Source organism: Nonomuraea sp. CA-143628 (assembly GCF_050942315.1).
Taxonomy (GTDB): Bacteria; Actinomycetota; Actinomycetes; order Streptosporangiales; family Streptosporangiaceae; genus Nonomuraea.
The window spans coordinates 11,380,959-11,436,522 of sequence record NZ_CP192072.1; the positions used below are offsets into that span (position 1 = coordinate 11,380,959).

A 55,564-nucleotide genomic window follows, 5' to 3' on the forward strand; every position below is an offset into this window, starting at 1 on the left:
TCGTACTCGATGCGCACACCGAGGGAGCGGGCCCGCTCGGTGAAGATGTCGAGCAACCGGTGCCGGCCGATGCCGAAGCCCTCGTCCCCGTGGTCCACCGTCACTGTCGCCCGGTCGTGGACGTGCATGACCCAGCCGTCCCAGCGGACCGAGCTCTCGCTGATGGCACGCGCGGACTCGGGGTCGACGCCGTGGAGACTGTTGAGCAGTTCGTAGATATATGTCACGCCCCAGCCATAGGTGGACCCGGCCGGGTTTCGCTCATAGACGGTGATGTCGTGGGACGGGTCCACCCGCTTCATCAGGATCGAGAAGTACAGGCTGGCGGGCCCTCCGCCGACGCAGGCGACCTTCACGCTAACTCCCCATAACTACGCAACGTCATCAAGTCATCTCATAGCGTAGCAATGAGGTACGTATTCCTGCGGTCTCCTCCTGCTGAACCACCAGTCACAAAATGCCCAATAATCGGCCCACCTCCCACGTCCTCAGGGTGGCCCAGTGCGCTCCCGTGCAGGTGGGAGAATGGGGGTGTTCATTCCGTGCTCCCCCCTTGGCAACAATTTCAGGAAGGGGGCGGCCATGGCGACCATCGCTCATCACCCGGCGACAGAAGCGGCGCCCGGCGCCCTGCGGCTCGGCGCGGCGCTCATGGCACTGGCCGGCCTGACATTCATGGGTTACGCGGTGATCTTCTTCATCCGCAACTTCACCGGCGGGTTCCTGGAGCTCGGCATCGGTCCGCACGAGGTCGATGTCAGCCGGGCCCAGGTCCAGTCGTTCAGTCCAGATCTGTTCAGGTACATCTCGCACGTGCACATCGCGCTTTCGGGATTCCTCGCCTCGACCGGGCTGGCCACCGCGGCACTCGCCTGGTTCGGGGTCAGGCACGGCCTCTGGTGGGCGTACGTGACCGCGATCGTGGTCCCAGTGCTGGGCCTGGTCGTCGCCCTGCCCGCGCACTATCCGTACCATTTCGCCACTCTCGGCCACCTCGGGCTCATCTACCTGGCCACCGCGATATTCGCCGTAGGCGCACTGGTGGCGCTGAAACCGATGCTGCACGCGCGGCACACCTGATCGAGTCGGGCGAACCAGGAGCGGCTGCCTCCGGACCCGCTCCTGGCGCGTGATCGTCGGTCGGACGGGGAGACATGGTGACCTTGCGGCACGAGTTGTCCGTACGGACGCGGATGACGCTGCTGGCCGGTGCCGTCATGGCGGCGTTGTGCGTGGTCTTCTGCGTGTTCATACTGGTCGGCGCCCACGACCGCGCCGTGGACGACCGGACCGACGTGATCCTCCAGACCGAGCTGCACGTGGCCCGTCACATCTCACGCAACCAGCTCCCCTCCGTGCTACCCGACCATGGACTCGCCGCTCTCCAGGTGGTGGACTCCCACGGCCAGGTCGTGGCGGCGAACATGCGGATGTTCGGCAAACCGCGCATGGCCTCCTTCGCCCCGCCGGACGACAACCTGCGAACGGACCGGACCGTCTGCACCGTGCCGGGCTTCGCGAACACGTGCCTGATCGTCGTGGCCATCCGGGTCGCCGGGGCCGGCGGCGACTGGATCATCTACGGCGCCGATCCGCTCATCCCCTGGTACATCGATCGCTCGGTCGTCCTCTCCCTCCTCCTCGGGTCCGCGTTGATGATCAGCGCCACGGCGATCGGCGCCTACCGTACCGTCAGCAAGACCCTCGACCCCGTCGACGACATCGTCGCCGAGCTGGCCGAGATCACCTCGACCGACCTCGGCCGCCGGGTGCCCGTCCCCGACCACCACGACGAGATCCGGAAGCTGGCCGAAACCGCGAACCTGACCCTGGAACGGCTGGAGGCGGCGGTCGAGCAGCAGCGGCGCTTCGCCTCCGACGCCTCGCACGACCTGCGCAGTCCCATCACCGCCATACGCACCCAGGTGGAAGCGGCCATGCTGCACCCGGACGAGGCGAACTGGTCCGAGATGGCGCAAGCCCTGCTGGCCAGCCTCGACCGGCTGGAGGCGATCGTCGTCGACCTGCTGGTGCTGGCCCGGCTCGACGCCGGTTTCCAGTGCGACGGCGACCGCGTGGACCTGCGGGAGCTGGTCAAGTCCGAGCTCGAACGCCGGGCCCCCAAAGCACGTGTCGTGACAGACCTCGGCCCCGACGCGGTCGTGAACGGAGACCGGCTCCAGCTCGGCCGTCTGCTCACCAACCTCCTGGACAACGCCGCGCGGCACGCCGACTCCACCGTGGCGATCTCGGTCCGCCGAAAGGGGGAGGAGGCGGTGCTCGAGGTGAACGACGACGGCCCCGGCATCTCCCCTGACCAGCGGGAATTCGTCTTCCAGCGCTTCACCCGGCTGGATGCCGCCCGGAGCAAGGACATGGGAGGTACGGGACTCGGCCTGGCGATCGCCAGGGAGATCGCCCAGCGCCACGGCGGGTCGCTGACCATCGAGGATTCGGAGAAGGGCGCGCGATTCGTGCTGAAAATCCCCGCTGCTCCTGCCGACCCAGCACGTTGAGAGGGCTTGACAGAGCCAGTCATCGCGATGGATCTTCTCATTCATCAGATGAATTGCCTCATCAGTCCCCCCAGCGGAGGCACTATGTCGGAAAATCCATCATCGCGACGAACATTCCTCGGAGGTCTTGCCTTAGGCGGAGCCGCTGCCGTGGTCGCCACCTCCCCCACCGCGTGGGCGCGGGCCGCACCGGAGAAGACGGACGCGTACGGGGACGTCCTGCGTGACGCCGCCATGATCTGGAAGCGGCTCCCCAGCGGCTGGCAGAACGGGCCGTTCCTGGGCAACGGGTTTCTCGGCGTGCACGTCTACAACAACGACGGTCAAGGGAACGTCCTGCGGTTCATGCTCAGCCACTCCCTCGTACAGGACCAGCGCGGGCAGTGGGAGGCGGCGATCGGCTACTCGCGGCTGCCCATCGGCTATCTGACGCTGACCTTCGCCGGGACCGTCACCGCGGTGGACTGGCGACTGGACCTCGAACGCGCCGAGCTCACCGGGACCGTGACGACCGCCCAGGGCGGCGTCCGGTTCAGCGCGCTCGTGCTCAACCAGCGCGGTGTGCTGCTGGTGTCCATGACGCCGACCCCGGGAGAGGAGGCGGCGGCATGGGGCTTCACACCCCTGCCCTCCCATACGACCAGGACGATCCGGCTCCCGCCCGAATACACCGGCAATCCCGAACCGGTGGCCGCCGAGGGGCACGTCGAGCAGCCCCTGCACGCCGGAGGCGGCTACACGACGGCTTGGCGCGAGGTCCGGCACGGCACCGGCCGGGTGTTCGCGGCCACGATCGCCTACGGGTACCCGGACTCGACCGGGGCCGAGGAGGCCGTACGGACCGTGCGCCGGGTGCTCGACGGGAACCCGGAGGCGCAGGTCGTGGCCCACCGGCTCTGGTGGCAGCGGTTCTACCGGCGCAGCCTGCTGTCGATCCCGGACAAGCGGCTGCAGCGGTTCTACTGGATCCAGCTCTACAAGATGGCCTCGGCCACCAGGGACGGCGCGCCCGTGGTGACCGAGTGGGGGCCGTGGTTCCCCGAGGCGGGCAACAGCTGGACCAACATCTGGTGGAACCTGAACGTCCAGGTCAGCTATCCGATGATCAACGGCTCGAACCACCCGGAGCTGGACGCGGTGACCACAACGTTCCGGAAATATCGCGAAAATCTGGAGCTTAATGTGAATCCGGGTTATCGCGATGGGAAGTCGTACGCGCTGTGCCATCCGGGCGACCGCATGCTCAGGCCCGGCCCGCGATACGTCGGCGTGCCCGGCGTGAGCCCCAACGACCACACCGGCAACCTCACCTGGGGCATGCACAACGTCTGGCTCGCCTACCGCCACTCCATGGACGACGGTGTGCTGCGCGACGTGCTCCACCCGATCCTCACCGGCGCGATCACCTACTACGAGCGCTTCCTCGTCGAGGGCGCCGACGGGCGGCTGCACCTGCCCGAGACCCGCTCGCCCGAGTACGCCAACGCCTCCGACGCCACCTACGACCTCTCGCTCATCCGCTGGGGCTGCCGCACCCTCCTCGACAGCGCCGAGCGGTTACGCCTCGACGACCCGCGCAAGTCCCGCTGGCAGGAGATCCTCGCCCGGCTGGTGCCGTACCACCAGAACGAGGACGGGGTGATGATCGGGGCGGACGTGCCGCTGGCGGAGTCTCACCGGCACTACTCGCACCTGCTCTGGATGTATCCGCTGCAGGAGTCGCTCGACCGGCGCAGCTTCGAGCACTGGACGAGCATGCGCGAGCGGTGGCACGGCTACAGCTTCGCGGCGGCCTCCTCGATGGAGACGCTGTTCGGCAACCCGGAGGCGGCGCTGGCCCAACTGCGCTTCTTCATCGACGGCAACGTCGTGGACAACTGCGCGATCACTCCCAACACCATGTACAGGGAGGGCGCCAACTTCGCCATCGAGAGCCCGCTGGCCGCCACCCAGTCGGTGCTCGACATGCTGATCCAGAGCCACGGCGGGGTGGTCAAGGTGTTCCCCGAGGTCTCCGCCACCTGGGCCGACGTGTCGGTCGAGCGGCTGCGTACGCAGGGCGCGTTCCTGGTGGACGCCTCGCGGAGCCAGGGGCGTACGGACTGGATCAGGGTGCACAGCGAGGCGGGCGAGCCGCTGCGGCTCCGGCACGGGATCGAGGGCCCGGTCGAGGTCCGCGACGAGCACGGCAGGCCGCTCCCCCACCGGGGTACGGACACGCTCGAGATCCCGCTGCGCAGAGGCAGGACGGCCGTCGTCAGCCGACCAGGTCAGCACCCTTCTCGGCCGCGCGACGTCCCGGGCGATGACAGCGCGCCCGCGTGGGGACTGCCCTAGCGGCTGCCAGATCGAAGACCGCCGACGGACTCCGGTAAGCCCGTCGGCGGTCTTGCGTGTGTTCGGCCCGGCTTGGATCGGCCGGGCGATGTAAAACTTTCTAGACATGAAGTCAAAGATTCGCTACTTTTGAGATGTCAAAGATTCTGTACATCAAGGAGCTGTCATGACACTCGAAGAGAGACGGGCGTGGATCCGGCTGATCGTCTCCGTCGCCGCGTACGGCGGGTACGCGTTCGTGGTCTTAGGCCGGGCCGGCGAGCGCCCGCTGGCCGAAGTGCCCTATGGCGCGGCACTGCTGTGGAGCGTGGGAGCGGCCATCCTCGCCACGTTCGTGATCGAGATCGTGGTCGGGGCGTTCAATCCCAAGGCGTCCCTGCTCAAGGACGAGAGGGACCGGGAGATCGGGCGGCTGGGCGACCACGTCGGCCAGGCGTTCGTGGTGATCGGCGCGGTCGCGGCGATGCTCATGGCGATCGCCGACTGGGACCGCTTCTGGATCGCCAACGTGATCTACGCGTGCTTCGCCCTGTCCTCGGTCATCGGCAATGTCGCCAAGGTCATCGTCTACCGCAGGAGCCTGCCTCAATGGTGAAACCGACCCGTGTGACCAACCGCATCCGCGCCCTGCGCTTCGCGCACGACGAGATGACCCAGGCCGAGCTGGCCGACCGCATCTCCGTGACCCGCCAGACCGTCATCGCCATCGAGCAGGGCCGCTACTCGCCGTCCCTGGAGATGGCCTTCCAGATAGCCCATGTGTTCAAGGTCCCGCTCGACGAGGTGTTCCAATACCCCGACTCCCAGGAGGAGAAATCATGAAAGCGATCGCTCAGGACGTGTACGGCTCGGCCGATGTCCTCCGGTTACGCGAGGTGGACCGGCCGTCGATCGGCGACGACGAGGTGCTGGTCCAGGTACACGCCGCCGGGGTGGACCCGGGCGTGTGGGTCTGCATGACCGGCCGGCCGTATGGGGTACGTGTCGCCTTCGGCCTGACCAGGCCCAGGGTGCCGGTACGCGGCCGGGCCCTGGCCGGGGTGGTCGTGGCGGTCGGCTCCGGCGTTCAGCGGTTCAAGCCCGGTGACGAGGTGTACGGCACCAGCCCGCGCAGCGGCACGTTCGCCGAATACGCGGCCGCCCCCGCCAAGCGGCTCGCGCCCAAGCCGCCCAGGCTGTCGTTCGAGCAGGCCGCCGCGGTGCCCATCTCCGGGGTGACCGCGCTGCTGTGCGTCCGCGAGGGCGGGCACGTACAGGCCGGGCAGAGAGTGATGGTCATCGGCGCGGCCGGCGGCATCGGGTCGTTCGCGGTGCAGATCGCCAAGGCGTCCGGCGCGAAGGTGACCGGGGTGTGCGGCACCGACAAGGTCGACCTGGTGCGGTCGCTCGGCGCCGACGAGGTGATCGACTACACCCGGGAGGAGGTCGACCGCAACGGGCCGAGCTACGACGTGATCATCGACCTCGCGGGCTGCCGCCCACTGGCGCTGCTGCGGCGCGCCCTGACCCCGCGCGGGACCCTGGTGCTGGCCGGCGGCGGGCATGACGCCGGCGGACTGCTCGGTGGCTACACCCGCCAGCTACGCGCACCCTTTGTGTCGATGTTCACCAGCCAGCGGCTATATGGCCTGACCTCCAAGGAACGCGCCCAAGAGCTGGAGGAGCTGACAGAGCTGATCGAATCGGGCGCGGTCACCCCGATCATCGGCCGCACCTACCCCCTCGCCGACGCCCCTGACGCCATCCGCTACCTCGCCGAAGGCCATCCCGCCGGGAAGATCGTCATCACCGTGGGATCAGGCCCGTCGACCGACACCCCATGACCTCCGCTTATCAAGCTCGGCGCTGCCAGAATGGTGCGGATCAGCCAGGAGGCCCGCGTCCGGACGGCGCGGTAGGCGAAGGAGGCGTGTGGACGAGAGCGTGTCGTTGGCCCAGCTGGCCCATCGGCTGGAAGAGGTGGTGGGCGAGCTGCGCGGCATCCCCGTCGACGTCGAACGGCTGGAGGACCGCGAGCTCGTACGGCAGCAGATCGCGCAGGCCGCCGCCTCGGCCGGTGAGCTGCGCGCCATGCATCCGGTGGGATCGTCGGAGAAGGGCCGCGAAGAGCAGAAGAGCCGGGTCGACGTGCTCGACGCCCTGCGGGACGGCATGACGATGCGCACGATCATCCACGCGAGCGTGCTGGACGACCCGCGCAAAGCGGCCCGGCTCAGGGAGTTGCACGCGGCCGGTGACCTGCACCGGGTCGTCGACGAGCCGATCCAGCAGTTGCTCATCTTCGACCGGACCATAGCGTTCGTCCGCATCACCCCCGTCGCCTACGCGCCCGGCGCGCTGGTGATCCGGCAGCAGAGTCTGATCGCCACCCTCATCGACCTGTTCGAGCAGACCTGGTCCAGGGCCCGGGAGGTCACTGAGCCCGCGTACCGGCTGTCCCCGCGCGAGCGCGAGGTGCTGGCGCTGATCGCCGAAGGGCGCTCCAACAAGGCCGTCGCCCGCACCCTGGCGATCACGGAGGCGGCCGTCTGCAAGCACGTGGCCGGCGTGTTCGCCAAGCTGGAGCTGCCTGCTTCCGGCGACGACAACCGGCGGGTGCTGGCCGTGCTGGCCTACCTGCGCGGCACAGTCAGGTAGCGCCCGGTCCCGCCTTTTTGCCGCCATCACGGCCGGGTAGCGCCCGGTCCCACCTCTCCGTCGCCGGGCGGCGAAGTAGTGCCAGACCTACCTCGTCCTCGTCCCAGCCCCACTACGGACCGCGCACGACATGGAATTCAATAAGACCATGCAGCGAATGACTGGATTACTGGTTGGCGCGGTCTTCGGCGCGGTCTTCGTCGTCGTCAACGCGCAGAGCCCGCTCAACTCCGTGACCGTGAATCTTTTGCGAGTGGCCGCGTGCCTGGCGGCCGCGAGCGTCATGGCCCTATGGTTCGTCACCGCCCGCAAGGAGCGGTCCGCCGCGGGTCCGCAGCGGAACATGTTCAGCCGCGGCTACCTGATCATTGTCGCCGCCGAGGCGATCCTGCTCTTCGGCGGCCTCCGGGTGCTGGCCGCCTGGGAGCGTCCTGTTGAGACCAATGTGGCCTGGGTGGCGTTCGTGGTCGGTGTGCACTTCATCGCGTTGGCGCCCATTTGGAAGGACTGGAGCATCGCGGTGCCCGGTGTGGTGCTCACTCTGCTGGGTGTCGCCGGTCTCGTTCTGGCGGCCACGGCGGCTGTGACCTGGGTGCCGCTCATCAGTGGCGTGCTGTCCGGCCTGGTGCTTCTGACCGGCTCCGTCACTTTCGGGTGGCGGACGGTAGCGGCTCGGACGGCTTAGCTCGCGGGCCGCTTCGCCGGTCTTCGCCGTGCGTACAGAGGGCCGGTTCGCACGCGTACGGAGGGCCACCCACGGACACGGAGCGAAACCATGCAGTTTCTGTATGTTTTCTGTACGGATTTTTCCCACCCTGGGCCCTAGCAAGACAAACACGGTGCGGAAGGGGTCCAGTTGAAACTCCGAGCAATCGCGATCGCGGGCTTAGCCCTGTTCCTGAGTGTCGCCGCCGCCGACCCAGGCGAGGAGAGCGGCGGCGACCCGCCCAACCAGGTGACGGCGGACGCGAGCATCATGGCCACCAACTTCCAGCTGCCCTTCCCCTGCGGGCAGGCGTGGACCGGCAACTCCAACGGGAGCAGCGCCCACCTGTCGTGGGAGATCGACTTCAACCGGGGCAGCACGGCCGACGCCGACCTGGGCGACCCCGTCGTGGCCGCGGCCGCGGGCACGGTGGTCATCTCCGCCCACCAGGGCTCGACCAACGGCTACGGCAACCTCGTCAAGATCGACCATGGCGGCGGCTGGGCGACCTACTACGCGCACCTCAACACTCGCTCGGTCAGCGAGGGAGCCACCGTCTCCCAGGGACAGAAGATCGGCACGGTCGGCAACACCAGCAAGCCGGGCAACAACATCTCCCCCCACCTCCACTACGAGGTACGGCTGGGCACCGACTACCCCTCCAACATCCAGAAGGCCGTCTTCAACGGCACGACCTTCGGCTACCCCAACCAGACGGTGACCTCCAAGAACTGCGGCAACACCACCAACCCGTACACCCCGCAGGAGGTCTGCGGCGCCGGCTACGACGTGATCGACTCGGCGGCGCTCGGCACCTCCGGCACGGTCTACCTGCTCTACAACAGCGGCAACGGCAACAACTGCGTCGCCACCCTGAAGAAGACCTCCCTCGGCACCGCCACGGCGACGAGCGCCTACCTGGAAGTGCGGGGAAGTAGCAGGGTCACCGACTCAGGCAACTTCTCGTACTACGCGGGGCCGGTACGCGCCGCGGCGGCGGACCAGTGCGTGAAGTGGGGCGGCAAGGCAGGCTCCTCCACCTACGACAGCATCTTCGAACACTGCAGCTGATCATCGAGCGTTGACCGGGACAGGGCCTCCACGGCGCGGTGGAGGCCCTGTTCCATGCGACCTTGTGGACGGTGGCCAGATGCTCTATAAGGGGTAGTACTACTTCTCGTAGAGTTGAAGTGGAGGCCGCCGGTGCGGGTGCTTGTGGCAGGGGCGGGGATCAGCGGGCTCGCGGCGGCGCGCGGATTGATCGGCGCGGGCCACGAAGTGGTCGTGCTGGAGCAGGCACCGCAGCCGCGTGTCCAGGGCGGGGCCATCACGCTGTGGCACAACGGCACGGCCATCCTCGGGGACCTGGGCGTCGATCTGGAGGGGACCGGACAACCGCTGACGACGTTATGCCTGCGGACCGCACGCGGGCGCCGGGTGCTGGAGTTCGACCTGGCGGCACTGGCCGAACGGTTCGAGTCGGTGGCGCGGGTGATCCCGCGCGGGTCGCTGATCACCCTTCTGGAGAGCGGCCTGCCGCAGGGGACCGTACGGTTCGGCGCACGGGTCGCGGAGTTGCGGGCCGACGGCGGCGGCGTACAGGTGCGGACTCAGGCAGGTCAGGAGTACGCCGGTGACGTCCTGGTCGGAGCCGACGGCGTGCGCTCGCGGGTGCGTACCCTCGTCCTGGGTGACGGCCCGGCGGCCCTGACCGGTGTGGCGACCTGGCAGGGCCTGACGCCGGCCCCGTTCGATCCCGGATCGACCACGACGATGATGGTCGGCCGGCAGGGCGACTTCGGGTACATGGGGGCGGGTGACGGGCTCATGCAGTGGTTCTTCGACGTGCCGTGGTCGCCGGGCGCGCCGCCGGAGGACAAGCCGCTGGAGATGTTGCGCCGGCGGTTCGGGGGATGGGGCTCGCCGGTCGAGCGGGTGCTGGCCTCGCTGGGTGAGGGCGACGCCGAAGCGTTCCCGCACACCCGGCACAAGGTGCCGCGTCGTTGGGGTGGCGGGCGGTGCGTGCTGCTCGGGGACGCGGCGCACGGGATGCCGCCCGTCATGGCGCAGGGCACCAACCAGGCGTTAGAGGACGTGGCGACGCTGGTGGACTGCCTGGGCGCCGTACCCGATCCGGCCTCGGTCGTAGACGTGCACTCGGTCGTAGAGGTGTACTCGGCCAGGCGAAGGCGGCAGGCGGCCCTGGCCTCCACGATCGCCACGCACAGCCTCGCGGTGTCCGGCCCGAGGACGTTGCTGCAAGGCGAGTACCTCCTGCGCCTGAACGGCGCCGCCCCACCGCGCCTCGCCACTCGCGGGTTCGGCACGCTGCTGCGCACCCTCAGCGACCGGATCTGACGCCAGCGGGATGCGGCGCTGAAATACGGCGGCTTCCCGGGCGACCATGCCAACCATGGCACGACATGGCCGCCTGGGAAGAGACCGTCTGGGGAGAGACCGTCTGGGGAGAGACCGTCTGGGAAGAGAGCTGTCAGGGGCGGGCCTCGGCCAGGACGGGGTCGGCTTGGGTCGCGATGCGGCGCAGACCCTGCTCGGCGGCGCGGGTCATCTCGGTCGGCACCCCGAGATCGTCCAGGTACGCCCCGGTGTCGTGCATTTCCTGCGCCCTCCGTACGGCATGCGTACGGGTGCCGGTCAGGAACCGGTCGATGATCGCCTGCCCGTCACCGGCGAGCTGCCTGGCGACCTCGGCCCGGATCCAGTCCTTGTCACCCGCGGCCTCCCCCGCCGTGACGGCTTCGCAGACCACCAAGGCCAGCCCCTTCATGAACACACTGCGCAGGAGCTTGCGGGCCATGGCCGCGCCGGGCGGCGCGTCGAGCACCTCCACAGGGGTGCCGAGCGGGCTCACGAGCTGGGAGAGCGCCGCCGCCCCCGGCCCGCTGACGAGCAGCGGCACCTTGTGCCCGTGCAGCGGCACGGGGCCGAGAATGGCCACGTCCGCGAAGCCGTCGACGGTCCCGCCGAGCCGCTCCATGACCGCGGGCGGCGCGGAGGTGAAGTCGGCGTAGCAGGCGCCTTCGGCAAGAAGGGGCTCACATTCCGCCGCGACAGCGGGGGCGGCGGAGGCAGCGGTCAAAACCAGGACGTACGCGGCTCCCTCGACGCACTCCCTCAGCGTCGCGGTCCTGGTGACACCTTCGGGGGTGGGGGTGTTGGCGGGGTCGTACCCGAGCACCTCATGCCCGGACGCGGCGAGTGCGGCGGCGAAGACGCCGCCCGCCTCTCCCAGGCCGATGACGGCACAACGCATGTTTCATCAATCCTTGCTCATGAAGTGGAGAGATCGTCAAAGGTCACGCGCGCGGCCGAGCGCGGCGGCGGCGCGGAGCAGTTCGGGCACGATGCTCAGCATTTCGCTCTCGGGGTGGCGTTCGGCGGGGCCGGAGATGCCCACCGTGGCCATGACCTGGCCGTCCGGGCGCGGCACGGGCGCGCTCACGCCCGAGGAGCCCACCACGCGCTCGTCGGCGGAGACGTGGTAACCGCGTTCCCTGATCAGCGCCAGCTCGGCACGCAGGTCCGCCTCGCTCACGGACTTGCCGCCCGCGGTGCTCAGGTCGCGTACCGCTGACATCAGTGCCTCGAGCTCTTCCTCGGGCATGGCCGCCGCGAGCACCTTGCCCGCGCCGAGATGCAGCGGGAGCCGCTGGCCGATGGGGAGCTGGTAACGCAGCGGATCGGCGCCGTCGACCCGAGCGATGACGATGCGCTCCAGGCCCGATCTGATGTGCAGGGTCGCGGTCAGGCCGGTGGTGGCGGCCAGTTCCTGCAGCACCGGGGTGGCGGCGCGGCTCAGGCTGTCGGTGACGAGGAAGCTGTGGGCTGCGGCGAGCGTGGCCGGCCCGAGGTGGTAAGCCTGCTGCTCGGCGACCACGAACCCGCGCCGCTGAAGCACCCCGAGCAGGCGCAGGGTGGTGGCCGGGGACAGGCCGGCCCGCCGCGCGACGTCCGAGAGCCGCATCGGCTTGTCGCTCTGCTCCAGCACCTCGATCACGTCGAACGCGCGCTCGACCGAGCGCATGGACGGCTGTGGCTGCCCGGCGGCCATCGGTGGAACTCCCTCGCCCTAGGAGAACGGTTGTCACGCGGATTCAAGGATGGCAGCCCGTTTGCCCTCCTCGAGGCTGAAGACCGCCTCCGCCGCCTGCGCGACCCGCTCGGCCTCGGCGAGCGGAACCACCACCACGCCGTCGGCGTCCCCGAGGATCAGGTCCCCCGGTGCGACGGCGACGCCGCCGACCGCGATGGTGCGGCCGAGATGACCAGGTCCGTTCTTGTACGGCCCCGCGGGCGTCACCGCTCGGGCGAAGACCGGCATGCCCATCTCGCCGAGCCCTTCGGCGTCCCTGACGGCTCCGTCGATGACGAATCCGGCCACGCCGCTGTTCTTGGCGCGCTGGCCGATCAGCTCGCCGATCAGCGCCCTGGACTCGTCGCCACCGCCGTTGACCACGATGACGTCGCCCGCCCCGACGACCTCGAGCGCCTGGTGGATGAGCGCGTTGTCGCCTGACCGGGTCCATACGGTGAAGGCGTACCCGGCCACGCGGGCGCCGGGCCAGACCGGGCGGATCCGGGAGTCGAGGATGCCGAGGCGGTCCATAGCATCGCCGATGTTGGCGGTGGGCAGAGCGGCGAGCCTGCTCAGCACGGAGGGTTCACTCATGTTCATTGCCTCTCAACCTTTTTCGTTACGGACGAGGGGAAGGGTCTGCTTGATGGTGGTTTCCTGCTCGGTCCAGTACGTGGCGTACTCCTGACCGGACTTGTAGACGGTGCCCAGGCCGAGGTCCTTCATCTTGGCGACGACCGCCGGATCCTCGATGGCCTTCTTCAACGCCTCCTCGATCTTGGTACGCACCTCGGCGGGCACCCCGGCCGGAGCCGCGTAGCCGCGGGCGGTCGCCTGCTCGACCTGGTACCCCTGCTCGGCGAAGGTGGGGACGTCCGGCAGGAACGGACTGCGCTGCCCCGACATGACGCCGAGCACCTTGATCTTGCCCTGGGCGACGAGGGGCTTGACGTCGCTGACGTTGCCGACGTACGCGCCGACGTGCTTGCCGAGGAAGGCGGCGATGGCCGACGCGGCGCCCTCGGAGAAATGCACGGGCGCGAACTGCGCCCCCGTCTTCTGCTGGATGTCCGCCAGCGCGAAGTGCTCGCCGGTCTGCACACCCGTGGTGGTGACGGTGATGCTCTTCGGCTTGGCCTTGACCGCCTCGATCAGGTCCTTCAGGGTCTTGTACGGGCTGCCGGGGTCGACCCCGACGAGCATCGGGTCGAGGACCTGCATGCCGAGCGGCTGGAAGCTCTGCCGCGTGTAGGTGGCGCCCCGGCTCGGGTCGAGGGGCGAGACGACGATGGACGGCGAGCCGGTGGCGCCGATGGTGTAGCCGTCCGCCTTGGCCTTGCTGAGCGCGGTGTAGCCGATCTGGCCGCCGGCGCCCGGCCGGTTGAGCACCTCGACGTTCGTACCCAGCTCCTTCTCCAGCATGGGCGCGACCACGCGGGCCGCCGCGTCGACGGCCGCGCCGGGCGCGAAGGAGACGATCAGCGTGATCGGCTTCCCCTTGCGCGGCCAGGCGCCCGCGGCCCCGCCTGCCTGCTGGGCACCGCACGCGGCGAGCGCTGTCGTCACGGCCACGGCCATGACGGCGATCTTGAGTCTCACGATGGCTCCTCTTTCTTGGGGGGTGACGTTCTGAAGGTCAGGGGGTCAGGCTTCGGGATCTTCGGCCAGTGCGGCGGGCTTGCGCAGCCGCAGCAGCGGACTCGCCGCGATGACGAGCGCAACTACCAGCAGCACGACGCTGATCGGACGGGTGAGGAAGACGGTGAAGTCGCCCTGGGACAGCTCCAGCGACTCGCGCAGGGAACGTTCCATGAGAGGCCCGAGCACGAGGGTCAGCACCAGGGGCGCGAGGGGGATGTCCAGGCGGCGCAGCGCGAGGCCGAGCAGCCCGAAGGCGACCATCACGAAGACGTCGAAGACGGTGAAGTTGATCGTGTACGCGCCCACCACCATGAAGGTGAGGATCATCGCGGTCAGCACCGGATACGGGATGCGCAGGATGGACGTCCACACCCCGACCAGCGGCACATTCAGCACCAGCAGGATGATGTTGCCGACGAACAGACTGGCGATGATCCCCCAGGCGACGTCCGCGTGCTCGGCGAACAATGTGGGACCCGGCGTCAGCCCTTGCTGCAGGAAGGCGCCCATGAGCACGGCGATCGTCGGCGAGGCCGGGATGCCGAGCGTGAACAGCGGCACGAGCGCGCCGTTCGCGTGGGCGTTGTTCGCCGTCTCCGGGCCCGCGACGCCCTCCACCGCGCCCGATCCCAGCTCGGCTCGGTGCCTGCCGAACTTCCGCTCCGCGCCGTAAGCGAGCAGCGAGGAGACCGAGCCGGTCATCCCCGGGATCAACCCGAGCGCGAACCCTATGCCCGTACCCCTGGCAATCGCGGGCACGCTACGCCGCAGGTCGGTGCGGCCGGGCAGGAGCGCCCGCAGCCCTGGCGCCACCGCCTTGGCGGTGCCGCCCTTGGCCGCGCCAAGAATCTCCGACAGCCCGAAGAGCCCGATGATGACGGCGACGAAGTTGATGCCGTCGAGCAGCCGATCGCTGCCGAAGGTGAACCTGGGCGCCCCGCCCACGGGGTCGATGCCGACCATGGAGATCAGCAGGCCGAGCACGCCGGAGATGAGCGCCTTGGTCATGGAGCGGCCCGCGAGCGCGACGAGCAGCGAGATGCCCAGCACCATGAGCGCGAAGAACTCCGGCGGCCCGATCCGCAGGCCCAGGTCGCCGAGCGGTTTGGCCGCGACGACGAGCCCCGCCGTGGCGACGGTGCCGCCCACGAACGAGCCGAGCGCGGCGATGGTGAGCGCGACTCCCGCGCGGCCCTGCCTGGTCATGGCGTAGCCGTCGATCGTGGTGATCGCGGAGGCGGCCTCGCCCGGTGTGTTGAGCAGGACGCTGGTGATCGTGCCGCCGTACTGGGTGCCGTAGAAGATGGCGGCCAGCATGATGATGGCGCTGGTCGGGTCCAGGTTGAGGGTGAGCGGGATGAGCAGCGCCACCCCGGCGACGGGGCCGATGCCGGGCAGGACCCCGATCAGGGTGCCGAGTGTGCAGCCGATGAACGCGTACAGGAGGTTCTGCGGCGACAGCGCCGTCGACAGACCGCCGAGCAGGTCGGACAGAACATCCATCACAGGCCCCATCCGGCGAGGAACGGGATCGCCGACGGCGGCAGCTGCACCATCAGGCCGTGCTCGAAGCCGTAGAAGACGCCCGCGCTGCCCACCAGGGCGAGCGCCAGCGACAGCGCCCAGCTTCGTCCGGCCCGCCATTTGAGGTGGAACATGAGGAACAGGAACATGCTGATCTGGTAGCCGAGCAGGTCCATGACCGCCGCCAGGATCACGAGGCTGACCAGCACGGCGACGGCGTGCCGGACGTCGGTCCGGTCGCCCGGCGCGGCGTCGGCGCGCCCCGCGCGGATCGACTGGAAGAACCAGGCAACGCTCAGCGCCCCGAGCGCCACACCCAGCACGAACGGGAAGAACCCCGCCCCAGGGCCGAACGAGGACCACAGACCCAGGCTCAGGGACTCGATCGCGACATAGACCGAGAGGGCCACGAGGGCGGCCTGCGCTCCGGTTCTCAGCCGGGCGTCAGCGGACGGCGCCGCTGCTTCCGGATGGTCGGGAGGGTGCTGGGCGAGCGCGGGTTCGTGGCTCATGGGGGTGTGGCCGCCTTCCAATGCTTTTCACTGTGTGAAAAGGCTTTTCATTTCCCGACAAGCGTGCTGGGTGGCGGGTTGGCGTGTCAAGGGTTGCGCGGAGGTTTCCGGCTTTGGACCGCCGTGTGACATCACCCATCAGAGCGGCCATCAGCCCAGGTCAACCGGCTGATCTACCGATTCAGGTTTAACGAGACAACCCAGGAAAGCGGACAATAGAGACAAGTCACTCGGACCGTGAGGGAACGCCAATGGTTGACATCGATGTTCCGATCTGGGCCGCCCGCCTGAGGGTCCTGCGCCGCGGCCGGTTGTGGAGCCGCGACGAGCTCGGGCGACGGCTGGCCGACGCGGCGGACGAGACGACGCGTGATCAGCTCCCCAAACCGGAGGCGCTCAGCTCGATGATCCGATTGTGGGAGACCGGAGAGCGGCGGCTCGACGAGTCGCACGCGGAGCTGCTCTGCCGGGCGTTCGGCGTGGACGAGGCGGACCTGTTCGTCGGGGACGCGGCCGGGACCACTCGGTGGCACTACGTCACGAACATCCCGCTCCAGTCGGGGATGTTCAGCGCCGAGGAGGAGGAGCGTACCGGCCGGGCGATCGAGGCGCCCCAGCGCGCCGACGACGGGACGGTCCGCTACTTCAGGACCCTCCTCGACGCCTACTCCCGGACCGACCTCCGCCCTGCCGACCTGATCAACGCGCTGCGGCCGGTCTTCGCCGGGATCGAGGAGTTCCACCGCGACGCCAGTACGCCTGTCAGGCGGGCCTTCCTGGCGCTCGCCGCGGAGAACGCCGAGCTGATCAGCCGCATGCACCACGAGGCCGGCGACCCCGACGGGGCGCTGACCTGGTCCGACGAGGCCATCCGCGACGCCCGTGAAACGGCGGACGCGCTGCTGGAGGCGTACACGCTCGCCCAGCGGGGCGGTCTTTCCGACACCCCCGGCGATCCCGGCCGGCTCGTGGACCTCGCCATCGCGGCCCGCGAACGCGCCGAACTGCCGCCGCGGATGGACGCTTTGTGCCGGCATCACGAAGCGCAGGGCCACGCCCTCGCCGGGGACGTGGACATGTGCCATCGCCGTCTGGAGGAGTCGGCGCAGTCGCTGGAGGAGCCGGACGAGGACCCGCCCTACAGGTTCGACTGCTCGGCCGAGGCGCACAACGCGCTGTGCGCCGGGTGCCTCATCGACCTCGGTCAGGCCGGTGGCGCGATCGAGATCCTGGAGCTGGGGCCGCCGAAGGCGCAACCGACGTACGCCGTCGCCTACGCCCTGGCCCGCATGGCCCACGCGTACGCCGACGCCCACGACAGGGAGCGCTCGGCCGAGGCGGCCCGTCAGGCGCTCGCCCTGGCCAGACGGAGCGGCGCGTCGCGCGCCCTGCGCGAGCTCGCCAGGGTCCAGCGCCCCCGCCAGTACGCGGGGCACAGGCGCATCCTGCTGTAACCGCTCAACCGCCGCCGCTGTGGCACTCAGCGGCGCGGTGGTTGGCGGATGCGAGTAATGAGTTCTTTTCTCTTTACTAGTTTCGAACCAGTGAATTCCCAGGCTTTGCTGGAAGGGTGTTCTCGGGGGCGCTACGACCGAGAGCGACTGCCGCCTGAGACACCTTTCAGGGGGCCGTCATGGCTAGTTCTCGAATCGTTTTCTCGCTTTCACTGGTCGCGGCGATCGCGCTGGTGGCGCTGGTACTCGGGGTGGTGGGCGGCCGGGCGACGAGTACGGCCGGACACGCGGCGGGCGGCGGCGCGGGCGGGCTGGCGAGCGGCAAGAAAATCGATGTGATCATCAAGGCGAGCGACTCCTCGTTCTGGCAGACGATGATCGCCGGGGCGAAGCAGTCGGGGGGAGATTTCGGGCTCAATGTGAGCACGTTCGGCCCGACCTCCGAGACGAACATCGACCAGCAGGTACAACTGGTCGAGAACTCCATCTCCCGAGGCGTTGACGGGCTGGTCATCGCGCCCAATTCCTCCAGCGCCCTGAACTCGGCGATCGACCGGGCGCGCAAGGCGGGGCTCAAGGTCATCACCGTGGACAGCCGCGTGACCACCCCCTCGGAGGGGTTCATCGGCACCGACAACGTCAAGGCCGGGACCCAGGCGGGCAAGCGCATGTGCGAGCTGCTCAAGGCGCTGAACAAGACGAGCGGCACCGTCATGATCGAGTCCTCGGTGGCCGGCATCCAGTCGCTCGTCGATCGGGACGCCGGCTTCAAGCAGGGCATCACGAACAACTGCCCGCAGGTCAAGGTGGGGCTGCAGCGCTTCAACAACAACGACATCAACACCGCGGCGTCGCAGGTCAACGACGCGCTGACCGCCAACCCGAACCTGGCGGGGGTCTTCGCCGACAACAACACCTCAGGTGTCGGCGCGGCCCGGGCGATCCAGGACAACCACGCCGCCGCGACAGTCCCCGTCGTGGCCTTCGACTCCGACCCGCAGGAGAACGCCGCGCTCGCCGCCGGCACGATCGACGCGCTGGTGGTGCAGAACCCGTACTTCTTCGGTTACCAGGGTGTCCTGGCGGCCGGGATGGCCACGGTCAACCGCATCCCGCCGCGTGACATCGACCCCGGAGCGGTCGTGGCCGACAAGGGCAACATGACGGCGCCGGATGTGAAGCAGCTGCTCCACCCGCCGACGATGAAGGCGGAATGATGACCGCGCCGGTCGTCGAGCTGCACGGCGTCTCCAAGGCGTTCGGTCCCGTCCAGGCCCTCAGCGACGTCTCGCTCCGCCTGGTCCCCGGCCAGGTGAACTGCCTGGCCGGCGAGAACGGCGCGGGGAAGTCGACCCTGATCCGGGTACTGACGGGTGCGCTGCGCCGCGACAGCGGCAGCTACGAGATCGACGGCCACCCGGTCACCGCGCCGACCCCGGCATCGGTACGCGCGGCCGGCGTCCAGGCCGTCTACCAGGAGCTCAGCCTGCTCCCCCACCTGTCGGTCGCGGAGAACCTGTTCATGGGCCGCCTTCCTGCACGGACCGGGATCATCGCCAGGAACCAGCTGGAAACCCGCGCCAGGAAGGCCCTCGACGAGGTCGGCCTGACGGAGCTCAGCCCGCACGCGATCGTGGAACGCCTTCCGGCGGCCACTCGCCAGCTCGTGGAGATCGCCAAGGTGCTGACCGCGGACTCCGTCAAGGTGATCGTCTTCGACGAGCCGACCACGGCGCTCACCGAGGCGGAGTCGGAGCGCCTCCTTCAGCACATCCTGCGGCTGCGCGAGCGTGGCATAGCGATGCTGTACGTGACGCACCGGCTGGAGGAGATGTTCGAGATCGGCGACTGGGTGACCGTCCTGCGGGACGGGGGCCTGTCCGAGGCCGGGCCGATCAGCGGGTACGACGAGGACCGGCTGATCACCGCGATGGTCGGCCGGGAGATCAGCTCCCTCTATCCGGAGACCCACCGGCACGCGGGCACTCCCGCGCTGCGGGTCCGGGGCCTGCGCCGGTTCGACCGCTCCCCGAGCATCGACCTGCACGTCGGGGAGGGCGAGATCCTCGGCATCGGCGGGCTGCTGGGGGCGGGGCGGAGCGGGTTGCTGCTGTCCATCTTCGGCGCCGCTCCCATCGTGGCCGGTGAGGTGGAGGTCAGGGGCAAGTCGGTGAAACCGTCCGGGCCGCGCACGATGATGAACGCCGGGGTAGGGCTCCTCACCGAGGACCGCAAGGTGCTGGGGCTGCTGCCGGAGCTGTCGATCCGGGAGAACGTCACCATCGCGAGCCTGCGCAGCGGCTCTCGCCGGGGTCTCCTGCCCGGCCGCGAACAGACCGAGGAGGCGGACCGGCTGCTCGACAGCCTGCGGCTGCGCGCCGGCTCGTACGACCAGCCGGTGTCGACCCTGTCCGGCGGCAACCAGCAGAAGGTGCTGCTCGCCCGGTGGCTGCTCACCAAGCCGAAGGTACTGATGTTCGACGAGCCGACGAAGGGCATCGACGTGGGGGCCAAGGGCGAGCTCTACAACGTCATCGGTGACCTGGCGGGCGACGGGCTGGGGATCATCGTGGTCTCGTCGTACCTGCCGGAGTTGCTGGGGCTCGCCGATCGGATCCTCGTGCTGCGGGACGGCGCGGTCGCGGGCGAGCTTCCCGGAACCGCCACTGAGGAGGACGTACTCCGCCTGGCCAGCGGCGCCGGAGGCACCGACCTCCCGGACAGTGAGCTTCCGGACGGCGAGCTCCAGAACGGCGAGCTTCCGAAGAGCGAGCTCCAGAGCGGCGGAGATGACCCAGGAGGGGTGAGCCGAGATGCCTAAGCTGGTCTGGCGCGAGCCGATCGAGACCACGACGATCACCAACAGGGCGCCCGGCGGCGCGGCGGACGACACGGCGGCGCTGGAGACGGTGCCGCAGCCCAGGCAGGCGCCCGAGCCGACGGCCGAGCCGAAGCGGCGGGTCGTCACGCTGGGCGACATCGCCGGCCGCGAGAGCGGCGGGCTCGTCGTCCTGCTGGTGGCCATCGGCGCCCTCACGCTCGCCAGCGACGAGTTCCTCACCGGCAACAACCTGGCCAACCTCGCCCGTCAGGTCGCCATCTTCGGGATCATCGCGATCGGCCAGCTCCTGGTCATCCTGACCGCCGGGATCGACCTGTCGGTCGGCTCCATCCTCGGCCTGTCCGGCGCCTCCACCGCGCAGTTCCTGGTCGCCGGTGTGCCGATCCTGCCGTCGATCCTGCTCGGGGTGGGCATCGGCACGGTGCTCGGGATCGTCAACGGCCTGCTGGTGACCAAGGCCCTGCTGCCGCCGTTCATCGCGACGCTGGGCATGCTCGGCATCGCCCGTGGCCTGGTCCTGGTCACCACGGACGCCCAGACCATCCAGGGAGTGCCGGACGCGTTCCAGACCATCGCCAACGGCACGATCCTGGGCATCCCCAACCTGCTCATCATCGCCGCCGTGGTCACCGCCGTGATGTGGTTCGTCCTCGCGCGTACGGTCTTCGGCCGCTACATCTACGCCGTCGGCTCCAACCCCGAGTCGGCCCGCCTCGCGGGCGTCCCCGTTCGCCTGGTGACGATCTCCGTCTACATGATCTCGGGTCTGCTCGCCGGCCTCGGCGGGGTGCTGCTCGCCTCCCGCCTGGGAGCGGGCATCCCCACCGCCGGCACCGGCTTCGAGCTCAACGCGATCGCCGCCTGCGTCATCGGCGGCGCCAGCCTCTTCGGCGCGAAGGGCAGCGCGGTCGGCGCCGCCACCGGCGCACTGATCATGGGCGTACTCAACAACGGCGGCAACCTCCTGGCGATCAACGCCTTCTACCTCCAGATCGCCATCGGCGTGCTCATCCTCGTCGCGGTGGGGTTCGACCAGCTGAACACCAGGCGGTCGGCCGCCGGCGGTTGACGCCAACCCAGCGACGATCCGGCATACCCAGACCGTAAAGGCTCCCCCAGGCTGGACGAAGTGGGCCCACTTCACCCGTCTCGACTATTGCCTCGCGGCAGGAGACGCAGGGCAGAAGGCCGGTCGGTGGAAGGACTGGGCCTGCTATTACCCCCCAGAGGGTTATGACCTCTGGGTTCTCCTGCCCTAGCCTGTCAGGTCAACAAGAGGGCCTTGCCCAGAGTCTCGCGGTTCTCGAGGGCGGCGTGCGCTTCGGCGGCCTGTTCCAGCGGGAACGTCTGGCCGATGAGCGGACGGATCCGGCCGGCCACCGCCTCCTTCAGCGCTCGCCGGGCCCACGTCCTTCGATGCGGCTGACCCTCGACAAGCTGCTCCATGCCGATCGCGGTCACCCCGCGTCGCGCCGCCTCGTCGCGGTCGATCTCGGTGAACCCGCCGCCGGTGAATCCGTAGTTGGAGTACGTGCCGCCCGGCTCCACCAGGTCGAAGACGGCCCGGCCGAGCTCCCCGCCGACGCCGTCGAAGACCACGTCCACCCTGCCGGCCTGGTCGAGCCAGCCCGGCGTGGTGTAGTCGACCACCACGTCGGCGCCGAGCTCCTCGACGGCCTTGAGCTTGCGGGCGCCACGGGCGGCGCCGATGACCCGGGCACCGGCGGCGTGGGCGAGCTGCACCAACCCGCTGCCCAGGCCGCCGGCAGCGGGTTGGACCAACACGGTCGCGCCAGGCCGCAGGTCGATCCGGTCGAAGAGTTGCATCGCCGTGGAGCCGTCGTGAAGCAACGCCAGCGCTTCCCACGTTCCCAAGCCGTCCGGGATCGGGATGAGGTTCTCCGGCGCTGTGGTGATCTGCTCGGCGTACCCGCCGTTCTCGACGTCGGCGAGGACCCGCCGGCCGATCCACTCCCGATCGACGCCCTCGCCGACCGCGCTGACCTGCCCCGCCGAGCCGACGCCTGGCACGTACGGCAGTTGCACCGGGAAGATCTCACCGGCCTGCCCACTGCGGATCACCGTGTCGATCGACAGGACTCCGGCGGCCTCGACGTCGACGACGACCTGGCCCGGCCCGGGAACCGGGTCCGGCACGGTCACGACCTGAAGGACCTCCGGGCCGCCGAACTCCGCCACTCGTACAACTCGCACAACTACTCACTTTCCTCGCTTGACGACTACGAGGCCCAGTCTGGAACCTCAACCTCGGTAGAGGTCAAGCGCGACCACTCACCGCTGACCGATCAGGGCCAATAGTCGAAGGAGTAGCCGCTTACGGGAGAGTAGATGATGGGGCCGACGGTGTAATTACTGTCGGCCATCGCATTGCGCACATCGATGCAGTCCTGTTTGTAAAAGCCGCAGCGATACGTTCCCGGGCCCACGGCCGTGGGCGCCTTTCCGGATTTGGCTGCTGTCGCGGCTTCGGCGGAGGCGCCGGCCTGCATGGCTGTGACGGCGAGGGCCGAACCGACTAACGAGACCACGAGCGTACTCACGAATTGCTTTGACGACGGCATTCGCATGGCTCTCCTTGAGTAGATACCCAACAGGGAAATCATGACGGCTGCCGCTTTCGTGAGCCTGTCGCGACGATGTCGCTACGCCTGGAGGCCGGCGAGGCGCTGCGCGGCGAGGGGGATCGCGCCGAGGAGGCCCGCGTCGTCGCCGAGCTGGGCGGGGACGACGCGGGTGTCCCGGCTGGCCGCGCCGTAGGCGTGCCTGCGGACCGCGGCGCGGGCCGGGCCGAGGTAAAGCTCGCCCTGACCCCTGGCGACACTGCCGCCCACCACGATCAGCCCCGGGTCGTACGCGTTGACCAACCCGACCATCCCCGAGGCGAAGGCCGCCCTGGCACGGGTCATGGCCGTGACCGCCAGGTCGTCGGTGGCCGCGGCCACGTCGACCGCCGCCCGGCCACCGGTGGCCGCCGCGATACCCGCGCCTGAGGCCAGCGCCTCCAGACAGCCCCGATTCCCGCAGCCGCACAGGGGCCCGTCCGCTGCGACGGGGAAGTGCCCGATCTCCCCCGCATGGCCGTGGGCGCCGGTGAGCACCCGACCGTCCCACACGATCGAGGCTCCGATGCCCGTCGAAACGGTGACATAGGCGAAATCGGATACTCCGCGCGAGGCCCCGAAGGTCCCCTCCCCCAGCGCGGCCACGTTCGTGTCCCGCTCCACCACCACCGGCAACCCCAAGACGGCAAGCGGCTCCACCAGCGGAATACCGGCCACCACGCCCGAATGCCCTGCCGGTAGGTTCGCGGACACCTCGATCACCCCGCGCGCCCGATCGAGCGGCCCCGGCGCGGACACACAGATCGCCAGCGGCGCCGAGCCCGCCGCCGCCAGCGCGGCCCGAGCCCCCTCCAGCACCTCCCCCACCAGACCGGACGCGTCGCTCGGCGTGGCCGCCCGGCGGCGGTGCGATACCGTTCCGTCCGCCCTGACCAGCGCGGTCCGGATCCAGGTCCCGCCGAGGTCGACGGCCAGCACGGCGCTGCCGGCGGGCAGCGGGGGCGCGGAAAGGCTCAGGGCCTTGACGTGACGAGACACAGCACCAATGCTATGAAGCTCATAAGCTTCTAAGCAATCCCCAGAGCCGAGGGAGATCCCATGCACCGCGGACTCGGTGCGCTGATCCTGCTGCCATGTCTGGCGGCCTGTGGCGGGACGGCGGAGCAGAAACCCGACACAGGCACCATCACGGTCTGGGACTACTACGGCAGCTCGACCCCCATCAAGCCGGTCATCGCGGCCTTCGAGCGGGCCCATCCGGGCATCAAGGTCGACTACCAGGCCTACGACTACGAGACCATGCGGCAGAAGTACGCCACGTCGGTCGCCGGCGGCACCGCGCCGGACGTGGCGACGCTGGACATGACGTGGATCCCGACGTACGCCGCCAAGCACACCCTCTCCGAGCTGCCGGACACGCTCAACGGCAAACCCATCGACAGCCAGTACGCCAAGGGCGCGCTGGACGCCATGCGCTTCGACGACCACTACGTCACGGCCATGTACGACTTCGATGCCTACGCCCTGTACTACCGCAAGGACCTGGTGAAGACGCCCCCGAGAACCTGGGCCGAGCTCACCCAGACCGCCGCCACCCTCAAAAAGGGGAAATTTCAGGTCCTGCCGGATACCTTTCACTTCGCCCAGTTCCTCTTCCAGGCCGGCGGCGACCTCGTCGGCGACGGCAAGGCCGCCTTCGCCGGACCCCAAGGCGTGAAAGCCCTCACCCAGCTCCACGACCTGCTGAAGCGCGGCGGACTGTACTGGGGCGACGACCAGGGCGACTCCAGCGGCATCGCGGGCATCAAGGACGGCCGGATCGCCATGTTCCTCAACGGCCCCTACATGATGGGCGTGCTCAAGGAGGGCGCCCCTGACCAGCGGGGCAAGTGGGCGGTGGCCCCGGCCCCGATCGACACGCGGCCGGGCAGCTACCTGGGCGGCACGGGCCTGAGCATCCCGGCCACGTCCGAGCACAAGGGCGCCGCCTGGGACTTCATCCAGTTCCTGCTCCAGCCACCGCAGCAGGTCAAGGTGTTCACCGTCGCCGGAGCGGCCCCGGCCACCGAGGTGGCGCTCAAGGACCCGGCGCTGGCCGCGCCCGACCCGTACTTCGGCGGACAGGTCACCTTCCCCGTCTTCCAGAACGCCCTCGCCTCGGCCCGTCACTACCCGTACGTCAAGCAGTGGACCGAGATCGACAAGGCGGTCACGGACGGCGTGACGGCGGCGTTGCTCGACAAGAAGAGCCCGCAGCAGGCGCTGACGGACGCGGCCAAGGAGGTCGACGATCTCCTCGTTGACTGAACCGAGAGCGACCCGGAGAAGGCGCCCGAATCTGACGCCCTATCTCCTCATAGGACCGGCCCTGCTGGCCGCCGTCGCCTTCCTGTACGTCCCGATGGCCGTCTCGGCCTACTGGAGCCTGACCGACTACAGCGGCCTGGCCGCCCCCTCCTTCGTCGGCCTGCGGAACTACACCGAACTCCTGTCCGGCGCCAGGTTCCGCCAGGCCCTGCTCAACACCACGCTCTTCACCGTCATCGGCATGAGCGCCGGCCCCGCGCTCGGCCTGGCCGCCGCCCTCCTGCTCAACCAGCGCGTCCGCTTCGTCGGCGTGTTCAGGACGGTGTACTTCCTGCCCGTCACCACCTCGCTGGTGGTGACGGCCACGGTCTGGAAGATGCTCCTCAACGAGGACGGCATCCTCAACGCCGGTCTGCGCCTGTTCGGCCTGCCCGGACACGCCTGGCTGGCCGATCCCGCCACCAGCCTCCTCGGTGTGGCGGCGGCGAGCGTCTGGCAGGGCTTCGGCTTCGAGACGGTCGTCTTCCTCGCCGCGCTCCAGTCGATCCCGAAGGACTTGTACGGCGCCGCGGCCGTGGACGGCGCCGGCCCGGTCCGCAAGTTCTGGCACGTCACCTTGCCTAGCCTGCGGCCCACACTGCTCTTCGTCTTCGTCATGGGGATCATCGGCAGCTTCCAGTCCTTCGACCAGATGTTCGTGATGACCCACGGCGGCCCGACCGGCTCGACCACCACGCTGGTCTACTACCTCATCGACCGCTTCAAGGACCTGGAGCTGGGCAAGGCCTCGGCGGTCGCGTACATCCTCTTCCTGATCCTCGCGGTGCTGTCCTACCTCCAGCTGAGAGGGGAACGCCGGTGAGACGCGCGCTCGTCTACGCCGCGCTGGCGATCACCGCGCTGGCGATGGCCTGGCCGTTCCTGTGGATGGTGCGCACTTCGCTGCGGACACCCGCCGGGGTGTGGGCGCCCGGCTGGTTGCCGGAGACGCTCGACGCGTATGGGCGGGTCTTCACCCAGTTGCCGTTCGGCAGGTTCCTGCTCAACAGCTCGATCGTCACTGCCTCGGTCGTCCTGCTCAACGTCGTCTTCGACACGGCCGCGGCCTACGCCTTCGCCAAGCTCCGCTTCCGTGGCAGGAACGTGCTGTTCTGGGTGCTGCTGATCACGCTGATGGTGCCGTTCCAGGTCAACCTCGTCCCGCTCTACCGGATGATGGTGGGCCTGCACGCCACCGACACCTACGTCGCGCTGATCGCGCCCAGCGCGATCCAGATGTTCGGGGTCTTCCTCATGCGGCAATACCTCCAGTCGATCCCGGACGCCGTCCTGGAGTCCGCCCGCCTCGACGGCGCCCGTGAGCTGCAGATCCTCAGGAAGATCGTGTTCCCGGTGGCCCGGCCCGCGATGGCGGCGCTGGCCATCTTCACCTTCCTCGGCGCGTGGAACGACTTCCTCTGGCCGCTGATCGTGACCGACTCCGAGCAGATGCGCACGCTTCCCGTCGGGCTCGCGCTGCTGGCCCGCAAGAACAGCGTCAGCTGGAGCGACAGCATGGCCGGCGCCGTGATCACGATCCTTCCCATGGTGGCGTTCTTCGCGGTGCTCCAGCGCCGCTTCATCGAGGGCCTGACCGCAGGCGCAGTAAAGGACGGCTGATGGACGACATCTTCCTCACCGAGATCCTCGGCCAACCGGCCGCGATCGAGCGCGCGGCACTCAGCCTGGAAGGGCAGCGGGACCAGCTCACGCGGCTGGACACGCTCGCGACCCGAGCCCGGCACATCCTGCTGACCGGGATGGGGGCCTCCTACGACGCCTGTCTGGCCGCGGCCAGCGTGCTCGGCTCGCAGGGGGTGCTGGCCGGCGCGGTCAACACGGCGGAGCTGGTGCATTTCCGGCTGCCCGCCGTACGCGAGGACACCCTGGTGATCGCCGTCAGCCAGTCGGGCCGGAGCGCCGAGCTGGTCCGGCTGACCACCTCCGGGCTGCGCGCCCCGCTGGTCACGATCACCAACGGACTGGACAACCCGCTCGCGGCAGCCGCCGACGTGGCCCTGGACACCGCGGCGGGACCCGAACTGGGCCCCTCCACGATGACCTTCGCGGCCACGTTCCCGGCGCTGGCCGCCATCGTCTCGGTCGTCACGGGATCCCCGCCGACGGCCGACGCGGGCAGCTCTCTGGCCTCCGCAGCGGCCAGGGAGCTGCTCGCCGACCCGCACACGCTGGCCGCCCTCATGGCGGCCTGGGTGGGAGAGCGGCGCGGGGCCGTGCTCGTGGGCCGCGGCACCGCCAGGGCCGCCGCCGACCTCGGCGCGCTGGTGCTCAAGGAGGCCGCCGGGTTCGCCGCCGAATGCCTGGACGCGGCCGAGTTCAGGCACGGCCCGATGGAACTCGCCGGCCCCGGCCTGGCCGTCGCGGTGGTCGCGACGGAGCCGGCGACGTTCGCGCTGGACGTGGCGCTGGCGGAGGAGGTGGCCGCGCACGGCGCCGCCGTCCTGCTCCTGGCATCGGAGCCGGTCACGTCGGACCTCATGGTCGTCCCGGTGGGCCGGACGGACCGGCTGCTCATGCCGGGGGTGGCGGCGATCCCGTTCCAGCTGCTCGCCTGGCGGCTGGCCGTGGCCGGCGGCCGCGATCCCGGGCGGTTCACGGTCGGCACCAAGGTCACGACGAGGGAGTAGGCACTGTGACGGTTTCCAAAGGACCCCATTACCTGACGACCGACGGCCGGCCGGTCATTCCGGTGGGCACCCACGTGGTGCCCGCCGAGGGTCCCGACTGGCCGTGGCGCTGCTCGGCCAAGGCGTTCGACGAGGCGTTCGCGAAGATGGCCGCGCTCGGGCTGTCCATCGCCCGGATCGATCTGCTCTGGGCGGCCATCGAGCCCACGCCCGGCGTGTTCGATCAGGAGCACCTGGCGGTGCTGGACGAGATCCTCGACTCGGCCAGGCGGCACGGTGTCTGGCTCCATCCGACGCTCTTCGTGGGCGGCGAGGTGGGCGACGCGTTCTGGGACGTGCCCTGGCGCGACGGCCGCAACCCGCACGCCGACCCGGAGCTGCGCGAGGCGCAGGTCAGGCACGCGCGCGCCTTCGCCGAGCGCTGGGCGGGAGATCCGGCGATCATCGCGTGGGACCTCACCGACGAGCCGCCGTTCTGGGCGGTCGACGGCACCACCGACGACGACGCCCGCGCCTGGACCTCCTCCCTGGTGGACGCGCTGCGCCCTTCGGGCCGGCTCATCACCGTCGGCACGGCGTCGCAGGAGGTGGACCACGGCCCGTTTCGCGCGGACGTGGTCGCGCCGTTGCTCGACTTCGCGTGCGTCCACCCATACGCGATCTACTCGCCGGAGCTCTACCCCGACGCCCTGCTCGACCCGCGGATGACCCACTCCGCCGCCTTCGAGGTGGCGCTGGCCGCGGGAGCGGGCAAGCCGGTGATGCTGCACGAGTTCGGGGCGTCGTCGGCGCAGTACGCTCCGGCTCGCATCGCCGACTACGACCGGCTGCTGTGCTGGTCGGCGCTGGGCCGGGGGGCGATCGGGTTCGTCTCCTGGTGCTGGAGCGACTGCGAGCCCGCCGCCTGCCGGCGCGTCCCCTACTCGCGGATGCCGCACGAGACCCAGTTCGGCATGGTCGCCGCGGACGGCCGGCTCCGGCCCAGGGGGCGGGTGCTGGCCGACCTCGCGGCCGCGCTGCGCCACCTCGACCTGACCGAGTACGCGGCCCGCGGCCCCGCGCCCCGGGCGGCGATCGTGGTGCCGCACGAGTACGCGCACCCCTACGACCCGGCCTCCTACGGGCTGGAGGAACCGCACGGCCCCTACGTGCCGGCCGAGCGGACCTGGCGGCCGGACCCGAGCGTCAAGCCGCTGGTCAGAGCCTGGCTCAACGCGTTCACCCTGGCGGCGGGGGCGGGCATGGCGGTGGCGTTCCCCCGCGAACGGATCGACGAGGTCTGGCCCACGGCCCGGCTGGTCATGCTCCCCGCGCCGCTCGCCTCGACCACCACATCCCTCTGGCACGTCAGGACCTCCTACTGGCAGGGCGCCCGCGATTTCCTGGCGACCGGCGGCACCATTTACGCCTCCATGTCGTCGGACGTCGCCATCCCGAACCTGAGCGACCTGGCGGGCTGCTCGATCGCCGACCGCGCCCCCGCCTCGGACGTCGTCGAGCTGCGCTTCGTGGCCCCCTGGGGCCCGCTGCGGGCGGGCGAGGTGCTCACCCTCCCCGCCGTGGACGACGACCCGACCCTGCGTGGCGTACGGCTGACGCTCACCGACCCCGAAACGCCGGGCATCTCCGCGGTCAACGTGGTCGCGGTGGACGCCGACGGCGAGCCCGCCCTGGTCGTCGCCCGTCACGGGGACACCGGCGGGCAGGTCGTCATCTGCGCCTTCCCGGTGGAACTGCTGCTCGCCCGGATCCCCGACGCCCACCGGCGGCACCCTCGGTGGCAGGCGCTCTATGAGGGGCTGGCCGACCTGTCCGACGCCCGCGAGACGGCCTGGGCCGAGGGAGTCACCAGCGGCGCGCTCCACGGGGAACGAGGAGGAGCGCTGACCCTCACCAACCACACCCCGGACCCCGTCGAGGCCACGCTCCACCTGCCGCCGGAGGCCCGAGCCGCGCACATCCTCGACGCGACCGGATCCTCGCCGCTGAGCGGCCGACGCGTCCAAGTGGCGGGGTACGGTGCCGCTCTGGTTGTGTGGGGCACGTGAGCGTCTTCGATGGTGGGCCGATCAAGCTCGAACAGGGCCCGATCCCGCTGCACTACCAGGTCTACCAGCACATTCGCGACGCTCTCGATCGAGGCGCGCTGCGACCTGGAGACCGGTTGCCGGGCGAGCGGGAGTTGTGCGCGTTCTACGACTGCAGCCTGATCACCGTGCGGCGCGCGCTGGGTGAGCTCACGCGCGACCGGCGGCTGGTCCGCATGCAGGGCCGCGGCACGTACGTCACCGAGGCCCCGGTCGAGCGGAACCTGCAACTGCTGGGCTCCTTCACCCAGGAGATGCGGGCCGCCGGGCTGGTGCCGTCCACCCGGTTGCTCACGGCCAGGCAGGAGCAGGCCACCGGCGTGATAGCCGCCGCGCTCCGGCTGGAGGCCGGCGCCACCACGATCTACCTCGAACGTCTGCGGCTGGCCAACGACGAACCGCTGCTGCTGGAGGAGGTCCACCTGCCCGCCGCCCGCTTCCCCGGCCTGCTGGAGGAGGACCTGGAGCAGGGCTCGCTCTACTCCCTGCTGGCCGCCCGCTACGACACCCGGCTCGACTTCGCGGAGGAGACGATCGAGCCGGTGGCGCTCGGCCAGCGCGAGGCGGACCTGCTCAACCAGCGGCGGGGCCGCCCCGCCCTGCTGATCGAGCTCACCGCCTTCGATCAGCAGAGCAGGCCGGTCGAGCACTGCCGCAGCGTGGTCCGCGGCGACCGGGCCCGTTACCGGGTCGCCGCCCACGGCGCCCGCGCCGAGCTGGACCTCAGGTGAGCTTGTCGGCGACTGAGCGGATGGCGTTCTGCAGGGCGGTGTCGCCCGGCACCTCCTGCACGAAATACCACCAGAAGGCGCCGCCGACGCTGCGCGGATAGCCCAGCGAAGCCGCGTAGTAGTGGGCGGCGACCGCTCGCCGCCCGGCGAGCGTGTCGCTCTTGTCGAAGGCCCAGTACGCCTTGGTGGTGTCGGCACTCCAGTAGTCCAGCTCACCGACAGCGATCCTCTGGTTCGGGAACTCCGTCTGCAGCGTCCGCATGACCTGGTCGAAGGCCAGGCCCATGGGCGCGTCCTCCACGTACGTGGACAGCGTCACCACGTCGATGTTCTGCCTGGTCGAGGCGGGCAGGTTGGCGCGGGCCCAGGTGAAGGTGGACCACTCGGCCTTGTCGGTGCCGAGCTGCCAGTAGAGCGTGACGACCACCTTGGCGCCTTTGGAGCGCACGTAGGCGGCCGCGTCGGCGATCTTGTTCTTGATCCGGTCGTCAGTCGCGACGGGCTGGCCGTTCTCGCAGTCATCGCCCTTGATGTCGACCCAGCAACCGTTGACCTCGTTGGCCACCTCCCACGCCTCGATCTCGGGGTAGGCGTCGACGTAGGCCTTGACCCGGGCGAGATACCGCGCCCGGGTGTAGCCGCTGGCGAACGTCGAATCGACAGGCTGCCCCAGCACGTGCAGGCCCGCGTCGCGCGCCGCCTTCACGGCGCCGCGGTAGTGCTCGACGTTCCCCTTGTCCGCGGTCGGGTCGAACACGATCCTGACCCACCCGTACGGCTGTGTGAGTTTCTTGGCCAGCGTCGCCCAGCTCGGGTAGGTCGTGGTGTCGTCGACCGTGACGCCCATCCACGGCTGGGTGGCGTGCGCCTTCGCGTAGGCCGGGCCGTACTCGCTGAGCAGCAGGTCGTTGGCCGTGTTCACCGCGCTGAGCGCGCGCTGGCCGTACTTGCCGCGATCGGCGTCGGTCGTCGCGGCGCCGGCCGAGTTCAGGTTGCCGACGGCGTCGGCGAGGGCGGTGCCGAACGCCGTCGAACGGACGTAGTCGGGCCGGGCGGCCAGTGCCGCGTCGAGCCGCCGCTTGGCGTCCTTGGCCGCCTCATAGTTGAACACGATCGTCTTGCCGGAGGTGAACCCGCCGCCGCCGTTGTCGACGATGACCGTCGAGTATCCGCGGCTGGTCGGCCAGTTGACCGCGAACGCCGCTGCCTGGTCGGGGAGGTCGAACCGCCAGCGGGTGGGTGAACCGCCGTCGTAGAGCGGGTAGTCGGCGACGACCCGCATCGTGACGGGGTCGAGCAGGGCGTCGCTGTCGGAGCCGCCGGTGCCGTACATCGCGGTCTTGGCCTGATCGGCACTGAGTTCGGTGCCGTTGCCGGCGGTGTCGTAGAACTTCAGGATCACGGTGCCGCTCGCGGCCTGCGCCGCCGGTGCGGTCCCGAGGCAGGTCGCGAGGACGGCGAGGACGAGTAAGACGCGTCTCATTCGATCATCTCCAAACATTATAAGCTTATACAGTACTGAGCTCGCCGATGGCTCGTGCGATTACTCGAAAGTTCTGGCACCGCGCGACGTGGCCACCGTCGCTCAGCGCGGCGCGCGGATACCCGCCGTCACCCACGCGACACGTGACGCATCCCCCGACCACCAGTCGGGAAAGTCTTGATTGTGAGGTAGATCGCTCTTACAGTCGGAATAGTGTCCCGTTAACTACGGTTTAGTGATCCTGTGAGGTTCATCGTCCTGTCTGTGTGGCTTGTTGAGCGGCTGCACATCGATCTCTGTCGTCTGACCGGCTCCCTCTGTCGCTGACCGCGCTCTGACGAGCGCTGGATCCCCCGACCCCTCACCCGCCCCCCTTTCGCATGCCCTCTTAGGCATGCCGTCTTTCGGAGCCTTCCTCATCGTGAAGAGATTCTCTTTTTCCCTGCAGTTGCTGCTGGGCCTGGTCGTGGGCATAGCCCTCGGCTTCGCCGCCCGTATCTGGGACCTCGCCTGGCTGGCCACCACGCTCACCGAAGTCGGAAAACTCTTTGTTCAGCTGCTGAAGCTGGCAGTGCCGCCGCTGGTGTTCACCGCCGTGGTGGTCAGCGTCGCCAACCTCCGCAACGTCAACGGCGCGGCCCGGCTGGCCGGCAAGACGCTGTTCTGGTTCCTGGCCACCGGGCTGATCGCCGTCATCATCGGCATCGGCCTCGGCCTGATCCTCAACCCGGGCCAGGGCATCACCCTGAACACGGCGGGCGCGAAGGCGCCCGAGCACGTCGGCACCTGGGTCGACTTCCTCACCGGCATCATCCCGACGAACATCGTGACGGCGTTCACCGAGCTCAACGTCCTCCAGATCGTCTTCCTGGGGATCGTCCTCGGCGCGGCGGCCATCGCGATCGGCGAGAAGGCCGACCCGTTCCTCACCTTCAGCCGCTCCATCCTCGAACTGGTCCAGAAGGCACTGTGGTGGGTCATCCGCCTGGCCCCCATCGGGACCGCCGGCCTGATCGGCAAGTCGGTCGCCACGTACGGCTGGGACCTGATCGCGCCGCTGGCCAAGTTCAGTCTCGGCGTCTACGTCGGCTGCTTCATCGTCCTGCTGGCCGTCTACCCGACGCTGCTCGCGGTGGTCGGCAAGGTCAACCCGATCACGTTCTTCCGCAACGCGTGGCCCGCGATCGAGCTGGCCTTCGTCTCCCGCTCCTCGGTCGGCACGCTGCCGCTGACGCAGAAGGTCGCCATCGAGCGCCTGGGCGTCGACCGCGACTACGCCTCCTTCGCCGTTCCGTTCGGCGCGACCACCAAGATGGACGGCTGCGCCTCGATCTACCCGGCGCTGGCGGCGATCTTCGTGGCGCAGGTGTTCAACGTCCCGCTGGGGATCGGCGAGTACCTGTTGATCGCGTTCGTCTCCGTGGTCGGCTCGGCCGCGACGGCCGGTCTGACCGGCGCGACCGTCATGCTCACGCTGACGCTGAGCACCCTGGGTCTGCCGCTTGAAGGCGTCGGCCTGCTGCTGGCCATCGACCCGATCCTCGACATGATCCGCACCGCGACCAACGTCGCGGGACAGATGGTGGTGCCGGTCCTCGTCGCCCGCGGCGAGGCCCGTCTCGACGAGGCGGTGCTCAACGCTCCCCCGCAGTCGCTCGACGAGGCCCCGGTGAGCGCGCCGCGCCCCTCGGGCGAACCGGCGATCGCCTGACCCCCTCCCCCTGACGAAAAGACCGGGCGGCCCTTGTGCGGGCCGCCCGGTCTTTTCTGTTCGGTGGCGTCTATTCGGTCGCGCGCAGTCCTCGCGTCATGGTGTCGAAGGCGTCGTCCCAGTGGCGGCACGCCTCGTCGGGGCCACCAAGGGCGCCGCGCAGGTTGAGGCTGCACAGCCCGTGCGCGAGGGCGTTGATCCGTACGGCGAGAACATGGGGCTCGCCGGGCGCGAATTCGCCTTCCTGTACGCAGCGGGCGACGGCGGCCACGAGGGTGTCGAAGGTCGGCTGGATCAGCGCGGCGGTGGCGGCGTCCGGCTGGAAGGCGGGGATCGGCCGGCCGAACATGAGCTCGTACAGGTGCGGATTGGCCAGAGCGTTGGCGCGGTACGCGTGGCCGAGTGCGAGCAGGTCGGCGACCGGGTCGCTGGTGTGAGGGACGGCGGCGAAGGCCTCGGCGAGGCGCTCGAAGCCGGCCAGGAACATCTCGCGGACGAGGCCGGCCTTGTCACCGAAGAGCTGGTAGACGGCCGTGGTGGACACGCCCGTCTCCTGCGCGACCCGGCGGGTGGTCAGCGCCGCCGGGCCCTCCGCGGCCAGGAGCCGGCCGCCGGCGTCGACGAGTTCGTGGCGAAGCTCGCCGTAGTCGCGGTTTCTCGGTCTTGCCATGGAAGCCATGGTAACATAACCTTGTTACATAACAACGGTTTGAAACCAGCTTTTGGGAGATCCATACTATGTCTGACCTGCATGTTGTCCTTGGCGCCACCGGCGGGATCGGCTCGGCCGTCGTCGCCGAACTCACCGCCCGCGGTCACCGGGTCCGCGCCGTCAGCCGGGGCGCGGCCGTCGGCCGGCACGACGTCACCACCTCCGAGGGCGCCATCGCCGCCTGCCAGGGCGCCGCGGTCGTCTACCAGTGTGCGCAGCCGAAGTATGAGCGCTGGGCAGAGGAGTTCCCCGGCTTCATCCGTCCGATCCTGACCGGGGTGGAGGCCGCCGGGGCGAAGCTGGTCATGGCCGACAACCTGTACGTCTACGGGCCCGTCGACGGCCCCATGACCGAAGACCTGCCGCACGCCGCCACCAACCCCAAGGGCCGAGCGCGCGCCGAGGTCGACGAGTTGATCCTCGACGCGCACCGGTCCGGGCGGATCCGCGCGACTATGGGCCGCGCCTCCGACTACTACGGCCCCGGAGGCGTCAACACCACCATCGGCCCGACCGTCTTCGCCGCCGCCCTGGCCGGGAAGACCGCCCGCTGGGTCGGCGATCTCGACCAGCCGCACACCATTGCCTACCTGCCGGACATCGCCGCCGGGCTGGTCACCCTCGGCGAGCGCGCCGAGGCCGACGGCCGCTCCTGGCACCTGCCCGCCGCCGAGGCGATCACCGGCCGCCAGTTCCTCGACCTCGTGCGCACCGAGGTGGGAGGCGAGCTGAAGATCGCCGGGCTGGGCCGGGGCATGCAGCGCCTCATCGGCCTGTTCACCCCCATCGTGCGCGAATTCGGCGAAACCTGGTATCAGCGCGACCGCCCGTTCATCGCCGACGACTCGGCCTTCCGCAAGGCGTTCGGGCCGGTCGAAGTCACCCCGCACGCCAAGGGCATCGCCGCGACCCTCGACTGGTTCCGCCGCAACGCCGGCTGAAAGCGTCAAGACGTACAGGCCGGCGCGATGCCAGGCTGGATGATGACGCCTGCCGACCGGCGAAATTCGGCGGGCACGCTCCCGCGGCCGACGCACAGCACTTTCTGAGTGCCCGCTACGTTGACCAGTACGGCCTGACAGCCAGGCAGCGGCTCGTTGACGAATGCGTCGATCTCGTACTGCTGCACCGGATACTGCCGCGGACTCTGGCAAGTGGAGTACGCGATGGTGGCGGCAGCTGTGCCGCTGATCAAGGTCAGCCGCCCGGTGGCCGCGTTCGCCGTACCCGCGGCGCCCACCACTGCCACGCAGGCCAATGCCGACGCGGCGAGAAATGCCTTCACTGTCGATTTCATGGGGCAAGTCTCAATCGCGGCCGGCTGCCGATCCAGGGCATTGACCGGACATCGGCAATGCCCTGCCCGTCGATCATCGGGGAAAGGCGGCGCGCAGTCGGGACCCGTTGACGATGAAGGCGACCGCGGCGATGGCGAGGGCGCAGGTGGCCTGCATCATGGCGAACCAGGCCGTGGTGACATCGGGGATCAGGTCGACGCCGATGATCGCGAGCGGCATGACGATCGAGATGATGCGTACACGGAGAAAGGCCCCTCGTGCCCCCCGCGCGGCGAGGCCGGTCAGCCAGTAGGTCACCGCCGCGCTCGCGAGCACTCCGGCTGATCGGCCCCACATGAACGAGGTCACCGCGTGTCCGGTGGTCGCGAGGATGGCGACCGTGATGAGAACCGCGACGCTGAGCGCTCCGTAGGCCGCGACGAGGATCTTCGCCTTGCCGAAGGCTTGCTGGGTGCCTGGATGATTGGTGGTTTCCATGTCTGTTCTTCCCTTGTGTCGTCTGGAGTGGTGTCGACGTTAGGGGGCGCATGAGTGGCGCGGTATCGGCCTGGACGTACAGGTGAGTGGGGCTAGACCCACTGGGGACCACGCGCCACGCGGTGCACAGTGGAGACACCAAGCCGTACTGGCCGGATCAGCGCAGGGTCATGAAGTGAGAAGGAAGAATCATGCGACAGTGGGTGGCGAGCGCCTGCGTGGGGTTCGTGCGAGCGTGCGTCGTGGTGGTCGTCTCCATGCTGGTGCCGGCCGTGTGGGCCGCTGCCGTGGCGCTGTGGTTCTGGTGGTGGGGCGGAAACCCGTGGTCGGGGATAGCGCCGTTCATATGGGCGTGTATCGGCACGCTCGCCCTGTCCCGCCCGGTATGCCAAATGGCCCGCTCCCTCGTCGCGAAGTGGACGGGCACCGTCATTCCCGCCGGATATCGGCAGGCCGGGCCGGTGACCCAGATGGCGACCGGGCACTGGTGGAACGGCTACTCCTACGAGCGCACCAGCCGGGACGCCCGCATGGATCTGCGGTGGCGGACCCGGTGGCGCGATCCCGCCGTCTGGCGTGACCTGCGGTTCACGGCGATCGTACCGATCACCGCGGGCCTGATCTGCGCGATCCCACCGGCCGGAATCGTGGCGGCGGTCCTCGGGTTGTCCCAGCCGGCGCTCTCCGCGCGGCTGCTCGGGGCGCTCGGCCTGGCCGTGGCGATCGGCGGCGCCCCGTACGCCTGGCGGTCCGTCGGGCCGGTAGCCGTCCGCTTCCTGCGCGCCTCGCCCGCGACGGCCCTGGCGAACCGGGTGAACGAGCTGACGGCCCAACGCGCGGACATCACGATCACGCAGGCCGCCGAGATCCGCCGGATCGAGCGGGACCTGCACGACGGAGCACAGGCCCGCCTGGTCGCGCTCGGGCTCTCCCTGGCGACCGCGGAGAAGCTGATGGAAACCAACCCCGATCAGGCCAAGGAGCTGATGCGGGAAGCACGGGTCGGTGCCGCCACGTCGCTGACCGAGCTCCGCGAGCTGGTCAAAGGAATCAACCCGCCGATACTGAACGAGCGCGGACTCGTCGACGCCGTACGCGCTCTCGCCCTGGACAGCCCGCTCGAAGCGACGGTCAGCACCGACCTTCAGCTACGCCTGGACCCGCCGATCGAGGCCGCCGTGTACTTCGGAGTCGCTGAACTGCTGACCAACGCCGTCAAACACGCCCATGCGACCTGGGCGCGCATCTCCATCGCCAGGGATGACACCGGCATCGTCGTGGACGTCGAAGACAACGGCCGGGGCGGGGCCGGCATGTCAGCCGACGGTGGGCTCGCGGGGCTCCGCCGCCGCCTCGCGGCCTTCGACGGCACTCTGCGGATCACCAGCCCGGCGGGCGGTCCGACCTGTGTGAGGATGGTGGTGCCATGCGAATCGTTGTAGCCGAAGACCTCTACCTCCTGCGTGACGGGATGGTCCGCCTCATCGAGGCGTACGGACACCAGGTCGTGGCGACGGCGACGACCGGGCCCGAGACGCTCGACGCGCTGCTGAAGTGGCGGCCCGATGTGTCCATCGTCGACGTCCGCATGCCGCCGACGCAGTCGGACGAGGGCCTGCGGGCGGCCCTCGCCGCCCGTCGCGAACTGCCCGGACTGCCGATCCTGATCCTCTCTCAGCACGTCGAACAGCTGTATGCCCGCGAACTCCTGGCCGACGGCGCCGGTGGCATCGGCTATCTCCTCAAAGACAGCGTGTTCGACGCCGACCAGTTCATCGACGCTCTGCACCGAGTCGCCGGTGGCGGGACCGCCATGGACCCGGCCGTCATCTCCAAGTTGCTGTCCAGCGGGTCCTCGACCCGGCGGCTCGGCGGACTCACCGAACGCGAACACTCCGTGCTCGGCCTCATGGCAGAAGGGCTGTCCAACCAGGCCATCGGTCGGCGGCTTTTCCTCAGCGAAAGCGCCATCAGCAAGTACACCACCTCCATGTTCGGCAAGCTCGGCATCGCCGATGACGACGGCAGCAACCGCCGTGTCCTCGCCGTCCTCACTTACCTCAACGAGCCCTGACTTTCGGTCTCGCCTCACACAGCAATTCACACGCACGGTGGCTCACGCAGCAACTCACACTGTGGCTCGCACAGCGACTCACACGGTGAAGAGGGCGCGGTGCAGCATGCCCCGTACACGCCTGATGCGCCCCTCGCGGCGGACCAGGTCCTCGCTGGCCACGACGCTCTCGCCCATCGAGATGGCCAGCATCAGGTCCTCGATGTCGATGACCGGGTGGACGATTCCGGCCGTACGACCTCGCTCGAGCAGCGGCTCGAAAGAGGCGGCGATGCGGCTGTAGAGGTCGGTGAACCACTGCGTGTCCACCCCGGCGAGGAGCTGCGCGAGGCCGCGATTCTCCACCTGCATGTCCAGCACGAAGTCGAGCAGCTTCACCACACCGTCGGGGATCTCACGCAGCTCCGCCGCATAGCGCTCGATCTGGGCGGCGTTGTCCTCGAAGACCGTGGCCACGAGCTCTTCACGAGTCGCGAAATTTCGGTAGATGGTGGTGCGACTGACCCCGGCTACCCGCGCGACCTCTTCCAGCGCCACATCGTGGCCGTGCTCAGCGAACACCTGCCGGGCCGCCGACAGCAATCGGTCTCGGTTGCGGGCCGCGTCACGCCGCATCGTCGGTGGGCCGTCTTCACACACGGTCCAACCCTAGCGGGCATAAACGTACACAGGTGTACGGTTAGCTGATGTGTGGTCCCGCGTCCGCTGGATCACCTACTTCACGTACCCAGACGCCCCCTGATCACCAGGGCGTTGCATGGATCGGAGCACAACACAATGCGCGGTTTGCGGGAGAAGACCTTCATCGTGGCCGGTGGGGCGACCGGCATCGGCGCCGGCACCGCGATCAGGCTCGCCGAGGAGGGCGCCAACGTCGTCGTCGGCGACATCAACCTGCCCGGGGCGGAGTCCACCGTCGCCAAGATCACCGAAGCGGGCGGCTCGGCGATCGCGGTGCACTTCGACCTCGCCGACGAGCCGTCCATCAACGCGATGGTGGCGAAGACGATGGAGAGGTTCGGCACGGTGCACGGCCTGTTCAATGTCGGGGCGGACCTCTCGCCGGGCAACCTCGGGCGTGACAAGTCGCTGCTCGACACCGATCTCGACGTGTGGGAGCGCACCATGGACGTCAACGTGGTCGGGTACGTCCGGACCGTCCGCGCCGTACTGCCCCACCTGCTCGCGAACGGCGGGGGCAGCATCGTCAACACGTCCTCGGGCACCGCCGTGAGCGGCGGCGACCGCAAGCGCCCCGCGTACGCGGCCTCGAAGTCGGCCATCAACGCGCTCACGCGTCACATCGCCGGGAACTGGGGTTCGGCGGGCGTGCGCTGCAACGGTGTGATGCCCGGCCTCGTCATGGGCGAGACGCAGAAGGAGCAGAACGACGTCCAGCTCCAGAAGATGTTCCTGGAGATGGTCCCCACGACCCGCCTGGGCCGCCCGAGCGACCTGGCGGCGACCGTGGCCTTCCTGCTGTCGGACGACGCCGAGTGGATCAACGGCCAGGTGTGGGCCGTCGACGGCGGCGCCAACATGCGCGCCTGAACCGCCGCAGTTCGCTCCCGAACCATCGCCCACGGAGCCGTGGCCAAGCGGTGGAGCCGAGTCCTAACCCACCTGAGCGGGACGTTGCAGCAGACGGCGTCCCGCCCAGATGAGCGCCGTGAGCGCGAAGCCGTACACGGCGACCAGACCGTGGCCGTTGTCCTGCAGGAACCACATGAGCAGCCCAAGGGCCGGGACACCGACCGCCAGGACCCGCTGCTTCACGGCCCTGGTGCGGATCAGCAGGGCCAGGGCCAGGCAGGCGCCAAGGAAGTAGGTGGCACCCGAACTACCGGCGAAGTCACGGGGATCGGTGCTGGGACCGCCCATGCCGAGCAGGGCGTCGATGTGCTCCGGGAGGAGGACGCCGGCCAGGAAGAGGATGGCGCTCGTCCACGCGCCCCAGAGCCACTGGGCGAGCGCCGCCACGATGGCGAGGGTGGCGATGTTCCAGACGGCGCCGCCGACGCCACCGTTCTGCAGAAAAACCGACGTGAACACCCGCCACCCGCCACTCTTGGCGGGATCATGATCCAGCGCGGCCATGGCTCCCGGCCAGGACAACTGCAGCACGACTCCCGCCACGGCCAGCGTCGTCAGCACCACGGCGACCCACGGGACAGGACGCCCGCGCACCAGGTCGCCCACCGGCCCGCCCCCGAGCGCGCCGAGCCCGCAGTTGATCATCATCACCATCAACGCGGCCGTGGTCGCGAAGAACAGCAGCCCGTCCATGGTGGCCCACCTTTTCTAACAGTGTTTGAAACCGTACGGCTCACGCTAACACACGATTCAAACACTGTTAGAAAACGGGATACGGTAGTCCCATGAAGCTCACGAAGGAGCGGATCGTCGAGGCCGCGATCGACGCGTTCGCCGAGGTCGGCTACCACGGCCTGTCCATGCGCCAGGTGGCCGAACGGCTCGGCGCGCACGCGGGCAGCCTGTACTACCACGTGCGCAACAAGAAGGACCTGCTGGCGCTGGTGGCCGACCGGGTCTGCGGGCAGGCCTACGACGCGGGCACCGCCGCCCTGACCGCGCTCCCGCCCGGCGCCACCTGGCAAGATGAGATCCAAGCCCAGGCCGACGCGCTGCGCCACGTCATCCTGCGCCACCCCAGCGGCGCGATCCTGCTGGCCGACAGCCCCAAGCTGCTCAGCCCCGGCGCCCTGTCCCTCATGGAACGCCTCCTGTCCACCCTGGAGGGGGCGGGCGTACCCGCCGGCCCGCGCATCGTCGCCGCCGACACCCTCCTCAGCCACGTCACGGGGTTCGTCCTGCAAGAGCAGGGCACTCCTCCGGCACGGGACCTCACCCCGGACGCCTACGCCACCATGCTCGAACGCTTCCCGCGCGTCTTCCAGGAGGCTCCCGGGATGGGCCAGGACGAGAAGTTCGTGCGGAGCGTCCGCCTTCTGTGCGCGGCCTTCGAGTCCCTCATCGAGACGTGACCCAGGCAAGCCACCGACGCGTGCCGTGCCCCAGCGGCCTGATCCCCCGCAGTGCCCGACGACGTTCCGCTTGATCTCCATCAAGGGCATAATTGCGCGATTCACCCCTTCGGCGATGAGGCGGACATGGGCTGGGACGAGGAACTGAGCGCGGCGTTCGGGCTCCTGCTGGGCAGATCGCTCGCCGACTACGACCCAGCGGCGACGTACGCGGTCTACTACGGCGGCGACGTCCTCAACGAGATGGCGCCGCCGGCTGACTGGCTGAGCCCCGTCGCGCTCGCCGACCCGACGCCGAGGCCGCTTCCCGACCCTGTCTACCTGGACGAGGACCACCAGGAGTACGCCTGGCACTTCGACCTGAGCAACTCGTTCGTCCACTTCGACGAGGAGGTGCTCGACGGTCCGTTCTCCGGCGCTTTCGCCGACGACGTTCGTGCGGCCGCCATCTTGAACGGCGTCGATCTGCTGATCCGCGGCGCGGACCTGTCTCCCCTCCTGATCCGCCATGGCATCGACCTGACCGCCGAGGACCTCGGCGACTTCCACTACTCGATCACCGTGACCTTGCGCCTGGCCACCGACGGCACCCTCCTGGACGCCCTGCGCGCCGCCACCTTCACCCACCGAGGCCCTGCCCACCTCATCCCCATGGGCGGCGACGACGGCTACGTGGAAGAGGCCGAACCCCAATGGGAAAAGGCCCTCCGCCCCATCCAGAACCAGGCCCTCCGCGACCACCTCCGCTTCCACTGCGTGGGCGACGCCGACGCCGTCTCCGCGGGCGCCCAGTACCTCGCCACCGCTGAATGGCCCCCCGGCAGCGGCGCCGTCGAAGACCTGGGCGCCACCCTCATCGCCGGCTGGAGCTTCGGCGAATACCAGCACGGCGCCGCGGTCGTCCGCTTCCCCTAACCCCTGAAGTGACCGGTGGAAGCCCGTCCAAAGGCTCCCACCTCGCGCGACGCGCTCACCACTTGCCGCCCGCCTGCTGACGGGTCGGCGCGTTGAGGCGGTTGAAGGCGTTGGTGATGGCGATGTTGAGTACGAGCACGGCGAGCTCCTTCTGGTCGAAGTGCTTGGCGGCCATGTCCCATACCTCGTTGGGCACCGGGTCGGGCCGGTCGGCGAGCCGGGTGATGGCCTCGGTCAGGGCCAGCGCGGCGCGTTCCTCCTCGCTGAACCAGGGTGTCTCACGCCAGGCGACGACGGCGTGGGCCTGTTCGTCGGTGGCGCCGTGGTGGCGGAGCTGCTGGGCGCCACCGGCCACGCAGGGGCCGCAGCCGTTGATCTGGCTGGCTCGCAGGTGGCACAGCGCCAGCAGCTTCCCGTCCACTCCGGCGCCCACGATGGCCTTGTTGACGGCCATCAGTGCCTGCATCGCCTCAGGGATCAGGGTCGCCGGGTTCGGCATGCGTTCGGTGGGCATCGATCTCTCCTTCACGGTCGCGTTCCAACGGAGTCATCTGACCACCGGCGTGTCCGGAAGCGCCCCGTCCGTGGGACAGCGTGGGACACCCGGGATGCGGCCCATCTGCGGAAACGACCCTCTGTTCCGTGGTCTCGGGCTGGGACGGGTACCGTGTGCGGGTGTCGAGCGCACCTGAGCACCTGACCGCCCAGCTCACCCAGATCAAGGAGTTGAGCGGGCTCAGCGTGCGCGCCCTCGCCCGCCAGGCGGGCCTCAGCAGTTCCTCCCTGTCCCGGTACATGACCGGCCGGCTGGTGCCGCCGTGGGAAGCCGTCGTGGCGCTGTGCCGGGTGGTGGCCCGCGATCCCCGTCCGCTGCGCGCGGTGTGGGTCGAGGCGTCCAAGGCCGGCGCGGCGCCCAGCCCGCGCCGGAACGACCTGCCGGCCGACCTCGCCGACTTCACCGGACGCGAGAGGGAGGCGGCGCTGGTCGAGGAGCTGCTGCGTACCACGGGCGCGGTCGCGATCGACGGCATGGCGGGCGTCGGGAAGACCAGCCTCTCCGTGCACGTGGCGCACCGGCTCGCGCCGTCCTTTCCCGACGGTGGGCTCTATCTCGACCTGCGCGGCTTCACTCCTGGCCAGGAACCGTTGGAGCCGTCGGCCGCGCTCGGCCGGCTGCTGGGCGCCCTGGGTGTCGCGCATCCTCCGGCCGACACGGTCGAACGCGCGGCACTCTGGCGGTCCGAACTGTCCCGGCGCCGGGCACTCGTCCTGCTCGACAACGCGGTCGACGCGGAGCATATACGTCCGCTCCTTCCTGGCGCGGGCAAGTCCGCGGTGCTGGTCACCAGCCGCAACCGGCTGGTGAGCCTGGACGGGGTGCCGCCGGTGTCCCTGGAGGCGCTTCCCCCTACGGACGCGGCGTCGCTGTTCGGCCGGGCGGCCGGGGTGGATCTGGCCGAGGAGGAGGCGGTCGCCCAGGTGCTGCGGCAGTGCGGCGGCCTGCCGTTGGCGCTGCGGATGGCGGGCGCGCGGCTGCGCCACCGGCCGGGTTGGACGGTGGCGGTGCTGGCCGAGCGGCTGCGTGACAGCCCCGGTCGCTTCGACTCGGTGTTCGGCATGTCGCTGCAGCAGCTCGACTCGGTCCAGCGCCGGGTGTTCCGGTTGCTGGGTGTGCTGCCCGGCGCCGACTTCGACGCGGCGGTGGCGGGCGCGCTCGCCGACATGACGCCGGACCGCGTCAACGCGGTGCTGGAGGAGCTGGTGGACGCTCATCTGGTCCAGGAGCCCTCGCCCGGACGGTACCGGCTGCACGACCTGATCCGACGGTACGCGGCGGACATCGCCGCCGATGAGGAGCCACAGGCGGATGCCGCCGTGCACCGTGTCCTGCGCCACTATCTGGCGCAGGCGACCACCTACGACAGGACGCTGCCCCTGCCTCACCGCAAGGAGGGCGATCCGGCAAAGGCCGTGGCGCCGCTGAAAGGCGCCCCGCACTCCGCGGCCGCCGCCATGGCCTGGTTCGACACCGAGTACGCCAACCTGATCGCCTGCTTCGACGCCGCTGTCCGGCTCGGCGCGGACGAGGTGGTGGCGGAGTTGCCGCCGGCCATGCGCGTCTGGTTCTTCCGGCATCGCGGAACCGACGACCAGATACGTCTGCTCGAAGCGGCCGCGGCCGCCGCCGAACGTCTCGGGCGCGACCAGCGGCGTGCCTCACTGCTCGTGGATCTCGGGTTCGCCCGCGCCGCCGCCGGACGTCTCACCGAGGCGCTCGCCGCGTACGAACTGGCCGAAAAGTCCGGTGTGGCCGATGACGAGCTGGCCGGAGCGCTGGCGCTGCGTACCGGCTTCGTCCGCCGGGATCTCGGCGACTTCGAGGCGGCACAGGCGAAGTTCCGGCTGGCGCGCCTGCTGTTCGAGAAGACCGGGCATCGCTCCGGACGCTCCCAGGCGCTGGCCTTCGACGGATGGGTGACCCTCCACCTCGGACGGCACGGCGAAGCCGCCGAGCTCGCCCGCGCGTCACTGGCTCTGGCCGATGGGCCCGCCCGGATGACCGGGCTGGTCACACTCGGTGTCGCCCTGGCACCGGACGATCCGGCGGAGTCGCTGCGAGCGTTGCATGAGGCGTTGGAGCTCGCCGAGGCTCAGCACAACAAGGCGTGGTGCCACAACTATCTCGGTGTCGCGCTGCGCGTCATGGGTTCGTTCGACGAGGCGCTCGAACACCATCGGCAGGCCTTCGCGCTGCTGGAACCGCTGGCCGAGGCTCAGCTGGAGATCGACTTCCTGCCCGCGTACGCCGAGACGTGCCGCGCGGCGGGCCGCTACGACGAGGCGCTGGCGCTGCACGAGCGCACGATCGAGCTGGCGCGCAAGCTCGGGCGGCCGCACAACGAGAAGCTGGCGCGTGAGGCGTACCAAGCCGTCGTCCCAGCCGGCGGCCATGGAACGGACTCGCGTTTCCGCAGCTAGACAGCGTTCCCGATGTCCCACGGTGTCCCACGGACGATGCGGGTCTGGACGCGCCGGTGGTCAGATGACTCGTGTCGGAACGCACCGACGAACTGCCACCCGGACGGAAGGAAGCCCGCCATGAGCACCGCCAAGACCACCACCACCGAGGCCGCCAAGAAGTACGACGGGTTCACCGATGAGGAGCGGAGCGCGATGAAGGAGCGCTCCAAGGAGCTGAAGGCGACCGCCCGGCGCGGCTCGCGCTCGGCCAAGGCCGACGGGGAGAGCGAGGTGCTCGCCAAGCTCGCCGAGATGTCGGAGCAGGACCGCGCCACCGGCGAGCGGCTGCACGCCATCATCAAGGCCAACGCGCCGGAGCTGTCGCCGAAGCTGTGGTACGGGATGCCGGCCTACGCCAGGGACGGCAAGATCGTCTGCTTCTTCCAGCCCGCCACGAAGTTCAAGACGCGGTACGCCACGCTCGGCTTCAACGACCAGGCGTACCTCGACGACGGCACGATGTGGCCGACCGCCTTCGCCCTGACGACGCTGACCGCCGAGGACGAGGCGCGGATCGGCGAGCTCGTGAAGCGGGCGGCGGGCTGAGGGACGCTCCGGCAGCCACCAAAAGGCCCTGCCCACCGCCCGGACGCTCAGGACTCGGGTGACTACTTTCCCAAGCCCTGGAATCTGTTCTCGATGAAGTCGCCCCATGTCGCGTTCAGCGTCATCAGCTCGCCGTCCACCATCTTCCACTGCCGGGCCTTGTGCGGCGGGTAGGCGAAGAGCACGGACGACAGGCGCCGGTAGCCCGCGGGCATGGGCCGTGTGTGCACCCGATGCGTGGACGGCCGGAAGCGTCCGTCGGAGGCGCTGGTCAGCATCCGGCCGATGTTGCACAGGACCACGTCGGTCTTGGCGATCACCGGCTCGACCCAGGTGCCGTCGTGCAGGACGTACTGGAGGCCCTGGTCGGAGGGGGGAAGCTGGAGACCGAGCATCTGGATCCCCGAATGCTCGTGCGCCAGCACCCGGCGGTCGCCGACGTCCCGGTAGTTGATCACCCGCAGGTTCGTCGCGTCACGCGACAGCTCCAGCTCCGGGGTGCCGTCCGGCAGCATGCCGCGTACGACCTCGCCGAAGCGGGAGATCAGCCGGAACGCGATGTCGAACACCTCGGTGGCGGCGGTGCCGAAGGCCGGGAAGGCGCGAATGAGGTCTCCGGCGCCGGGCGGCTGGTCGGAGATCATGGCTCCGCTGACGTGAATGAATTCCTTGGGATCCGGTACGCCGTTGGCCAGCCGGGGGATCTCCGAGTTGTACGGGAAGAACCCGTGGGTGCCGCCGACGCCTAATTGTGGCACGGCTGTGTGCGTGTAATCGGAAAGACTCGGCTCGGTCGACGCACAGGCCGCGGCGAACTCGTTCATCATGGTCTCGACGCGGGCGCCGATACCGGGCACCTCGGCGGCCATGAATCCCCATCCGGTCAGCTGTGACCTGATGGCTTCCGTGGCGGACGTCATGTCCGCCTCGATCTCCGCCGACCGGACCGTGGGAACTCGACCACTGAGCTCCAGGGGAGGGATTTCCATTGTCGCTCCATTTCTCGATGATCTTTTCCTGTTTGCGGTTCATACCTTTCATTGGGGGGCGGCCAAGAAAGACATATTTTTGGGGCGCGAACAAAGCGAATCAATTCCGGTGATGCTTACATGGCCTTCGGCGGCGCGGAATCCAGTCCCAGCCGCTGGGCGACCAGGGCCACCTCTGTCCGGTTGGAGCAGTTGAACTTCACCAGCAGGTTCGAGACATGCCGTTTGACGCCGTGGACGGATATCCCCATGGCCCGGCCGATCTGGTGGTTGCTCATCCCCCGCAGCAGCAGGGTCAGCACGAAGCGCTCCCGCTGGGTCAACTTCCCGTCCAGGTGTGTGTCCGGGCGGTGCGCCGTAGTGGGCACGTCGCCGCGGATCAGCCGGTCGAAGGTGCGGGCCAGGCTCGCGACGTTGATCTCGTCCCACAGGAGACAACCGGCCACACCGTGCCGCCAGGCGAGGCGCGAGACGATCTCTCCTTGCTCCCGCACGAGGGCCAATATCCTCGGGCGGTTTCGCCGGGGACCGCCGTCCAGCACCTCCGGCAACATGGTGAGCGGTATCACCGCCACGTCGAAATCCTCGCCGGCGAGCCGCGATCTGGCCTCCGCCGCGCTCCGCCCGACCGCGGCCTTGGCGACGTTCGGCACCTTCATGAGCAGCAGTGGCAGCCCGTAATAAGAGACCTCGTTCATGGCGAGGCAGAAGACCGACAGCTTGGAGCACCCTGTCCGGTGGCCGGAAAGGGAGGCTGGGAACGGCCTGGTGACCTCCAATGTTCTCGTACTCATCGCGTGATCCCTTCTTCTTGATCCATGAATTGCGGATCCCGGATTAGGTCATAGATTCGGTGGCTTATCCGGGGTTAGTGTGTTGAGGAAGTGCTGGTAGAACCGGTCGGCGTCGACCGCGCGTGCGCATCTGACAGGCCGCCCGTCAGGGAGCCGGACGATCCGTCCCTGGCTCTCTCCTTGGGTGATCACGTCGCAGCGCACTGTCTCGAACGTGCAGATGTCGGGTTCGGCCAGATAGGAAGTGGTGAGGCTGTCCCAGCAGCAGTACGGCAGGCCGGTGGTCTCCAAGGTGCCGAATGTCAGCGCGAGCAGCGATCCGGCGAGGTCGCTGACGTGACAGCCGTAGTGGCGGCCGAAGGCCCGGACGAAGTCGTGGGTCACCGGCACGAGGTTGGTCACGTCCAGGGGGAACATCGTGATGGGGACGGAGGAGTCGAAGACCCGCTTGAGCGCGTCGGGGTCCCAGAAGACGTTCCATTCCGCGCTGCCGTCGTGATCCGGCTGTCTGACGTTGCCGGCGACGTCGAGCGCGCCGCCCATGAAGACCACCTCCTCGATGCGTGACTCGACCCGCGGGTGGTGATCGAGACACCAGGCGAGGTTGGTCAGCGGGCCGGTGGCGAGCACGGTGACGGGAGCCGGCGCCCGCATGAGCCAGGTGGCGAGCTGTTCGTGCGCGGGAAGCGCGTCCGCGTCGCCGGGGCGCTCATCCTTCTGGTTGAGCACGGGTAACGCGTCCGCCCGCAGGGCGTCGATCCGCCAGGCGAGCGGGAACGGGTTGCGTCCGGGCAGCACGCCCACGGCCGTCGGCACGTCCCTGCCCACCAGGTCGAGGATCTTGTGGGTGGCCGACAGGGCCGGCCGGGGAAGGCAGTCGGCCGGGGTCACCGCGACTCCGCGCAGGTCGACGTTGTCGTACTGGGTCAGCAGGAGAAGCGACAGCAGGTCGTCCGGTGCGCCGTCCTGGTCGAACAGAACCTGACGGCGGCGTCCCAAGGTGTCAGTCACGGTGCCTCACCAGGTGGAAGGAGAAGTCGGTGCCCCGGTGGTAGTCCTGGGAGTACAGCAGCGGCCGGCCCGCGCTGTCGTGGTGGGTCTGGATCAGCAGCAGCCACGCGCCGTCGGCTTCGAGGCTGCCGATGCGCTCCGCCTGTGTCTGGCTGAGGGTGACGGCGCGGACCTGGGTGATCGCGTACGCGATGTTGTGGCCGTACTCGGTGAGCAGCTGGAACAGCGACCCGGTCCAGTCCACCTCGTCCAGCGGCCGGCCGATGAGCGAGCGGGGGAACAGGTCGATCGAGTAGAGCAGCGCGTCGTCCTGGTAGCGGCGCAGGCGCTCCAGCCGGACGATGGCCTCGCTGCCGGGTAGCTGAAGCAGTTCGCGCTGGTTGCGGTCCGGTTCCGTCGCCGCGATGTCCAGCACTGTGTTGACGCCGGTGTAGCCACGGCTGGCCAGCATCTCCGTCACGCCTTCGAGGCGGGTCAGCGGGCGGTCCAGGCTGGGCTGAGAGGTGAGATACCGGCCGTCGCCGTGGCGGGACTGGATGAGTCCTTCCTGCTCAAGGAGCTTGAACGCTTCTCTGATGCTGGTACGGCCGACGTCGAAGAGGGTGATGAGCTCGTTCTCCGAGGGGAGTCTGTCCCCGGGGCGCAGCCCCTGTTCGACGATCAGCGCGTGGAGCCGATCGCGTACCTGGATGGCGAGGGTGGGGTGTCGTCGTGTCACGTGGTTCTCTCCTGCCCGGACGCACCTTGGAGCGGAGCGACACCGAGCTCTGCGGCTGATGGATAACTGGGAGCACAGAACCGGCGCGTGACGGAAACGGCTGCCACCCGGCAGGCGAGCCGGACTCCTTGCGCCAGGCTCGCGCCGGTGCAGAGGGCGGCCGCCAGGGCCCCGGTGAAGGCGTCACCCGCGCCGGTCGTATCCACAGCGTTCACGCTGGGTACGTCGATCAGCATAGTGCCGTGGTCGTCGGTGATCTCGGCCCCGTACTCGCCGCGGGTGACGATCACCGTGCGCCCTCTGGTTCTGCGGCGCAGGCACTCCACCGCGTCGTGTGTGTCCGAAGCCAGCGCGGACAGCTCGCTCTCGTTGAGCACCAGCACGTCGGCCCGGCTGAGCAGGTCCTCTCCGGTTTCGCTGAGGAACGGTCCGGCCGGGCTGGGGTTGAGCAGGACGCGCACGTCCGGCGAGGCGGCCGCGGCCGCCGCCGACGAGGTCGCCACGGGGATCTCACCCTGAAGGACGAGTACGGAAGTGCCCGGCAGTTCGGACACTGTGGCGGCCGCCCGGGAAGGGGGGAGCAGGTTCGCCGCCCCCGGCCAGGTCATGACGATCTGCTGACCACGCGCGTCGACGTAGACGAAGCTGCGCCCGGTCGCGATGCCGTCGGCCGTGGCGCAGTCGCCCACCTCGACGCCGTCGGCGCGTAGCGCGGCCAGCGCCGTCAGCCGGTCGGTGTCGTCTCCCAGGCAGCCGACGAAACGGGTGGGCGCGCCCAGCCGAGCCGACGCGACCGCCACGTTCGCCGCCTTGCCGCCGTGCGCGGTGGCGTAGTCGACGGCGTCGACGCTCTCCCCCTTGGCCGGCAGGTGGTCGCCGAACATGTAGAGGTCCACGGTGTAGGCGCCGATGGCGAGGACGGTCATGAGCCGAGCCCTAACGCGCAGGGGGCGATGCTGTCGGCGTCCAGGCTCACGTGCACGTTGGGGTGGCGGTGCGCGAGGGTGACCGGGAGCTGTACCTCGGGTTCGGTGGTGAGCAGGAGGACCCGCACGATGTAGCGCTTCCAGGCGCCTCCGTCGGTGATGAGGTGCAGCCTCCGGGCCGACAGGATCTCCGACATGCCCAGGGTGATGGCCATGCGGGGAATGGCCTGGGTGTAGCCGCCGGTCACCCGGTGGGAGTGGGCCATGATCGTGTCGTCGAGCAGCGGGACGATGCGCGTGGTCGAGGCGGCGAACTCCTCCAGGCCGTAGTGGTGCCAGCGCGTCGTCGGCGGCTCGTTGAAGGCCAGATGTCCCCGGTAGCCGAATCCCGCGAAGCAGGTGTCGGCGCCGCCCACCTGGCGCAGGCGCGCACCGTACGCGTCGGGGTCGAACACGTCCGGGTAGATGATGTTGTCGGGGTGGGGCCGCAGATCGGGGTCGAGCAGTTGGTAGAGGTTGCGGTCGCAGTAGCCGCGGAAGCTGAAGGGGTGTGACGGGTCCACGGGCCGGCCCTGCCAGTCGAGGAACTCGTCCATGTGGAAGGCGAAGACCTCGGTCCAGCTGATGCGCTCCTGATTGCAGATGCGGGCGAGGATGGGATATTGCGCCTTGGGGCCGACGGGGAGGATCCAGCGGGTGGGTTCGCCGCGCATGTTGTTCGCGCGCAGCTCGTCGGCCATCTGGCGGGCCAGCCGGTGATAGAGCTCGGTGGTGTCGGCGTACACGGTCAGGGGGTGGCGGGCGATGGCCGCGAGGTCTTCGGCGGGCATGGACAACTGCTCATCGGTGAGGTCACTCGACTTGTCGGGATAGGGGTAACCAATGTGCCGCTCGCTGACGTTGGTCATGTCACTCCTCCTCACAGGGGCGGGGAGAGCAGGAATCTGGACAGGACATTTCGGGTGACGCGTCTGATGTCGCCGTCGCAGCAGGCGAGGCTGGCAACCCAGTTGATGGATCCGGCCGCGAACACCGCGCCGCCGTTGCCGAGGCGTCGCAGGGTCATGTCGGCGCGGACGGTATGCGCGCCCAGCGCGGCCTCCTCGGTGGCCGGCTGGTAGTGGTGGCTGTGCCCGCCCGCGGATGTGGCCAGCAGCAGGGTGCCGGGCGGGGTGCCGAGCTCCGGCGCGGCGCGGTCGATCTCGTCTCCGGCCGCTCCGCCGAGCGCGAGCCCGCAGCCGCCCACGGTGTCCGTCTCGACACCGGCGAAGATCCAGGACGCGTCGTCGCGGTAACTGTCGGGCAGGCGGGTGTAGCCGGGTGCCGGCCCCCAACCCTGGGCAGCGAAGCCGACGCCGAGGAGCTCCTGTGGTGCCAGGCCCCGGTGGCGCCAGAGCCCGCCGGGCTCGCCGGTGGAGGTGAGGGCGTCCTCGTCCGGCTCGTTGTCCCACCAGTCGCCGGCGTGGCCGCGGCGGACCTCGATGGCGTGAGGGTGGCGGGGGTCGACGCCGGTCACCCAGTAGAACCCGTTGCCGCCGAGGTACATCAGCCGTCCGCCGCCGGACACGTACGCGCTCACGGCCGCGCGCTCCGGCGCGCTGATGTACTCGGGGTGGCTGCCGGTCATGACGACGCGGTAGCCGGCGAGCAGGCCGGCTCCGCCCGCGTGCACGTCCTCGTCCGTGAGGACGTCGAAGTCGAACCCCTCGGACCGCAGCCAGCGCAGGAGCAGGAGGTCGGCGGAGAAGTGCCGTGGCGCTCCGGTCATCCACCAGCGGTAGCCGGGGGCGAAGTTCAGCACGGGGCGGCGCCCGGAGGAGTAGTAGACGGGGCCGCCCTCCCGCCGCTGGTCGTACAGCGACAGGCCGAGCTCCCGGTGGTCGTTGAGGTAGACGTCCGTCGGCGAGAGCGTGATCCCGTGGTCGGTGACCCGCGAGTAGTCCCCGAAGTACTCGGCCTCGCTGACCTGGCGGTGGTTGGCATAGGCCAGGTAGGTGAAGGTGGGCAGGACGACCGCGGCCGGAGCGCGACCCGGACCGGTGGGACGGACGACCACCGGGATGACGCAGGACTGGCTCCGGGTCCGCAGGCGGATGCCGAGCACGGTGGAGGTCGTCTCCTCCGGGATGGTCACCGCGCACGTCTCTTTCCATCGGGCGTCGTCGAGGTCTTCAGGACTCACCTGTACGGCGGTGCGGTCCGTACCGTTGCCCGGCCCGATCAGCCCGGCGAGTGGCCGGTTGACGGCGCGGGCGTGATGGCCGTTCCCGCTGAGGTCGGTGACGAGTGGAGCACCCGGATCGATGGACGCGTCCCAGAGGGCCACGACGTCCTCACCGAGGTGCTTGGCCAGCTCGGAGCCCGTGGTCAGGTCGAGCAGCGGAGCGCACGTGGTGATCAGGCTGCTCGTCAGCATCGGCAGGGCGATCCGCCCCACGAAGGAGCCCGCTCCCAGCCGCAGCTCTCCGGTCCCGTGCGGCAGCGCCAGGCCAGCGGCCCGCGCGCTCACGCCGGCCACATGGACGGTGGTCATCGACGGCGTCGCCTCCCAGGCCATCACCAGCAGCGACCAGGATCCTCGCTGAACGGCGGTGTGCCCATGGCAGCTCAGGAGTCCCGATGTCGTCTCCAGGCTCGCCTCGGCCCGGTTCTCCTCGTCCAGCGCGAGCAGCAGTCGCCAGCCAGGTGTGCCCAGTTCCGCCACGACTTGGCGGATGCCGAGCCGATGCGGGCGAATCCACAGCGCGACGCTCCCCCTGGCGGGCACCGGGACGGAGGCTTCCAGGTGGGAGCCGGGCTTCAGGGGTTGTGGCGCGAGGGAGATCGGCGCTGCCGGGGTGCGGGTGGCTTCGTCTATCAGGTCGACCAGGTCCACGGTCCCGGCTCCCGGCGGGCCCGCGGCGTACAAGGTCAGCCGCTGTCCGGGGACGGCGGACCAGCGGTCGGCGTACCCCATCAGGCGCGGTTCCATCCGCTCACGCACCTCCTCGGCGGTACGGGATGCCGACGCAGGCCGGCATGCGCAGCCGCTGGGCGACCGTAACCAGCACCAGCAGGGTGACGAGGTACGGCGTGGCGTAGATGAGCTGTGTGGGGACCGAATCGGTGCTCTGGAAGACCGCGAAGGCGGCCACGCCGAGCAGCGCCAGGGTCAAGGGCAGGCGGGGCCGCCGGCGTACGAAGACGATCGCCGCCGTCCACAGCAGCACGGCGGCCAGGAGCAGCAGCACGTGTACCGCGCTCGGCTCACGCAGTTGCAGGGCGTCGGCGTACCCGAACAGCAGGGCGCCACCCGCCGTGCCGGCCGGGCGCCAGTTGCCGAAGATCATGGCGGCGAGCCCGATGAAGCCCCGGCCTCCGGTCTGACCCTCCCGGTAGATGGTGGAGGAGACGGTGACCAGGTACGCCCCGCCGAGTCCGGCGAGCGCACCGGACACCAGCACCCCGTAGTACCTCATCCGCTGGACCGGGACCCCGAGCGAGTCCGCCGCGGCGGGGTGCTCGCCGACGGAGCGCAGGCGCAGCCCGAAGGCGGTCTTCCAGAGCACCGCGAAGCTGACCGGGATCAGCGCTACGGCGAGCACGGTGAACCAGGAGACCTCGTGCAGGAATCCCCGCAGGATGCCGCTGACGTCGGACAGGAGGAACCACCGGCTCCGCTCCAGCTGTCCGAGCAGGTCCGGCGTGCCCCAGCCGCCCGCCAGGAACGGCATGCTCACGGTGCCGATGGCACCCGTGACGGGAGGCGACTGGGTGGCTCCCGCCCCCGGCAGGCCGCTGAAGGCGATGACGGACAGGAAACGGGCGACGCCCACCGCCAGGATGTTGACGGCGATGCCGCAGACCACCTGGTCCACGCCGAACGTCACGGTGACGACCGCATGGAGCAGGCCGGCGATGACGCCGCCGAGCGCACCGGCGAGCACCCCGGCCCAGACACCGTAGAAGTGGCCGGCCCAGGCCCCGCACACGGTCCCGATGATCATCATGCCTTCGATGCCGAGGTTGACGACGCCCGCGCGTTCGCTCCACAGGCCGCTGAGGGCGGCCAGCCCGATGGGGACCGCCAGCCGAAGCGCGGCGCCCATCGCGCCGGAGCCGGTGAGGGCCTCGGCTCCGGTGAAGGTTCTGACGGCCGACATCGCGAGCAGGAGGATGAGTACGGCGAGCAGCCGGCCGCGCGGATTCTTCATGGTCATGTCGCGGGCCTCACCGGCTCGGGCGTGACGACCGGGACGCTCTCCTCGCGCATGAGCCGGGCGGCGCGCCTGAGGTCCATGCGGCGCACCACCTCATGGGCGCCCACGACGCTGATCACGATGACGCCCTGCATGATCGTGACGATCTCCTTCGGCAGGCCCTGGATGTCGAGGATCAGCGCCGAGCGCTCCAGGAAGCCGAAGAGCAGCGCGGACAGCGCGATGCCGACCGGGGTGTTGCGGCCGAGCATGGCCACGGCGATCCCGGTGAATCCCGCCCCGGAGGGGAAGTCCACGCCGTAGCTGTAGGTGTTGCCCAGCAGGTCCGGCAGCCCGGCCAGGCCGGCCAGCCCGCCCGAGACGAGCATCGTGACGAGGACCATGCGGCGTGGCTCGATGCCGTGGACGTGGGCCGCCGCCGGGTTCAGCCCGCTGGCCTTCAGCTCGTAGCCGTACCGGGTGCGGGTGAGCAGCAGATGCACCGCCACCCCCAGCACGACCGCGCCCAGCGCGGCCCCTCCGAGGTGGGTGCCCGCGGGCAGCGAGAGCCCGAACAGCGACACCAGCCCGTCGAGTTCGGGCAGCCGAGCCGACGGCGGGAGCTCCGGCGTCGATCCGGAGGCGCTGCCGACCGCGAAGAAGTCGGCCAGCAGATAGGCGATGACGGCGGTGGCGACGTAGTTCAGCAGGAGCGTGGACAGCACTTCCGAGACCCCGCGCCACACCTTGAGCACCGCGGCGATCCCGGCCCAGAGGGCGCCGGCGAGCACGGCGACCAGGCCGACCAGGGCCAGGTGCAGCGGAGCGGGCAGATTCACGGACGCGCCGACGACCGCGGCGAACAGCGCGGCGACGCGGTACTGGCCTTCGACCCCGATGTTGAACAGCTTCATGCGGAAGGCCACGGCCACGGCGAGGCCGGCGAAGAAGTAGATCGCCGACCTGTTGACCGCGGAGACGAGCGAGTCCGGCCGCAGCCCGAACTCCAGCATCGTCAGGTACGCCCGTCCCGGCGAGGCGCCCACC

The 55,564-nt window shown here is 69.6% G+C and carries 56 protein-coding genes and 1 pseudogene (2 of these 57 only partly in view); 31 read left to right on the forward strand and 26 right to left on the reverse strand.

Annotated elements, in window-relative coordinates; translation table 11 throughout:
* Window positions 1-356 carry the beginning of an FAD-dependent monooxygenase gene (locus tag ACQP2T_RS51375; RefSeq protein ID WP_433512094.1) on the reverse strand. It extends 808 nt beyond the left edge of the window, so the window shows 356 of its 1,164 coding nt (coding positions 1-356); it begins with the start codon at window positions 354-356; its stop codon lies beyond the left edge, outside the window.
* 226 nt (window positions 357-582) lie between these two features.
* On the opposite strand from ACQP2T_RS51375, the gene ACQP2T_RS51380 reads away from it, so the two are divergent.
* From ACQP2T_RS51380 to ACQP2T_RS51430, 11 genes and pseudogenes are all read left to right on the forward strand, one after another.
* Window positions 583-1,080: a hypothetical protein gene (locus ACQP2T_RS51380; RefSeq protein ID WP_433512095.1), complete on the forward strand. Its 498-nt coding sequence runs from the start codon at window positions 583-585 to the stop codon at window positions 1,078-1,080.
* 74 nt (window positions 1,081-1,154) lie between these two features.
* A complete protein-coding gene (locus tag ACQP2T_RS51385; protein ID WP_433512096.1) occupies window positions 1,155-2,516 on the forward strand; it encodes a sensor histidine kinase in 1,362 nt (453 codons plus the stop codon).
* 84 nt (window positions 2,517-2,600) lie between these two features.
* A pseudogene (locus ACQP2T_RS51390) lies at window positions 2,601-2,660 on the forward strand (twin-arginine translocation signal domain-containing protein); the annotation flags it as partial.
* 6 nt (window positions 2,661-2,666) lie between these two features.
* Window positions 2,667-4,853: a glycosyl hydrolase family 95 catalytic domain-containing protein gene (locus ACQP2T_RS51395; protein ID WP_433519940.1), complete on the forward strand. Its 2,187-nt coding sequence runs from the start codon at window positions 2,667-2,669 to the stop codon at window positions 4,851-4,853.
* 166 nt (window positions 4,854-5,019) lie between these two features.
* On the forward strand, window positions 5,020-5,448 hold the full coding sequence (locus ACQP2T_RS51400) for a hypothetical protein (protein WP_433512097.1): 429 nt from the start codon (window positions 5,020-5,022) through the stop codon (window positions 5,446-5,448).
* Window positions 5,442-5,675, forward strand: coding sequence for a helix-turn-helix transcriptional regulator (locus tag ACQP2T_RS51405; RefSeq protein WP_433512098.1), 234 nt, complete (start codon window positions 5,442-5,444; stop codon window positions 5,673-5,675). Before ACQP2T_RS51400 ends, ACQP2T_RS51405 begins: the two co-directional genes overlap by 7 nt.
* Complete coding sequence (locus ACQP2T_RS51410; protein ID WP_433512099.1) at window positions 5,672-6,676, forward strand: NAD(P)-dependent alcohol dehydrogenase; 1,005 nt, start codon at window positions 5,672-5,674, stop codon at window positions 6,674-6,676. Before ACQP2T_RS51405 ends, ACQP2T_RS51410 begins: the two co-directional genes overlap by 4 nt.
* Before the next feature lie 88 nt (window positions 6,677-6,764).
* On the forward strand, window positions 6,765-7,490 hold the full coding sequence (locus ACQP2T_RS51415; protein WP_433512100.1) for a LuxR C-terminal-related transcriptional regulator: 726 nt from the start codon (window positions 6,765-6,767) through the stop codon (window positions 7,488-7,490).
* Between the two features lie 157 nt (window positions 7,491-7,647).
* The gene (locus tag ACQP2T_RS51420) at window positions 7,648-8,175 is read left to right on the forward strand and encodes a hypothetical protein (RefSeq protein ID WP_433512101.1); all 528 of its coding nucleotides are present in this window, start codon (window positions 7,648-7,650) and stop codon (window positions 8,173-8,175) included.
* A gap of 171 nt (window positions 8,176-8,346) precedes the next feature.
* Complete coding sequence (locus ACQP2T_RS51425; protein ID WP_433512102.1) at window positions 8,347-9,267, forward strand: M23 family metallopeptidase; 921 nt, start codon at window positions 8,347-8,349, stop codon at window positions 9,265-9,267.
* Between the two features lie 132 nt (window positions 9,268-9,399).
* Window positions 9,400-10,554, forward strand: coding sequence for an FAD-dependent oxidoreductase (locus tag ACQP2T_RS51430; RefSeq protein WP_433512103.1), 1,155 nt, complete (start codon window positions 9,400-9,402; stop codon window positions 10,552-10,554).
* 133 nt (window positions 10,555-10,687) lie between these two features.
* On the opposite strand, the gene ACQP2T_RS51435 is transcribed toward ACQP2T_RS51430, so the two are convergent.
* The 6 genes from ACQP2T_RS51435 to ACQP2T_RS51460 are packed head-to-tail and all read right to left on the reverse strand — an operon-like array spanning window position 10,688 to window position 15,969.
* Complete coding sequence (locus tag ACQP2T_RS51435) at window positions 10,688-11,470, reverse strand: DUF1932 domain-containing protein (protein ID WP_433512104.1); 783 nt, start codon at window positions 11,468-11,470, stop codon at window positions 10,688-10,690.
* 36 nt (window positions 11,471-11,506) lie between these two features.
* Window positions 11,507-12,268: an IclR family transcriptional regulator gene (locus ACQP2T_RS51440; protein WP_357941737.1), complete on the reverse strand. Its 762-nt coding sequence runs from the start codon at window positions 12,266-12,268 to the stop codon at window positions 11,507-11,509.
* A 33-nt stretch (window positions 12,269-12,301) separates the two neighbouring features.
* Window positions 12,302-12,886 (reverse strand): RraA family protein, encoded by a 585-nt coding sequence (locus ACQP2T_RS51445; protein ID WP_433512105.1) that lies wholly within the window; start codon window positions 12,884-12,886, stop codon window positions 12,302-12,304.
* A 12-nt stretch (window positions 12,887-12,898) separates the two neighbouring features.
* Window positions 12,899-13,891: a tripartite tricarboxylate transporter substrate binding protein gene (locus ACQP2T_RS51450; RefSeq protein ID WP_433512106.1), complete on the reverse strand. Its 993-nt coding sequence runs from the start codon at window positions 13,889-13,891 to the stop codon at window positions 12,899-12,901.
* 45 nt (window positions 13,892-13,936) lie between these two features.
* Complete coding sequence (locus tag ACQP2T_RS51455) at window positions 13,937-15,436, reverse strand: tripartite tricarboxylate transporter permease (protein ID WP_433512107.1); 1,500 nt, start codon at window positions 15,434-15,436, stop codon at window positions 13,937-13,939.
* Entirely contained in the window at window positions 15,436-15,969 is a 534-nt protein-coding gene (locus ACQP2T_RS51460) for a tripartite tricarboxylate transporter TctB family protein (RefSeq protein ID WP_433512108.1), read from the reverse strand. The genes ACQP2T_RS51455 and ACQP2T_RS51460 overlap by 1 nt, the downstream gene beginning before the upstream one ends.
* A gap of 251 nt (window positions 15,970-16,220) precedes the next feature.
* Between ACQP2T_RS51460 and ACQP2T_RS51465 the strand changes: the two genes are divergently transcribed.
* The 4 genes from ACQP2T_RS51465 (at window position 16,221) to ACQP2T_RS51480 (ending at window position 21,334) form a co-directional block, all read left to right on the forward strand.
* Window positions 16,221-17,423 (forward strand): hypothetical protein, encoded by a 1,203-nt coding sequence (locus tag ACQP2T_RS51465; RefSeq protein ID WP_433512109.1) that lies wholly within the window; start codon window positions 16,221-16,223, stop codon window positions 17,421-17,423.
* Between the two features lie 179 nt (window positions 17,424-17,602).
* Window positions 17,603-18,640, forward strand: a complete 1,038-nt coding sequence (locus ACQP2T_RS51470; protein WP_433512110.1) for an ABC transporter substrate-binding protein — start codon at window positions 17,603-17,605, stop codon at window positions 18,638-18,640.
* Window positions 18,637-20,244, forward strand: coding sequence for a sugar ABC transporter ATP-binding protein (locus ACQP2T_RS51475; RefSeq protein ID WP_433512111.1), 1,608 nt, complete (start codon window positions 18,637-18,639; stop codon window positions 20,242-20,244). The genes ACQP2T_RS51470 and ACQP2T_RS51475 overlap by 4 nt, the downstream gene beginning before the upstream one ends.
* A complete protein-coding gene (locus ACQP2T_RS51480; RefSeq protein ID WP_433512112.1) occupies window positions 20,237-21,334 on the forward strand; it encodes an ABC transporter permease in 1,098 nt (365 codons plus the stop codon). The genes ACQP2T_RS51475 and ACQP2T_RS51480 overlap by 8 nt, the downstream gene beginning before the upstream one ends.
* A gap of 194 nt (window positions 21,335-21,528) precedes the next feature.
* On the opposite strand, the gene ACQP2T_RS51485 is transcribed toward ACQP2T_RS51480, so the two are convergent.
* From ACQP2T_RS51485 to ACQP2T_RS51495, 3 genes are all read right to left on the reverse strand, one after another.
* Window positions 21,529-22,479 (reverse strand): zinc-binding dehydrogenase, encoded by a 951-nt coding sequence (locus ACQP2T_RS51485; protein ID WP_433512113.1) that lies wholly within the window; start codon window positions 22,477-22,479, stop codon window positions 21,529-21,531.
* 92 nt (window positions 22,480-22,571) lie between these two features.
* Complete coding sequence (locus tag ACQP2T_RS51490; protein ID WP_433512114.1) at window positions 22,572-22,853, reverse strand: hypothetical protein; 282 nt, start codon at window positions 22,851-22,853, stop codon at window positions 22,572-22,574.
* A gap of 75 nt (window positions 22,854-22,928) precedes the next feature.
* Window positions 22,929-23,885 carry an ROK family protein gene (locus tag ACQP2T_RS51495; protein WP_433512115.1) on the reverse strand — a complete coding sequence of 319 codons (957 nt, stop codon included), beginning with the start codon at window positions 23,883-23,885 and terminating at the stop codon, window positions 22,929-22,931.
* A gap of 60 nt (window positions 23,886-23,945) precedes the next feature.
* Here ACQP2T_RS51495 and ACQP2T_RS51500 point away from each other — a divergent pair, with 60 nt between their 5' ends.
* From ACQP2T_RS51500 to ACQP2T_RS51525, 6 genes are read left to right on the forward strand one after another with little or no spacing between them, the layout of a single operon-like run.
* Entirely contained in the window at window positions 23,946-25,154 is a 1,209-nt protein-coding gene (locus ACQP2T_RS51500) for an ABC transporter substrate-binding protein (RefSeq protein WP_433512116.1), read from the forward strand.
* Window positions 25,147-26,016 (forward strand): carbohydrate ABC transporter permease, encoded by an 870-nt coding sequence (locus ACQP2T_RS51505; RefSeq protein ID WP_433512117.1) that lies wholly within the window; start codon window positions 25,147-25,149, stop codon window positions 26,014-26,016. The genes ACQP2T_RS51500 and ACQP2T_RS51505 overlap by 8 nt, the downstream gene beginning before the upstream one ends.
* On the forward strand, window positions 26,013-26,813 hold the full coding sequence (locus tag ACQP2T_RS51510) for a carbohydrate ABC transporter permease (protein WP_433512118.1): 801 nt from the start codon (window positions 26,013-26,015) through the stop codon (window positions 26,811-26,813). The genes ACQP2T_RS51505 and ACQP2T_RS51510 overlap by 4 nt, the downstream gene beginning before the upstream one ends.
* Entirely contained in the window at window positions 26,813-27,841 is a 1,029-nt protein-coding gene (locus tag ACQP2T_RS51515) for an SIS domain-containing protein (RefSeq protein ID WP_433512119.1), read from the forward strand. The genes ACQP2T_RS51510 and ACQP2T_RS51515 overlap by 1 nt, the downstream gene beginning before the upstream one ends.
* Window positions 27,842-27,846: 5 nt before the next feature.
* The gene (locus ACQP2T_RS51520; protein ID WP_433512120.1) at window positions 27,847-29,889 is read left to right on the forward strand and encodes a glycoside hydrolase 5 family protein; all 2,043 of its coding nucleotides are present in this window, start codon (window positions 27,847-27,849) and stop codon (window positions 29,887-29,889) included.
* On the forward strand, window positions 29,886-30,659 hold the full coding sequence (locus ACQP2T_RS51525) for a GntR family transcriptional regulator (RefSeq protein WP_433512121.1): 774 nt from the start codon (window positions 29,886-29,888) through the stop codon (window positions 30,657-30,659). The genes ACQP2T_RS51520 and ACQP2T_RS51525 overlap by 4 nt, the downstream gene beginning before the upstream one ends.
* Here ACQP2T_RS51525 and ACQP2T_RS51530 read toward each other — a convergent pair.
* On the reverse strand, window positions 30,652-32,142 hold the full coding sequence (locus ACQP2T_RS51530; RefSeq protein ID WP_433512122.1) for a hypothetical protein: 1,491 nt from the start codon (window positions 32,140-32,142) through the stop codon (window positions 30,652-30,654). The two genes, ACQP2T_RS51525 and ACQP2T_RS51530, sit on opposite strands and share 8 nt — an antisense overlap.
* A gap of 264 nt (window positions 32,143-32,406) precedes the next feature.
* Between ACQP2T_RS51530 and ACQP2T_RS51535 the strand changes: the two genes are divergently transcribed.
* Together ACQP2T_RS51535 and ACQP2T_RS51540 are read left to right on the forward strand one after the other, a co-directional pair.
* Window positions 32,407-32,469, forward strand: a complete 63-nt coding sequence (locus ACQP2T_RS51535) for a putative leader peptide (protein ID WP_350655493.1) — start codon at window positions 32,407-32,409, stop codon at window positions 32,467-32,469.
* 94 nt (window positions 32,470-32,563) lie between these two features.
* Window positions 32,564-33,853, forward strand: a complete 1,290-nt coding sequence (locus ACQP2T_RS51540; protein WP_433512123.1) for a dicarboxylate/amino acid:cation symporter — start codon at window positions 32,564-32,566, stop codon at window positions 33,851-33,853.
* Window positions 33,854-33,923: 70 nt separating this feature from the next.
* On the opposite strand, the gene ACQP2T_RS51545 is transcribed toward ACQP2T_RS51540, so the two are convergent.
* Window positions 33,924-34,523 carry a TetR/AcrR family transcriptional regulator gene (locus tag ACQP2T_RS51545; RefSeq protein ID WP_433512124.1) on the reverse strand — a complete coding sequence of 200 codons (600 nt, stop codon included), beginning with the start codon at window positions 34,521-34,523 and terminating at the stop codon, window positions 33,924-33,926.
* A 68-nt stretch (window positions 34,524-34,591) separates the two neighbouring features.
* On the opposite strand from ACQP2T_RS51545, the gene ACQP2T_RS51550 reads away from it, so the two are divergent.
* Window positions 34,592-35,506: an NAD-dependent epimerase/dehydratase family protein gene (locus tag ACQP2T_RS51550; protein ID WP_433512125.1), complete on the forward strand. Its 915-nt coding sequence runs from the start codon at window positions 34,592-34,594 to the stop codon at window positions 35,504-35,506.
* Window positions 35,507-35,511: 5 nt separating this feature from the next.
* On the opposite strand, the gene ACQP2T_RS51555 is transcribed toward ACQP2T_RS51550, so the two are convergent.
* Together ACQP2T_RS51555 and ACQP2T_RS51560 are read right to left on the reverse strand one after the other, a co-directional pair.
* Window positions 35,512-35,862 carry a hypothetical protein gene (locus ACQP2T_RS51555; protein WP_433512126.1) on the reverse strand — a complete coding sequence of 117 codons (351 nt, stop codon included), beginning with the start codon at window positions 35,860-35,862 and terminating at the stop codon, window positions 35,512-35,514.
* Between the two features lie 73 nt (window positions 35,863-35,935).
* Window positions 35,936-36,340: a hypothetical protein gene (locus tag ACQP2T_RS51560; protein ID WP_433512127.1), complete on the reverse strand. Its 405-nt coding sequence runs from the start codon at window positions 36,338-36,340 to the stop codon at window positions 35,936-35,938.
* Between the two features lie 191 nt (window positions 36,341-36,531).
* On the opposite strand from ACQP2T_RS51560, the gene ACQP2T_RS51565 reads away from it, so the two are divergent.
* Both ACQP2T_RS51565 and ACQP2T_RS51570 read left to right on the forward strand, forming a co-directional pair.
* Window positions 36,532-37,782, forward strand: a complete 1,251-nt coding sequence (locus ACQP2T_RS51565) for a sensor histidine kinase (RefSeq protein WP_433512128.1) — start codon at window positions 36,532-36,534, stop codon at window positions 37,780-37,782.
* Window positions 37,767-38,414 (forward strand): response regulator transcription factor, encoded by a 648-nt coding sequence (locus ACQP2T_RS51570; protein ID WP_433512129.1) that lies wholly within the window; start codon window positions 37,767-37,769, stop codon window positions 38,412-38,414. Before ACQP2T_RS51565 ends, ACQP2T_RS51570 begins: the two co-directional genes overlap by 16 nt.
* A 78-nt stretch (window positions 38,415-38,492) precedes the next feature.
* On the opposite strand, the gene ACQP2T_RS51575 is transcribed toward ACQP2T_RS51570, so the two are convergent.
* On the reverse strand, window positions 38,493-39,053 hold the full coding sequence (locus ACQP2T_RS51575) for a TetR/AcrR family transcriptional regulator (protein ID WP_433512130.1): 561 nt from the start codon (window positions 39,051-39,053) through the stop codon (window positions 38,493-38,495).
* A gap of 147 nt (window positions 39,054-39,200) precedes the next feature.
* Between ACQP2T_RS51575 and ACQP2T_RS51580 the strand changes: the two genes are divergently transcribed.
* The gene (locus ACQP2T_RS51580) at window positions 39,201-39,965 is read left to right on the forward strand and encodes an SDR family NAD(P)-dependent oxidoreductase (RefSeq protein WP_433512131.1); all 765 of its coding nucleotides are present in this window, start codon (window positions 39,201-39,203) and stop codon (window positions 39,963-39,965) included.
* A gap of 63 nt (window positions 39,966-40,028) precedes the next feature.
* Here ACQP2T_RS51580 and ACQP2T_RS51585 read toward each other — a convergent pair whose 3' ends face one another.
* Window positions 40,029-40,700, reverse strand: coding sequence for a hypothetical protein (locus ACQP2T_RS51585; protein WP_433512132.1), 672 nt, complete (start codon window positions 40,698-40,700; stop codon window positions 40,029-40,031).
* Between the two features lie 92 nt (window positions 40,701-40,792).
* Between ACQP2T_RS51585 and ACQP2T_RS51590 the strand changes: the two genes are divergently transcribed.
* Together ACQP2T_RS51590 and ACQP2T_RS51595 are read left to right on the forward strand one after the other, a co-directional pair.
* Window positions 40,793-41,419 carry a TetR/AcrR family transcriptional regulator gene (locus ACQP2T_RS51590; protein WP_433512133.1) on the forward strand — a complete coding sequence of 209 codons (627 nt, stop codon included), beginning with the start codon at window positions 40,793-40,795 and terminating at the stop codon, window positions 41,417-41,419.
* Between the two features lie 126 nt (window positions 41,420-41,545).
* Complete coding sequence (locus ACQP2T_RS51595) at window positions 41,546-42,334, forward strand: hypothetical protein (RefSeq protein WP_433512134.1); 789 nt, start codon at window positions 41,546-41,548, stop codon at window positions 42,332-42,334.
* Between the two features lie 55 nt (window positions 42,335-42,389).
* Here the strand turns inward: ACQP2T_RS51595 and ACQP2T_RS51600 are convergent, their stop codons facing one another.
* A complete protein-coding gene (locus ACQP2T_RS51600) occupies window positions 42,390-42,848 on the reverse strand; it encodes a carboxymuconolactone decarboxylase family protein (RefSeq protein ID WP_433512135.1) in 459 nt (152 codons plus the stop codon).
* A gap of 161 nt (window positions 42,849-43,009) precedes the next feature.
* Here ACQP2T_RS51600 and ACQP2T_RS51605 point away from each other — a divergent pair, with 161 nt between their 5' ends.
* Together ACQP2T_RS51605 and ACQP2T_RS51610 are read left to right on the forward strand one after the other, a co-directional pair.
* A complete protein-coding gene (locus tag ACQP2T_RS51605; protein ID WP_433512136.1) occupies window positions 43,010-45,313 on the forward strand; it encodes an ATP-binding protein in 2,304 nt (767 codons plus the stop codon).
* Window positions 45,314-45,433: 120 nt separating this feature from the next.
* On the forward strand, window positions 45,434-45,901 hold the full coding sequence (locus ACQP2T_RS51610) for an iron chaperone (RefSeq protein WP_433512137.1): 468 nt from the start codon (window positions 45,434-45,436) through the stop codon (window positions 45,899-45,901).
* A gap of 62 nt (window positions 45,902-45,963) precedes the next feature.
* Here ACQP2T_RS51610 and ACQP2T_RS51615 read toward each other — a convergent pair whose 3' ends face one another.
* From ACQP2T_RS51615 to ACQP2T_RS51655, 9 genes are all read right to left on the reverse strand, one after another.
* Window positions 45,964-46,890, reverse strand: coding sequence for a 2OG-Fe(II) oxygenase family protein (locus ACQP2T_RS51615; protein ID WP_358547338.1), 927 nt, complete (start codon window positions 46,888-46,890; stop codon window positions 45,964-45,966).
* A 116-nt stretch (window positions 46,891-47,006) separates the two neighbouring features.
* On the reverse strand, window positions 47,007-47,684 hold the full coding sequence (locus tag ACQP2T_RS51620; protein ID WP_433512138.1) for a response regulator transcription factor: 678 nt from the start codon (window positions 47,682-47,684) through the stop codon (window positions 47,007-47,009).
* A gap of 48 nt (window positions 47,685-47,732) precedes the next feature.
* Window positions 47,733-48,695 (reverse strand): nucleoside hydrolase, encoded by a 963-nt coding sequence (locus ACQP2T_RS51625; protein ID WP_433512139.1) that lies wholly within the window; start codon window positions 48,693-48,695, stop codon window positions 47,733-47,735.
* A complete protein-coding gene (locus ACQP2T_RS51630) occupies window positions 48,688-49,413 on the reverse strand; it encodes a GntR family transcriptional regulator (RefSeq protein ID WP_364009775.1) in 726 nt (241 codons plus the stop codon). The genes ACQP2T_RS51625 and ACQP2T_RS51630 overlap by 8 nt, the downstream gene beginning before the upstream one ends.
* Window positions 49,410-50,339 carry a ribokinase gene (locus tag ACQP2T_RS51635; RefSeq protein WP_433512140.1) on the reverse strand — a complete coding sequence of 310 codons (930 nt, stop codon included), beginning with the start codon at window positions 50,337-50,339 and terminating at the stop codon, window positions 49,410-49,412. The genes ACQP2T_RS51630 and ACQP2T_RS51635 overlap by 4 nt, the downstream gene beginning before the upstream one ends.
* Complete coding sequence (locus tag ACQP2T_RS51640) at window positions 50,336-51,247, reverse strand: 6-phosphogluconolactonase (RefSeq protein WP_358177036.1); 912 nt, start codon at window positions 51,245-51,247, stop codon at window positions 50,336-50,338. The genes ACQP2T_RS51635 and ACQP2T_RS51640 overlap by 4 nt, the downstream gene beginning before the upstream one ends.
* An 11-nt stretch (window positions 51,248-51,258) precedes the next feature.
* Window positions 51,259-53,310, reverse strand: coding sequence for a N,N-dimethylformamidase beta subunit family domain-containing protein (locus ACQP2T_RS51645; protein ID WP_433512141.1), 2,052 nt, complete (start codon window positions 53,308-53,310; stop codon window positions 51,259-51,261).
* A gap of 4 nt (window positions 53,311-53,314) precedes the next feature.
* Window positions 53,315-54,538, reverse strand: coding sequence for an ABC transporter permease (locus tag ACQP2T_RS51650; protein WP_433512142.1), 1,224 nt, complete (start codon window positions 54,536-54,538; stop codon window positions 53,315-53,317).
* Window positions 54,535-55,564, reverse strand: partial view of an ABC transporter permease gene (locus ACQP2T_RS51655; RefSeq protein WP_433512143.1) — the 3' portion only. It continues 107 nt past the right edge of the window; only the last 1,030 of its 1,137 coding nucleotides appear in the window; the start codon falls outside the window, past its right edge; the stop codon is at window positions 54,535-54,537. The genes ACQP2T_RS51650 and ACQP2T_RS51655 overlap by 4 nt, the downstream gene beginning before the upstream one ends.

Bases quoted from the DNA above. Each gene is read 5' to 3' on its own strand.
- ACQP2T_RS51635 (WP_433512140.1), bottom strand. From the start codon at position 50,339: ATGACCGTCCTCGCCATCGGCGCCTACACCGTGGACCTCTACATGTTC.
- ACQP2T_RS51475 (WP_433512111.1), top strand. From the start codon at position 18,637: ATGATGACCGCGCCGGTCGTCGAGCTGCACGGCGTCTCCAAGGCGTTC.
- ACQP2T_RS51615 (WP_358547338.1), bottom strand. From the start codon at position 46,890: ATGGAAATCCCTCCCCTGGAGCTCAGTGGTCGAGTTCCCACGGTCCGG.
- ACQP2T_RS51435 (WP_433512104.1), bottom strand. From the start codon at position 11,470: ATGCGTTGTGCCGTCATCGGCCTGGGAGAGGCGGGCGGCGTCTTCGCC.
- ACQP2T_RS51590 (WP_433512133.1), top strand. From the start codon at position 40,793: ATGAAGCTCACGAAGGAGCGGATCGTCGAGGCCGCGATCGACGCGTTC.
- ACQP2T_RS51610 (WP_433512137.1), top strand. From the start codon at position 45,434: ATGAGCACCGCCAAGACCACCACCACCGAGGCCGCCAAGAAGTACGAC.
- ACQP2T_RS51420 (WP_433512101.1), top strand. From the start codon at position 7,648: ATGACTGGATTACTGGTTGGCGCGGTCTTCGGCGCGGTCTTCGTCGTC.
- ACQP2T_RS51565 (WP_433512128.1), top strand. From the start codon at position 36,532: ATGCGACAGTGGGTGGCGAGCGCCTGCGTGGGGTTCGTGCGAGCGTGC.
- ACQP2T_RS51440 (WP_357941737.1), bottom strand. From the start codon at position 12,268: ATGGCCGCCGGGCAGCCACAGCCGTCCATGCGCTCGGTCGAGCGCGCG.
- ACQP2T_RS51600 (WP_433512135.1), bottom strand. From the start codon at position 42,848: ATGCCCACCGAACGCATGCCGAACCCGGCGACCCTGATCCCTGAGGCG.
- ACQP2T_RS51550 (WP_433512125.1), top strand. From the start codon at position 34,592: ATGTCTGACCTGCATGTTGTCCTTGGCGCCACCGGCGGGATCGGCTCG.
- ACQP2T_RS51650 (WP_433512142.1), bottom strand. From the start codon at position 54,538: ATGACCATGAAGAATCCGCGCGGCCGGCTGCTCGCCGTACTCATCCTC.
- ACQP2T_RS51585 (WP_433512132.1), bottom strand. From the start codon at position 40,700: ATGGACGGGCTGCTGTTCTTCGCGACCACGGCCGCGTTGATGGTGATG.
- ACQP2T_RS51640 (WP_358177036.1), bottom strand. From the start codon at position 51,247: ATGACCAACGTCAGCGAGCGGCACATTGGTTACCCCTATCCCGACAAG.
- ACQP2T_RS51645 (WP_433512141.1), bottom strand. From the start codon at position 53,310: ATGGAACCGCGCCTGATGGGGTACGCCGACCGCTGGTCCGCCGTCCCC.
- ACQP2T_RS51445 (WP_433512105.1), bottom strand. From the start codon at position 12,886: ATGAGTGAACCCTCCGTGCTGAGCAGGCTCGCCGCTCTGCCCACCGCC.
- ACQP2T_RS51545 (WP_433512124.1), bottom strand. From the start codon at position 34,523: ATGGCAAGACCGAGAAACCGCGACTACGGCGAGCTTCGCCACGAACTC.
- ACQP2T_RS51620 (WP_433512138.1), bottom strand. From the start codon at position 47,684: ATGAGTACGAGAACATTGGAGGTCACCAGGCCGTTCCCAGCCTCCCTT.
- ACQP2T_RS51500 (WP_433512116.1), top strand. From the start codon at position 23,946: ATGCACCGCGGACTCGGTGCGCTGATCCTGCTGCCATGTCTGGCGGCC.
- ACQP2T_RS51465 (WP_433512109.1), top strand. From the start codon at position 16,221: ATGGTTGACATCGATGTTCCGATCTGGGCCGCCCGCCTGAGGGTCCTG.
- ACQP2T_RS51400 (WP_433512097.1), top strand. From the start codon at position 5,020: ATGACACTCGAAGAGAGACGGGCGTGGATCCGGCTGATCGTCTCCGTC.
- ACQP2T_RS51385 (WP_433512096.1), top strand. From the start codon at position 1,155: ATGGTGACCTTGCGGCACGAGTTGTCCGTACGGACGCGGATGACGCTG.
- ACQP2T_RS51410 (WP_433512099.1), top strand. From the start codon at position 5,672: ATGAAAGCGATCGCTCAGGACGTGTACGGCTCGGCCGATGTCCTCCGG.
- ACQP2T_RS51455 (WP_433512107.1), bottom strand. From the start codon at position 15,436: ATGGATGTTCTGTCCGACCTGCTCGGCGGTCTGTCGACGGCGCTGTCG.
- ACQP2T_RS51405 (WP_433512098.1), top strand. From the start codon at position 5,442: ATGGTGAAACCGACCCGTGTGACCAACCGCATCCGCGCCCTGCGCTTC.
- ACQP2T_RS51460 (WP_433512108.1), bottom strand. From the start codon at position 15,969: ATGAGCCACGAACCCGCGCTCGCCCAGCACCCTCCCGACCATCCGGAA.
- ACQP2T_RS51570 (WP_433512129.1), top strand. From the start codon at position 37,767: ATGCGAATCGTTGTAGCCGAAGACCTCTACCTCCTGCGTGACGGGATG.
- ACQP2T_RS51480 (WP_433512112.1), top strand. From the start codon at position 20,237: ATGCCTAAGCTGGTCTGGCGCGAGCCGATCGAGACCACGACGATCACC.
- ACQP2T_RS51555 (WP_433512126.1), bottom strand. From the start codon at position 35,862: ATGAAATCGACAGTGAAGGCATTTCTCGCCGCGTCGGCATTGGCCTGC.
- ACQP2T_RS51560 (WP_433512127.1), bottom strand. From the start codon at position 36,340: ATGGAAACCACCAATCATCCAGGCACCCAGCAAGCCTTCGGCAAGGCG.
- ACQP2T_RS51380 (WP_433512095.1), top strand. From the start codon at position 583: ATGGCGACCATCGCTCATCACCCGGCGACAGAAGCGGCGCCCGGCGCC.
- ACQP2T_RS51530 (WP_433512122.1), bottom strand. From the start codon at position 32,142: ATGAGACGCGTCTTACTCGTCCTCGCCGTCCTCGCGACCTGCCTCGGG.
- ACQP2T_RS51470 (WP_433512110.1), top strand. From the start codon at position 17,603: ATGGCTAGTTCTCGAATCGTTTTCTCGCTTTCACTGGTCGCGGCGATC.
- ACQP2T_RS51490 (WP_433512114.1), bottom strand. From the start codon at position 22,853: ATGCGAATGCCGTCGTCAAAGCAATTCGTGAGTACGCTCGTGGTCTCG.
- ACQP2T_RS51515 (WP_433512119.1), top strand. From the start codon at position 26,813: ATGGACGACATCTTCCTCACCGAGATCCTCGGCCAACCGGCCGCGATC.
- ACQP2T_RS51595 (WP_433512134.1), top strand. From the start codon at position 41,546: ATGGGCTGGGACGAGGAACTGAGCGCGGCGTTCGGGCTCCTGCTGGGC.